The sequence below is a fragment of the Myxococcus guangdongensis genome (assembly GCF_024198255.1).
GTDB classification, from domain to species: domain Bacteria; phylum Myxococcota; class Myxococcia; order Myxococcales; family Myxococcaceae; genus Myxococcus; species Myxococcus guangdongensis.
The window spans coordinates 1-56988 of sequence record NZ_JAJVKW010000014.1 but is presented as its reverse complement, the minus strand read 5'-3'; the positions used below and the strand labels follow the sequence as shown (position 1 = coordinate 56988).

The 56988-nt window shown below is 69.9% G+C and carries 49 protein-coding genes (1 of these 49 only partly in view); 16 read left to right on the top strand and 33 right to left on the bottom strand.

The features are described 5' to 3' along the window. Positions 1-719 carry the 3' portion of a hypothetical protein gene (locus tag LXT21_RS34425; protein ID WP_254042468.1) on the top strand. 634 nt of this gene lie to the left of the window's left edge, so 719 of the gene's 1353 nt are visible here — the last part of the coding sequence; the start codon falls outside the window, past its left edge; its stop codon occupies positions 717-719. 908 nt (positions 720-1627) lie between these two features. Beyond that, a complete protein-coding gene (locus LXT21_RS34420; RefSeq protein WP_254042467.1) occupies positions 1628-2002 on the top strand; it encodes a DUF4240 domain-containing protein in 375 nt (124 codons plus the stop codon). 723 nt (positions 2003-2725) lie between these two features. On the opposite strand, the gene LXT21_RS34415 is transcribed toward LXT21_RS34420, so the two are convergent. From LXT21_RS34415 to LXT21_RS34380, 8 genes are all read right to left on the bottom strand, one after another. After that, positions 2726-5626: a heavy metal translocating P-type ATPase gene (locus LXT21_RS34415; RefSeq protein ID WP_254042466.1), complete on the bottom strand. Its 2901-nt coding sequence runs from the start codon at positions 5624-5626 to the stop codon at positions 2726-2728. A 48-nt stretch (positions 5627-5674) separates the two neighbouring features. Continuing rightward, complete coding sequence (locus tag LXT21_RS34410; protein WP_254042465.1) at positions 5675-6646, bottom strand: vWA domain-containing protein; 972 nt, start codon at positions 6644-6646, stop codon at positions 5675-5677. Continuing rightward, positions 6646-7578 carry a vWA domain-containing protein gene (locus LXT21_RS34405; protein WP_254042464.1) on the bottom strand — a complete coding sequence of 311 codons (933 nt, stop codon included), beginning with the start codon at positions 7576-7578 and terminating at the stop codon, positions 6646-6648. The genes LXT21_RS34410 and LXT21_RS34405 overlap by 1 nt, the downstream gene beginning before the upstream one ends. A gap of 72 nt (positions 7579-7650) precedes the next feature. After that, complete coding sequence (locus tag LXT21_RS34400) at positions 7651-8952, bottom strand: hypothetical protein (RefSeq protein WP_254042463.1); 1302 nt, start codon at positions 8950-8952, stop codon at positions 7651-7653. A gap of 55 nt (positions 8953-9007) precedes the next feature. Then, the gene (locus LXT21_RS34395) at positions 9008-9475 is read right to left on the bottom strand and encodes a nucleoside deaminase (RefSeq protein ID WP_254042462.1); all 468 of its coding nucleotides are present in this window, start codon (positions 9473-9475) and stop codon (positions 9008-9010) included. A gap of 147 nt (positions 9476-9622) precedes the next feature. Then, complete coding sequence (locus LXT21_RS34390; RefSeq protein WP_254042461.1) at positions 9623-10444, bottom strand: hypothetical protein; 822 nt, start codon at positions 10442-10444, stop codon at positions 9623-9625. A 15-nt stretch (positions 10445-10459) separates the two neighbouring features. Continuing rightward, positions 10460-11281 carry a hypothetical protein gene (locus LXT21_RS34385; RefSeq protein ID WP_254042460.1) on the bottom strand — a complete coding sequence of 274 codons (822 nt, stop codon included), beginning with the start codon at positions 11279-11281 and terminating at the stop codon, positions 10460-10462. A 42-nt stretch (positions 11282-11323) separates the two neighbouring features. Then, on the bottom strand, positions 11324-13387 hold the full coding sequence (locus LXT21_RS34380) for a serine/threonine-protein kinase (RefSeq protein ID WP_254042459.1): 2064 nt from the start codon (positions 13385-13387) through the stop codon (positions 11324-11326). Positions 13388-13549: 162 nt separating this feature from the next. On the opposite strand from LXT21_RS34380, the gene LXT21_RS34375 reads away from it, so the two are divergent. Together LXT21_RS34375 and LXT21_RS34370 are read left to right on the top strand one after the other, a co-directional pair. Next, positions 13550-14224: a GNAT family N-acetyltransferase gene (locus LXT21_RS34375; protein ID WP_254042458.1), complete on the top strand. Its 675-nt coding sequence runs from the start codon at positions 13550-13552 to the stop codon at positions 14222-14224. A gap of 116 nt (positions 14225-14340) precedes the next feature. Further along, on the top strand, positions 14341-15762 hold the full coding sequence (locus tag LXT21_RS34370; RefSeq protein ID WP_254042457.1) for a hypothetical protein: 1422 nt from the start codon (positions 14341-14343) through the stop codon (positions 15760-15762). A 13-nt stretch (positions 15763-15775) separates the two neighbouring features. Here LXT21_RS34370 and LXT21_RS34365 read toward each other — a convergent pair whose 3' ends face one another. From LXT21_RS34365 to LXT21_RS34350, 4 genes are all read right to left on the bottom strand, one after another. After that, entirely contained in the window at positions 15776-18316 is a 2541-nt protein-coding gene (locus tag LXT21_RS34365; protein WP_254042456.1) for a hypothetical protein, read from the bottom strand. A gap of 221 nt (positions 18317-18537) precedes the next feature. After that, on the bottom strand, positions 18538-19929 hold the full coding sequence (locus tag LXT21_RS34360; RefSeq protein WP_254042455.1) for an ammonium transporter: 1392 nt from the start codon (positions 19927-19929) through the stop codon (positions 18538-18540). Between the two features lie 150 nt (positions 19930-20079). Continuing rightward, a complete protein-coding gene (locus LXT21_RS34355; protein ID WP_254042454.1) occupies positions 20080-20364 on the bottom strand; it encodes a hypothetical protein in 285 nt (94 codons plus the stop codon). Positions 20365-20520: 156 nt separating this feature from the next. Then, positions 20521-21576: a GIY-YIG nuclease family protein gene (locus LXT21_RS34350; RefSeq protein WP_254042453.1), complete on the bottom strand. Its 1056-nt coding sequence runs from the start codon at positions 21574-21576 to the stop codon at positions 20521-20523. Between the two features lie 322 nt (positions 21577-21898). On the opposite strand from LXT21_RS34350, the gene LXT21_RS34345 reads away from it, so the two are divergent. The 3 genes from LXT21_RS34345 to LXT21_RS34335 are packed head-to-tail and all read left to right on the top strand — an operon-like array spanning position 21899 to position 26835. Further along, positions 21899-23044: an efflux RND transporter periplasmic adaptor subunit gene (locus LXT21_RS34345; RefSeq protein WP_254042452.1), complete on the top strand. Its 1146-nt coding sequence runs from the start codon at positions 21899-21901 to the stop codon at positions 23042-23044. Beyond that, entirely contained in the window at positions 23041-26151 is a 3111-nt protein-coding gene (locus tag LXT21_RS34340) for an efflux RND transporter permease subunit (RefSeq protein ID WP_254042451.1), read from the top strand. The genes LXT21_RS34345 and LXT21_RS34340 overlap by 4 nt, the downstream gene beginning before the upstream one ends. 18 nt (positions 26152-26169) lie before the next feature. Beyond that, positions 26170-26835, top strand: coding sequence for a TetR/AcrR family transcriptional regulator (locus LXT21_RS34335; protein WP_254042450.1), 666 nt, complete (start codon positions 26170-26172; stop codon positions 26833-26835). Here LXT21_RS34335 and LXT21_RS34330 read toward each other — a convergent pair. After that, positions 26819-27178 (bottom strand): VOC family protein, encoded by a 360-nt coding sequence (locus LXT21_RS34330; RefSeq protein ID WP_254042449.1) that lies wholly within the window; start codon positions 27176-27178, stop codon positions 26819-26821. The two genes, LXT21_RS34335 and LXT21_RS34330, sit on opposite strands and share 17 nt — an antisense overlap. Continuing rightward, a complete protein-coding gene (gene gstA, locus LXT21_RS34325; RefSeq protein ID WP_254042448.1) occupies positions 27175-27783 on the bottom strand; it encodes a glutathione transferase GstA in 609 nt (202 codons plus the stop codon). Before gstA ends, LXT21_RS34330 begins: the two co-directional genes overlap by 4 nt. A 277-nt stretch (positions 27784-28060) precedes the next feature. Here gstA and LXT21_RS34320 point away from each other — a divergent pair, with 277 nt between their 5' ends. From LXT21_RS34320 to LXT21_RS34310, 3 genes are all read left to right on the top strand, one after another. Then, positions 28061-28936 carry a hypothetical protein gene (locus LXT21_RS34320; RefSeq protein ID WP_254042447.1) on the top strand — a complete coding sequence of 292 codons (876 nt, stop codon included), beginning with the start codon at positions 28061-28063 and terminating at the stop codon, positions 28934-28936. Between the two features lie 138 nt (positions 28937-29074). After that, positions 29075-29893, top strand: coding sequence for a TIGR02452 family protein (locus LXT21_RS34315; RefSeq protein WP_254042446.1), 819 nt, complete (start codon positions 29075-29077; stop codon positions 29891-29893). Positions 29894-30031: 138 nt separating this feature from the next. Beyond that, entirely contained in the window at positions 30032-30778 is a 747-nt protein-coding gene (locus LXT21_RS34310; RefSeq protein WP_254042445.1) for a hypothetical protein, read from the top strand. On the opposite strand, the gene LXT21_RS34305 is transcribed toward LXT21_RS34310, so the two are convergent. Continuing rightward, positions 30769-31137: a hypothetical protein gene (locus LXT21_RS34305; protein WP_254042444.1), complete on the bottom strand. Its 369-nt coding sequence runs from the start codon at positions 31135-31137 to the stop codon at positions 30769-30771. The two genes, LXT21_RS34310 and LXT21_RS34305, sit on opposite strands and share 10 nt — an antisense overlap. A 493-nt stretch (positions 31138-31630) precedes the next feature. On the opposite strand from LXT21_RS34305, the gene LXT21_RS45255 reads away from it, so the two are divergent. Then, a complete protein-coding gene (locus tag LXT21_RS45255; RefSeq protein ID WP_267145434.1) occupies positions 31631-34297 on the top strand; it encodes a winged helix-turn-helix domain-containing protein in 2667 nt (888 codons plus the stop codon). Here the strand turns inward: LXT21_RS45255 and LXT21_RS34295 are convergent. The 7 genes from LXT21_RS34295 to LXT21_RS34265 form a co-directional block, all read right to left on the bottom strand. Continuing rightward, positions 34294-35841 (bottom strand): sensor histidine kinase, encoded by a 1548-nt coding sequence (locus LXT21_RS34295; RefSeq protein WP_254042443.1) that lies wholly within the window; start codon positions 35839-35841, stop codon positions 34294-34296. The genes LXT21_RS45255 and LXT21_RS34295 overlap by 4 nt on opposite strands. A 158-nt stretch (positions 35842-35999) precedes the next feature. Beyond that, entirely contained in the window at positions 36000-37265 is a 1266-nt protein-coding gene (locus LXT21_RS34290; protein WP_254042442.1) for a hypothetical protein, read from the bottom strand. Positions 37266-37430: 165 nt separating this feature from the next. Further along, entirely contained in the window at positions 37431-38009 is a 579-nt protein-coding gene (locus LXT21_RS34285) for a YqgE/AlgH family protein (RefSeq protein WP_254042441.1), read from the bottom strand. Positions 38010-38061: 52 nt separating this feature from the next. Further along, positions 38062-38466 carry a hypothetical protein gene (locus tag LXT21_RS34280; protein WP_254042440.1) on the bottom strand — a complete coding sequence of 135 codons (405 nt, stop codon included), beginning with the start codon at positions 38464-38466 and terminating at the stop codon, positions 38062-38064. Positions 38467-38712: 246 nt separating this feature from the next. Next, the gene (locus LXT21_RS34275; RefSeq protein ID WP_254042439.1) at positions 38713-39363 is read right to left on the bottom strand and encodes a nucleotidyltransferase family protein; all 651 of its coding nucleotides are present in this window, start codon (positions 39361-39363) and stop codon (positions 38713-38715) included. A gap of 330 nt (positions 39364-39693) precedes the next feature. Beyond that, positions 39694-40806, bottom strand: a complete 1113-nt coding sequence (locus tag LXT21_RS34270; protein ID WP_254042438.1) for an XdhC family protein — start codon at positions 40804-40806, stop codon at positions 39694-39696. A 32-nt stretch (positions 40807-40838) separates the two neighbouring features. Beyond that, positions 40839-42218, bottom strand: coding sequence for a hypothetical protein (locus LXT21_RS34265; protein ID WP_254042437.1), 1380 nt, complete (start codon positions 42216-42218; stop codon positions 40839-40841). Between the two features lie 172 nt (positions 42219-42390). Between LXT21_RS34265 and LXT21_RS34260 the strand changes: the two genes are divergently transcribed. Next, positions 42391-42795 (top strand): hypothetical protein, encoded by a 405-nt coding sequence (locus tag LXT21_RS34260; RefSeq protein ID WP_254042635.1) that lies wholly within the window; start codon positions 42391-42393, stop codon positions 42793-42795. 6 nt (positions 42796-42801) lie between these two features. Here LXT21_RS34260 and LXT21_RS34255 read toward each other — a convergent pair whose 3' ends face one another. From LXT21_RS34255 to LXT21_RS34240, 4 genes are all read right to left on the bottom strand, one after another. After that, positions 42802-43983, bottom strand: a complete 1182-nt coding sequence (locus tag LXT21_RS34255) for a DNA glycosylase AlkZ-like family protein (RefSeq protein ID WP_254042436.1) — start codon at positions 43981-43983, stop codon at positions 42802-42804. A gap of 49 nt (positions 43984-44032) precedes the next feature. Further along, positions 44033-44596 carry a hypothetical protein gene (locus tag LXT21_RS34250; protein ID WP_254042435.1) on the bottom strand — a complete coding sequence of 188 codons (564 nt, stop codon included), beginning with the start codon at positions 44594-44596 and terminating at the stop codon, positions 44033-44035. Between the two features lie 72 nt (positions 44597-44668). Further along, the gene (locus LXT21_RS34245) at positions 44669-44941 is read right to left on the bottom strand and encodes a hypothetical protein (RefSeq protein WP_254042434.1); all 273 of its coding nucleotides are present in this window, start codon (positions 44939-44941) and stop codon (positions 44669-44671) included. Positions 44942-45076: 135 nt separating this feature from the next. Next, positions 45077-46054, bottom strand: a complete 978-nt coding sequence (locus tag LXT21_RS34240; protein WP_254042433.1) for an NADPH:quinone oxidoreductase family protein — start codon at positions 46052-46054, stop codon at positions 45077-45079. 556 nt (positions 46055-46610) lie between these two features. Between LXT21_RS34240 and LXT21_RS34235 the strand changes: the two genes are divergently transcribed. Next, positions 46611-48833, top strand: coding sequence for a M4 family metallopeptidase (locus LXT21_RS34235; RefSeq protein ID WP_254042432.1), 2223 nt, complete (start codon positions 46611-46613; stop codon positions 48831-48833). Positions 48834-48944: 111 nt separating this feature from the next. Here the strand turns inward: LXT21_RS34235 and LXT21_RS34230 are convergent, their stop codons facing one another. Further along, positions 48945-49778 (bottom strand): metallophosphoesterase family protein, encoded by an 834-nt coding sequence (locus LXT21_RS34230; RefSeq protein ID WP_254042431.1) that lies wholly within the window; start codon positions 49776-49778, stop codon positions 48945-48947. A 48-nt stretch (positions 49779-49826) separates the two neighbouring features. Beyond that, positions 49827-50234, bottom strand: a complete 408-nt coding sequence (locus LXT21_RS34225) for a response regulator transcription factor (RefSeq protein WP_254042430.1) — start codon at positions 50232-50234, stop codon at positions 49827-49829. Positions 50235-50326: 92 nt separating this feature from the next. On the opposite strand from LXT21_RS34225, the gene LXT21_RS34220 reads away from it, so the two are divergent. Further along, positions 50327-50695 (top strand): helix-turn-helix transcriptional regulator, encoded by a 369-nt coding sequence (locus LXT21_RS34220; RefSeq protein WP_046715939.1) that lies wholly within the window; start codon positions 50327-50329, stop codon positions 50693-50695. A 15-nt stretch (positions 50696-50710) separates the two neighbouring features. Here the strand turns inward: LXT21_RS34220 and LXT21_RS34215 are convergent, their stop codons facing one another. From LXT21_RS34215 to LXT21_RS34205, 3 genes are all read right to left on the bottom strand, one after another. After that, complete coding sequence (locus LXT21_RS34215; RefSeq protein ID WP_254042429.1) at positions 50711-51928, bottom strand: DUF790 family protein; 1218 nt, start codon at positions 51926-51928, stop codon at positions 50711-50713. Then, positions 51922-52029 (bottom strand): DUF790 family protein, encoded by a 108-nt coding sequence (locus LXT21_RS34210; RefSeq protein WP_254042428.1) that lies wholly within the window; start codon positions 52027-52029, stop codon positions 51922-51924. Before LXT21_RS34210 ends, LXT21_RS34215 begins: the two co-directional genes overlap by 7 nt. Positions 52030-52581: 552 nt before the next feature. Continuing rightward, positions 52582-53961: a DEAD/DEAH box helicase gene (locus tag LXT21_RS34205; protein ID WP_254042634.1), complete on the bottom strand. Its 1380-nt coding sequence runs from the start codon at positions 53959-53961 to the stop codon at positions 52582-52584. 128 nt (positions 53962-54089) lie between these two features. On the opposite strand from LXT21_RS34205, the gene LXT21_RS34200 reads away from it, so the two are divergent. Both LXT21_RS34200 and LXT21_RS34195 read left to right on the top strand, forming a co-directional pair. Continuing rightward, positions 54090-54539 (top strand): DMT family transporter, encoded by a 450-nt coding sequence (locus tag LXT21_RS34200; protein ID WP_254042427.1) that lies wholly within the window; start codon positions 54090-54092, stop codon positions 54537-54539. Between the two features lie 12 nt (positions 54540-54551). Further along, positions 54552-54965, top strand: a complete 414-nt coding sequence (locus tag LXT21_RS34195; protein ID WP_254042426.1) for a DNA-binding transcriptional response regulator — start codon at positions 54552-54554, stop codon at positions 54963-54965. A gap of 7 nt (positions 54966-54972) precedes the next feature. On the opposite strand, the gene LXT21_RS34190 is transcribed toward LXT21_RS34195, so the two are convergent. Both LXT21_RS34190 and LXT21_RS34185 read right to left on the bottom strand, forming a co-directional pair. Beyond that, a complete protein-coding gene (locus LXT21_RS34190) occupies positions 54973-55584 on the bottom strand; it encodes an outer membrane beta-barrel protein (RefSeq protein ID WP_254042425.1) in 612 nt (203 codons plus the stop codon). Beyond that, positions 55581-56732, bottom strand: coding sequence for a hypothetical protein (locus LXT21_RS34185; protein ID WP_254042424.1), 1152 nt, complete (start codon positions 56730-56732; stop codon positions 55581-55583). Before LXT21_RS34185 ends, LXT21_RS34190 begins: the two co-directional genes overlap by 4 nt. Positions 56733-56988: the final 256 nt, after the last annotated feature.

Here is a 56988-nt window from a genome sequence, read left to right as displayed (position 1 = left end):
AGTTCCGGGGGCTCTCCGTCCAGGAGCGCGAGAGTCGACTCAGGAAGGTCGAGAGCCTTCCGGTTCAGGGGCAGATGCCGCTGCCACTGCGTGTGGCGCCGCGGCTCTCCATCGAACCGCTGGCGGAGCACTATCGGCGGTGTGCGGAGACCTACCGGTTCCTTCGGCAGGTCCTCGAGGAGTCTCTTGGAGAGGACGCCCTGGCCTCGGTGCAACGCGCCCTGCCCGAGGGACAGAAGGACGAATCGTTGTGGGATGAGCTGGTCTGGATGGAGCAGCTCTTCCGGGGCGCCCATGTCATCGCCAGGGACGAGCTTGGCGTGGAAGCCACTCACGAGGTGGACCTGCCTGTGGTCTCGCTCACGCGACAGTGGCTCCAGACGTGGATGTTGGATTCGGATATCCAGGCAGACACCCGCCGTGTGGTGCCCCTCGAGTTCGACAAGTCACGAGGACTGACCAGGGCCATTGCGGTGATGGGATTCCTCAATGCCACCGTGGAAGCCCGCTTCCGTCAGGTCCCCCAGATCCGAGTCTTCAAGCGAGGGAGCGACCTGCTCGCGGATGTGGAGCCGACGATTCTCTCCGCCCAGTACAACACCCTCAGCCCCGTTGCCGAGGAGGTTTACGTCCGCGCGGTTCCCGCCCCGTTCGCGTTTCGCGAACTATGCGATACGCACTGCTCGCGGGAGGCCATTCTTCGGGTCCTGCAGGCTTGAGAGCGAGGCAATGGTGGCTGAGATGACCTCAGGCAGTATCGTGGATTGGACTGGCGCGCGTGCGACCAGAGGCGAGAGTCACGCTGTGCTCTTGGACGCGATCTTTGATGCAGCAGAATGGATCGTTGGAGTCAGTCATGCCCATGAGTGACTGTTCATCTCACGGGTTGGTAGAAGCTGCTCCATTCTGTCTGCATATCGCGAGCAGCTTGAAGGAGAGCACTCGATGTGAGGTTGGCTTCGTTTTTGACGACCTAGGCGATGGTTATGTGTTATGCGCAGCGTGTCTGGTGGTGGCGCATGAGCATGTCAGGGAGCATAGAGCCGAGACCATTAATGTCTACCCGGTGGAAATGACGTTCGGGTGCATCGAACATCTTTGGGAGTGGGGGAGAAAGGTGAACAAGGTGAACTTGCACGCACTGCTCCGTTCCACCAGGAAGAGAACAGGGCAGCGGCCAGAACGCTGAAGCCTCTTTCGTACTGGCTGGTAGTGAAGGGAAGGTTCGGTACAAGAGGACTTCATTGGGACGTAAGATAATTGTGGAGCCCGAAGCCCAGGATGAAACTCTCGCGCGGTGGCGTGGCGGAGACGTCGTCGTCTGGATGTACCATGCAAGTTGCCGACGCATGGCACTCAGGCTGTCAGTGCCTGATTTGATGGAAGACCTCTACGTGGTCGCTGCGGGCTGTCAGTTCATCCAAGGGCCCTTGTCCTGGCGCGCCTCCGATTTGAGGATCCAGGTTGGCGATGTCAGCGATGAAAGTGGGCTGACAGCGGCGACGGTGGTACTCGACCCTTCCGTGGGGTTTCGTCTGGAGTGTAGAGATGTCGCGCTCGCGACGGGCTCAATCGGAGACCATGACGAGAGTTTCTACGGCTTCCTCGGGGACCAGGATGAGTCATCGTGAGAGAGGATGAAGGTTCCTCATGGTTCTGGGACATCATCCGGCGCGCAAATGGTCAGGCGAGCGCGTTGCGAGAGATCCTCTGGGAGATGGATGAATCGGATATCGCTCGATTCCATGAAGAATTCGTCAGAACTTCCTCTGTGCTCCGCGGAGAGCCGTTCGACCAGATGTTGGGACAGGAGGTCTCAGAGGATGGCTTGATGGATATCGCGTACTGGGTGGTTGCCCAGGGGCGGGATTTCTATACGAGTGTCATCGAGCAGCCTGAGACGATTCCCCGAGGTGTCGAACTCGGTGACCCAGCGGTCATGCATCATGTGACCGTTGAGGTCTTCGACGAGAAGTTTGGCAAGGAGTTGGACTTCTTCTGATGTTGCCTCCGGCGCTTTGCTTTGAGGGGATGCAAGCCCTGGTGCCCTCCGGTTGTAAGTCCGCCTCTGAATGCGGACTGGGGAGATATAGGGGATTAGTGATGGGGATTCAGTTCGAGTTTGCAGTTGATGCCCATGATGAGGCTCGTCTGTGTGCGTTCTTGCGGGAACGTTGGGATGCGCTGTGTGTAGGTCGGCTGTTCGAGAGCGCCGTGTTGAGGGCCCTGCCTATTGGAGAGTGTGTGGATACTGAGCAGATTGTGTTTCCACGTGAATTGCTAGGGCTGGTTTGCTCGAGGGTGATTCCTGTGGCGGTGCGACATGGGGAGTTTCATGTTTCTCCGAAAAGTGGAGCGTGTCTCGAGTGGACACGGTGCGCAAAAGAGGAGAGCGGGATCATTCCTGGCCGGTTCTATTTGGATACGCAGCCTGAAGGTGGGGACTCGAAGCTGCTGCGATCGATGATGCGAGGGATTAGGGAGTTCGTGAGGAAAGGGAGTCCATTGGTGGGGGGAGGGAGACACTCAATATTTGTTGGGGAAAGTTTGGCGGCGCGAGTGCGGAGTGGCGAGGCTCAAGTCGTCTATCCGAATGGCTCTTTGATTCCATTGGAGATGGCGAAGAAATAGAAGTTGTTTGCCCTTGGAGACACTAACAAAGCCGCCGAAGAGCCCAGCCCGTCCGAGGACGTAGCTTCTGGAGAATCGGTTTTGTTAGGAGTTCTTAATGGGGCGCTGGTTCGATGCCCATCGAGGGCAGGGGTGTGGAGCCCAGGACCTTGGGGCGAACGGCGAGCAGCCTGAGGCCATTCGCCACGACGAGCAGGGTGCTGCCTTCGTGCAGCACCACGGCGGAACTGATGCTCGTCAGTCCGAAGATGGATGCGACGATGAGCACCGCGCTGATGCCCAGCGAGATGACCAAGTTCTGCTTCATCACCGAGGTCGCCTGACGGGCGAGGCTCAGTGCGAAGGGCAGGCGGGACAGGTCGTCGCTCATCAGCACCACGTCCGCTGTTTCCAGCGCTGCGTCCGAGCCTGCTCCTCCCATCGCCACGCCCACCGATGCTGCGGCGAGTGCGGGCGCGTCGTTGACGCCGTCGCCCACCATCGCCACGGAGCCTGTGCGCCCGAGTTCACGGACCGCTGTCACCTTGTCAGCTGGCATCAGCGGCGCCCGCGCCTCGTCGAGCCCCACTTGCTCCGCGATGGACTTCGCCACCGTCGCGTTGTCTCCCGACAGCATCACCGTGCGGCTGATGCCCTGCTGCTTGAGGGTGGAGATGACGTGCCGCGCTCCGGCTCGCACTGTGTCTGCCACCCCGAGCACTCCCATGTAGCGTTCTGCCTTGCGCACGACCATCGTCGTCTGGCCTGCCTCCTCCAGCCGGTCCACCAGCGTCTGGATTTCGGCCGGCACGGCGTCTCCCGCGAAGAGCGCGAGGCTGCCCACGTCCACCCAAGCCGTGCCAATCCGCGCTCGCAAGCCCTTGCCGTGGATGGCCTCCATGTCACTTCCGGCCGGTGGCTTGATGTCTCGTGAAGCCGCCGCTTCCACCACGGCGTGCGCCAGGGGATGCGCTGAGAGGGCCTCCACCGCTGCCGCCGTGCCGAGCAACTCCTCCTCCGTCACTCCGGACACCGGCGCCGTGCTCAGCAACTTCGGCTTGCCCATCGTCAGCGTGCCCGTCTTGTCGAAGGCGATGGCGTTCACCTTGCCGAGCAGCTCCAGGTAGATGCCTCCCTTGATGAGCACACCGCCTCGCGCCGCTGCCGCCACCGCGGACAGCACCGCCGACGGTGTCGAGATGGCCAACGCACACGGCGATGCGGCGACCAGCAAGGACACCGCGCGGAGGATGGCTTCCTTCAGCGGCGTGCCCAACAACACCAGCACCACCGGGAACACCACCGCGCCAATCATCACCAGCGGCGCGACGGTGCGCTCCAGTCGCTGTGCGAAGCGCTGGTTCGGCCCCTTCTGCGCCTCGGCCTCCGCCACCATGTCCACCACTCTTGCGAGCACCGACTCCGACGACAGCCGGGTGACCTCTACTTCCAGCAAGGCCTCGCAGTTCACCGTCCCCGAGAACACCTCGTCCCCTGGCACCTTGGCGACCGGCATCGACTCGCCTGTGATGGCGGCCTGCTCCAGTGAGCTCTTCCCTTCCCGAATGATGCCGTCCAGCGGCACGCGGTCTCCCGGGCGCACCACGACGCGGTCCCCTCGCTGCACCTGCGCCACGGGGACCTCGACCAGCTCCGCGCCTCGGCGCACTCGCGCCACTTCGGGACGCAGGGCTCCGAGTGACTCGATGGAGCGTCGCGCCCGGTCCATCGCTCTGTGCTCCAGTGCGTGGCCCGCACTGAAGAGGAAGAGGAGGAATGCTCCCTCGAACCAGGAGCCCAGCACCGCTGCTCCCAGCGCCGCCACCACCATCATCGTCTCGATGTCGATGCGCAGCTGGAGCAACGACTTCACCGAGCCCCGGATGGCGAAGAACCCGCCACTCAGGATGGACAGTGCCCACAGCACCGTCGGCACCATCTCGGGCACAGGGGCGAAGCGCCCGAGCAACCAGCCCGCGACCAGCAGCACTCCCGAGGCCACCACCAGCGGCATCTCCAGGAGTGGCGCGAGTCCGCCTCCGTGCGCGTGGTGCGAGCACGCGTGCCCGTGGCTCGGGACCTCCAGCGTGTATCCCAGTGACTTCGCGCGGGACTCGATGTCCCTCAGCGAGACCTCTTCGCTGTCGTACTCGACGACGAGCCGCTCGCTCGCGTACGCCACGTTTGCGGACAGCACGCCCTTCACCTTCGTGAGTCCGTGCTCGATGGCCGAAGCCGAGTCCGCCGAACTCATCCCTCGCACGAACCAGGTGTGGTCCTTGTACCGCTTCGCCACCTGCGCGCTCGTGCGCTGCGCTGTCGCGAGCAGCGCCGCCGAGTTCACCAACTTCGGGTTGTAGTGGAGACAGACCTCCGCGTAGCCCTGGTCGCGACGGATGTGCACGTCGAGGACGCCGTGGTGGGCTTCCAGTGCCTCTTCCAGCTTCTGGAAGCGACCGTGGTCGTTCGTCTCTCCTGGCAGCGCTCCCTCCAGGTCGAGTTGGAGCGCGACGCCGCCACCCTCCGCCGCGCGATAGCCCGGAGGGCGGATCTTCTTCGGCTTCGGGTGGTGGTGATGATGATGCCCGTCACCGTGGTCGTGGCCGCACGCGGCTCCGTCCGCGTGTGCGTGGCCATCGCCATGCGCGTGGCTGCTTCCGCCGTGAGCGTGGTCGTGGTCGCAGGCGGGGCCGTGCTGATGCTTGTCCCCGTGAGAATGCGCAGGACCGTCGACGTGCCGGCTGCCTGCCCCATGCTGGTGGCCATGGTCATGCGTGCACCCCGGGCCATGTTCATGGGCGGGAGCGTGTGCACTCCCGTGGTCATGCGTACACCCGGGGCCGTGGACGTGCTTCCCGGGGTCCTTCGTCCCCACGAGCTTCAGTGACTTGAACACGGGCTTCGCGGCGGGCTTGCCCACCGCGAGGGACGGTGCGTCGCCATGTCCGGCGTCGTGCTCGCAGCCCGGACCGTGGACGTGCTCGCCTGGCTCACCGCTCTTCTTCTGCTCGGACATGGCGTGTTCTTCCTGAACCGTGAATCCTGAAACCTGAAGCTCGAAACCCTAGTGACGATGGCCACCGTGCTTGCGTCGGGGAGCAGGCTCGGGCGCTCGCACCGGCTCGGGCGCCGCCTCCTCGTGGTGCTCCTCGTCCCCGTGCTCCTCCAGAATCGGCTGTGTGAAGCGCTGCCCCGCGACCTCCAGGGTGAACGCCTTGCACTCCGCCGGTACCTCGAACTCGAGCACCGCCGGCAGCCTTCCCTCGTACGACTTCAGCGTGCGGCCCTGCTCGTCGTACACCGTGCCGCCCGCGGCCACTGTCATCGTCTCGTCCACCAGCACCGCCACCAGCTCCGCCATCTCCTCCATGCGGTCCGCGATGCGGTGACACCACAGGTGGCCCACGCCTGGGTATGTCTCGTGGGAGATCTCCTCCATCTGCTCCTCGTCCACCTGGTCGCCCACCCCGACGAAGACGAAGCTCATCCTCGGCAGGCGACCCGCGGCGATCTCCTTCGCCACCTGCGTCGCATACGCCCGCACGTCGGCTCCGTCCGACAGCTGCGAGTCCGTGATGATGACCGCCAGCCCCCGCCGCGCGCCCTGCGGCACCTGCTGCTTCATGTGCGCCACGAAGTCGCGCAACACCGGCAGCATCACCGTCGCCTTGCCGTAGAAGCGAGGCCCCGGGAAGCGGAAGTCCTTCGCCTGCACCGCCGACAGCAGCCCCACCTCCTCCAACTGGCTGCCGTCCCCCGTGGCCCAGTACGCCACGCGCACCTGGCCGTCCCGGTCCTTGCTCGCCAGGTACTCGAGCATCCACCGCATCTGCGGCTCGACCAGGTTCTTCACCGGCGCCAGCTTCGCCAGCACGCCCCGAGGGCCGTACTCGTCCTCCATGCTCGCCGAGCCATCCATGTAGAGGGCCACGTCCAACCCCTCCACCGTGGGGTCATGCAGCAGCGTGGCCACCACCTTGTTCCCCATCCGATGCACGTCCGAGAACGGACGCACCACCACCTCGTGCCCGGCCATTAGTGGTCGTCCTCGTCCTCGTGGTGGTCCTCGTCCGGCAAGGGCTGCGTGAAGCGCTGGCCGTTCACCTCCAGCGTGAAGCTCTCGGCGCCCTCCGGCACCTCGAACTCCAGCACCGCTGGCAGCCGGCCCTCGTACGTCTTCAGCACCTGGCCCTTGTCGTCGTACACCGTGCCGCCCGCCGCCACCGTCATGTTCTCGTCCACCAGCACCGCGACCAGCTCCGCGACCTGGCCAATCTCCTCGGCGATGCGGTGGCACCACAGGTGCCCCACGCCCGGGTACTCCAGATGGGCAATCTTCTCGAGCTGCTCCTCGTCCACGCCGTCCCCCACGCCCACCAGCACGAAGTTCATCCGAGGCAGCCGCCCGGCGACGATGTCCTTCGCCACCTGCGCGGAGAAGCGCTCCACGTCCTCGGCGTCATGCAGCTTGCCGTCCGTGACGATGACCGCGCAGCCTCGCCGCGCCCCGTGCTGCACCTGCTCGCGCAGGTAGCGCACATAGTCCTTCAACGCCGGCGTCATGAAGGTGTGCCCACCCGGCTTCTTCGCGCCCGGGAACTTGTACTGCTGGACGTCCACGCCCTTGAGCTCGCCCACCACCTCCACGTCCTTGCCCGACGACCCCGCCGCCCAATAGGCCACGCGGAGCAGGCCGTTGCGGTCCTTCGTGGCCAGGTACTCCAGCATCCACCGCACCTGCGGCTCCACCTGGTTGGCCGGGTCCTTCAGCGGCGCGCCCTGCAGCCACTCCAGGAAGGAGCGCTTGGGCCGCTCATACTTGTATTCGCCCTCCATGCTGCCGGACGCGTCCATGTAGATGGCGACGTCCAGACCCTCCACCGTCGGGTCATGCAGCAACACCGCGCGGACCTTCCCCTCTTCGACGTGGAGATCCGAAAACGGCTCGACCGGCTTCTCGTGACCCATCGTTCCCCCTGCTGGATGCGCTGAACGCTATCACCTTCCAAAGGTCCGGAAGGTCCAGCACAAGCGGGGGCCTCAGTCCTCGAAATCGGTCATCCAGTCGGGCTTCTTCGTCGGCGCGGAGGGCTCGCCCGGCTCGCGCAAACCTTGCGCGGCGGAGGGCGCCGGAGAAGCTCCGAAGTCCTCCATCCAGGCAGGCGTCCCGGACCTCGCGGGTGGCGGCGCCGCCACGGGCCGCGTCAGCCGAGGCTTCGCCGCCTGGGGCTTCTGCGCCGCATGCGCGGACAGGAAGTCCCGCATCCACTCATCCGGACGCGCGGGCGTCGCCGGGGCCCGAGGGGGGAGGGGACGTGCGGGCGCCACCGGCGCCACCGGCACCGGCGCGGAGACTGGGGGCAGCCGGTCCCCCGCGCTGACCTGTGAGCGCAGCACGCGCTCCGTCTTCGTGGGCCAGCCAGGGAGCACCGCCAGCGCCTGACGCGCCAGCTCCAGGAACTCGGGCGCGCCCGCCTCGGGAGGAATCCGAACCTTCTCCGCGCGCAGCCACTCGGCCATGCGCGTGAGCACCCCTGGGTGCTGACGGCGCAGCACCGCCACGTCACCCTTCACCTCGTACCCGCGCAGCTCCAGCTCCGCGATGGCCATGGCCCGACTCGGCACCGGCAGCTCCAGCTTCGCCAACGCCGCGGGCCCGCCGTTCGCCGCCGCGTCCTCCTGCAACTGCGTGAGCACGTCATGGAGGATGCGCGCCACCATGGGCCCGTTGGAGGCGTTGCCCACCTGCAGCTCCGGCGGCACCACGGGCCACGCGAGCACCGCCCCGCCTCCCTCCTCGAGGTCCTCCGGCCGGTCCCCCGGCAACAGCGCGTGATAGCCACGCGGCGCGGCGGAACTCTCCGGCGTCTGCACGTACTCGAAGGCGTACGGCGCCTGCCGCGTCAGTCCCGCGAGCACATCCCCACGCGTCACCGTGAGCTGCCCCGGCACGCGCTTGGGCGACGTGTTCGGCCAGGGACCGGACAGGTGGCCGTAGAGGTATACCGGGTCGTTGAACCCCTCCGCGTCGGCGGGGTGCTCGATGAGCTCCACCTCGAAGAAGTACACCGTCGACGCCGCGATGCTGTGGGGCGTGCGGCCGGTGGCGACCTCGTGGTGCGCCAACTGCGCGAGCGCCGAGGCGGGCAGCCGGCTCCGCTCGCTCGCGGGGATGAAGTGCACCGCCCCCAGCGCGTCGAGCCCGATCACCCACTCCGACCGCGCCATGTGGTGGAAGTCGAGCAGGAACGTGTCCACCACGTGGACCACCGAGGCCGCGTCCGACAGGACGGGCACCGGCGGCGTGGCGGCATGGGGGACGAAGTAGCGGGGCAGTATCACGAGGGTGGCGTGAGGCTCGCGCAAACCCCACGAGCCACGCAAGCGCCTCCCTGGCTCAGCGCCAGAAGGCCGTGTGCACGTCGCGAGCCTCCGGCAGGTGGATGGGCCCCTCTACCTGCGTGGGGCTGCTGCCGCGCTCGAACACCTCGCGGCACGACATGGCCAGCCCGCCCCGCGCCGTGCCCACCAACTGCGCGAACGCCGCCGACGACAGCGAGAACACCACCCGCCGCACGCCGCCCCAGAAGATGGCGCCCGCGCACATCGCGCACGGCTCCGTGCTCGCGTACATCGTGCAGCCCGCGAGCACCTCCGGCGTGAAGCGCTTCGTCGCGTCCCGCATGAGGTTCGACTCCGCGTGGCCCGTGCAGTCGCGCTGACTCATCACGGTGTTCTCACCCTCGAGCAACACCTGTCCCTGCGAATCCACCAGCACCGCGCCGAACGGCTGGTCACCCCGGCTGCTCGCGCGACGCGCGGCTTCGATGGACTGCTGTAGGAATCGAATCTCGTCCGGACGCATGGGGCCAGGCCTCCTGTTCGGGGCCGGCAACCTAACGACGCGTCTGACAGGGCGCCACGGTTCCTCGGGGATGGCGGGATGTCCGCCGCTCGACCCGAGAGGCTGCCGGAGCCTGGGCTTCCAACGCGCCCAGGCCCCGAGTCACGACTACTGGTCGTCGCAGGGCGTGCCCAGGCGGATGCCCTCGTACACACCCAGGTCGTTGTAGATGAGCGGCAGGTTCTCCTCGACGGGCACCTGGCGCAGATCCATCGACTTCTTCTTGTTCTCGATCCACACCGACGCCTTCGCCTTGTCGAGCACCAGGCGGAGGTCGCCCTTCTTGGTGGAGAAGATCTCACCCTCGGAGTCGGAGATGACGTTGGTCATCTTCTGCGGCTTCAGGCCGCCGCGAGGTCCGATGAAGACGCGGTAGTTCTTCTGCTCCGGCGACTTGATGCCCTTGTCGACGAAGTAGTAGTTGCCCTTGGTGTCGCGCAAGAGCGCGTACGGGGCGAACTCCTGCGGGTTGGGGGCGTAGGCGGCCTTGCGCAGCAGGTCCGCGCCCTGGGCCGTCTCCACCACGGTGAGCGGGACGTTCTTCTCACCGCACCGCATGGTGCACTTCTTCTCCTTGCGGTCGAACTCCACCTCCGACACCACGCGCCAGTCCTGGCCGCGGAAGTTCGGGTTGGCGGACTTGTTGAAGAAGCGCGGGTCCACGAAGCTGGTGCCCGAGGTCCAGGGCATGGACGGCACTTGCACGAACTGCTTGCCGTCGCCGTAGAAGAGCTGGTCTCCGCCGCGCTCCTCCTCGGGCGTGACGACGATGTAGTGGCCCTTGCCGTCGGTGCAGACGGCGGTGGACTCCATGACCATCTTCTGGCCCAGGTTCTCCTCCTTGCCCCAGGGGGGCTGGATGCTCTCGGAGGCCAGGGACGCGCTACAGGCGAAGGACACCGCCACGGCGGCGATACGCTGGAAGTTCATCTCAAATCTCATGGACTAAAGGTTCGTCTTGAAGAACTTCGTGGCGAATTCCTGCTGATTGGACGCGTCGCGCGAGGTGGTCCAGATGAGCTTGTCGCCCTCCACCTTCGGCTCCAGGGCGGTGCCGAAGCGGCAGCTGACCTGCTTGAGCTTCTCCTTGACGGTCTGCTTCGCGACGTTGGAGACGGTGCACAGCTGCTTGAGCGAGGCGAGCGGCGCCTCACAGTAGTTGCTGATGCTCAGCTCCTTGAGCTGCTCGTCGTTGATGGACGTCCAGTCGATGGCGGCGGCCAGCGACGTGCCGCACGCGGTGTTCGCCTCCTGCACGGAGACGACGTAGTCCTTCTCCTGCTTGGCGATTTCACCCTTGCGGTCGAACGCCATCAGCTTGGCGAGGGTGCCGTCCTTCTGCTGCTTCTGGTGCTGCTTGTAGACGTCCTCGGAGTCGAGCGCCTTGGTGCGCTTCTCGTCGAAGGTGACGCGAATCTCCTTGCCGCGGCCCGGGACGTAGAGCTCGTACTTGGAGTTGCGCATGTACAGCACCGTGTAGCCACGGCCGCGCCACTGGGTCTTGTAGCTGTGCTGCTCGCTGCTCATGGAGCTGCTGTCGTTCAGCTCGAAGGGCAGCACCTTGCCGTCAATCTCGGAGCCGGTGCCCTGCACGCGCAGCAGGTACTTCTTGGCGGAGCGGGGGGCGAGGGGAACGACGGCGACCTCCTCGCCCTCGGGGCCGGCGAACACCTTGCCGTCCTCCACGGGGGACGCCGCGAGGCTGGCGGTGGACCCCAGCACGAGCGTGGTGACGAATACCGCGACCAGGTTTCTCAAGAAATTCACCTCAGGAATCAAGGTGCCGTCTCCTGGACGGCGCCGTGTGTGTCAGAGCTCGATGTCGTGCTGCATGCAGAACTTACGGACCCGGGCCTGTTCCGCCCGGGAGACCTTCGGCCACTGGGCCTTGGCGTTGCTGAGGTCTCCTTGACGGCAGAAGGCCCGGGTGAGCAGCGAGTAGGACGCCAGTGGGATGACCTTGGGTTCCCGCCGCTGGCTGCTTCGCGCCAGACGGATGGCCTCCGCGGTGTCTCCCCCGTTTAAAGCACGCTCCGCGTCCGCCAAAAGCTGCCGCAGCTCGGCGGACAGCTTTTCGGGAGTCTCGGGCCGGTTGGAAGGACGTGTGGAGGGGGGCGGATTCTTGTTCGCCACCCCCGTCGGGTCGTCCGGAGGCGGGTCCACGGGCGTGGGGGTGGTGCCGGTCGTCCCGGTGGGCGTGTCAGTGCCCTGGGCTACGGTGCCGGTGTTGGCTGGAGGCATCGGGGTGGTGCCCTGCGTGCCCGTGTTCGCGGGCGGCGCCGTGGTGCCCTGCGCGCCTGTATTCGCGGTGGGAAGGGCCCCCTGCGTTCCCGTGGCGACGGGCGGCGTGGGCTGCGGGCCGGTGCCCTCCTTGGGGCGGGTCACCCACCAGCCGCCCGCGATGACGACGACGAGCGCCGCCACGGCGATGGCCGCCAGGGGCGCGCGGCTCTTGGGGGGCGGGCTCGCGGTGCTCGGGGCCACCGCGGGGACCATGGGCACGGGGGCGACCAGGCTCTGACCCGCGACGGGCGGCGGGAGCGACGGGGCCTGCTGGGAGATGAGCGTGGGGTCCAGGCCGGGCGGGTCCATCAGCGGAACCTGGGGCCCGGCGGCCTGCGCCTGGGCGACGCCCATCTGACCGGTGCCACCGGCCGCGAAGCCGGCTGCGGGCGCGGAGGCCTGGGCGACGCCCATCTGCCCGGTGCCACCGCTGGCGAAGTTCGCGGCGGGCGAGGACGCCTGCGCAACGCCCATCTGCCCGGTGCCGCCGGACGCGAAGCCGCGCACGGGCTGCACCGCGCCCTGGTTCCCCGAGGAGCCCGGGGCCAGGGTGTCATCGAAGGCGAGGCGGCCGGTGTCGGGGCCCTTCTGGAGGCTGCCCGGCGGCAGGGTGTTGGACAGCGACGGCGGCCCCGCCGAGGGGAGCGCGACGCCGGAGGGCGCGCCCGAGGGACGGGGCAGCGCGGCGTGCGAGCCGGTGGCGGAGGAGAGCGTGTGCAGCGGGCTGCCGGTGAGCGCCTCCACGAAGGACGCGACGTCCTGGAAGCGGTCACCGGCGCGCTTGGCCAGGGCCTTGTCCACCGCGGCGATGGCGTGGGGCGGGGCCTCCGGGCACAGCGGGGCGAGCGGCGGGGGCGGCTCGTAGACGACGCGGAAGATCATCTGCGCGATGCCCCCCGCGCCGAAGGCGGGCGTGCCCGTCATCATCTCGTAGACGATGGCGCCGAGCGCGAAGATGTCCGTGCGCGCGTCGATCTCGCTGTTGCGACCCTGGGCCTGCTCCGGCGACATGTACTGCGGCGTGCCGATGAGCATCGCCTCCTGCGTCTGCACGGTGCCGGAGTCGAGGACCTTGGAGATGCCGAAGTCGAGCAGCTTGAGCCGCTCGCCCACCACGCCGCCCGAGTCGGTGGGGACCAGGAAGACGTTGGCGGGCTTCAGGTCGCGGTGGACGATGCCCGCGCCGTGCGCGGCCTGGAGCGCGGAGCCCATCTGCCGCGTGAAGGAGTAGACGTCCGACAACGGCAGCCGCCCTCGCTCCAGCCGGGACTGGAGGCTCTCGCCGCGCAGGAACTCCAACACCAGGAACGGGGTGTCGTCATCGAAGGTGTCGTAGTCGAGCACCTCGACGATGTTGGGGTGGCCCAGCCGGGACGCGATTTCGGCCTCGCGGCGGAAGCGCGCGAAGATTTCCGGCGTCAGGTGGTCTCCGCCGCGCAGCACCTTCACCGCGACCTGCTTGCCGGGCAGTCGCAGGTGTTGGGCCAGGTACACGGAGCCCATGCCGCCGCGTCCGAGGACGGAGATGACCTTGTAGGTGTTGCGCAGGACCGTATCGATGGACAGGTCACCGTCGGACGGTCGGCTCATGAGGTTGTGGCTCGCACGGGATTCAATGGGGTGTTCCTCCCCATTCCATCCTCCCACCCCACCGCGAGGCAACCCTCCCGAGGCGTGATTCCGGACGGAGGGCCTCTCGGCCCATGAGAACCCCTGGTGGCTTTCCGCCAGCCTGCTAAGGAGGCAGCCTGTATGACGAAAGTCGCGCCCCCGCAGTTGCTCGAGGTCCGGGTCCGCCGCATCCACCGCCGTGACCTCAACCGGACCTGGGAGTTCCTGAAGCTCGTCTTCCGCGACGTCAATCGCGAGACGGTCGAGTACCAGCGTCCCCGCTCCAAGCGCCGCTTCATGGAGGTCTACACCTCCGAGTGGATCGAACAGCTGCTCTACGAGGTGGACGGGGAAATCGTCGGCTACTCCGAGTGCGCCTTCGAGGCCACCGGCGACGACAACTGGGTGAACCCGCGCTGGTTCGAGAAGCGCGGAATGCGACCCCTCTTCGTGGAGGAGCTCGCGGTGCACCCGGATTACCAGGGCCGCGGCGTGGGCAGCTTCATGTTGGATCAACTCCAGCACCTGGCGCGTACGCGAGGCTGCACGCACCTGGTGCTGGAGGTGGCGGAGAACAACGAGTCCGCGCTCGCGTGGTACCGGGCCCGCTCGTTCTACAAGCTGGATGCCGCCATCTTCCTCGCGCAGAAGGTGCCAGGGGAGCCGGACCTCTTGCCTCCTCGCCGACTCAAGCGGCGCGTGAAGACGGCGGAGGGCGAGGAGCCGACCTCTCCCACGACCGGTCCCGCGCCCGCCGCCACGACGTCGCGCGGTGGGGCCGCGAAGAAGGGCCGCGCCGCCGCGAAGAAGGGCTGAGCCCCGCTGGATGACAGGTCCGTGGGACCCGGGGGCCATGGGCCCGGGCCCAGGTGGACCGCATGCTCGCGGGCCGTGTCTCCCCTTCGCGGGAGCGGACCTCGGGGCGTGCTCGGATGAAGACGCGATGGCGCGGTGGGTGGCTGCTCATCGCCTGGCTGCTCTCGGCCCCCGCGTGGGCGCAGGACGCGCACTACTGGACGCGGCAGTTCGGCAACCGCGCGTGGCTGCTCGGCGGCGCGCTGCTGGGAGACCCCGCGGACATCAGCGCCGTCTACTACAACCCCGGCGCGCTGGTGCTCGTCGGCTCCCTGGAGCTGGAGCTGACGGGGAACGTCTTCGAGTACTCGCGCCTGGCGCTGGTCAACGGCCTGGGGCTCGGCCGGGATTTGACGACGTCGCGCTTCGACGCGCTGCCCGCCTTCATCGCGGGGCCCCTCCCCTTCAAGTGGCTGGGGCGCGCGCGCATGGGCTACGCGCTGCTCTCGCGGCAGGGCTTCGAGACGCTGCTCACGCGCCGTGATGACTTCTCCGGCGCGGACCTCCTGGGCGTCCAGGGCCTGGAGCAGCTCTCCTCCGACGTGCGGTTGGAGCACGGCGTGAAGGAGCTGTGGGCCGGCGTGAGCTGGGCCTATCCCTTGAGCAAGACGTTGGGCGTGGGAATCACGCCGTTCCTCGCCGCGCGTCAGCAGCACGCGAACTTCCTGGCCATCTCCCAGGGCAGCGGCGCGGACGGCAGCTCCGTGCTCGCCACGGTGAGCCGCGACTATCGCGTCCAGCACCTGCGCCTGCTCGCCAAGGTGGGCGTGAGCTACCAGCGCGAGCGCTGGGCCCTGGGGCTGACGGTGACGACACCGGGACTGGGCCTGTTGGGCAAGGGCGAGGTGGGGCTGGAGCGCGCGCTGAGCCAGCAAGGCTTCTCCTTCCAGGGCCCGGAGCGCATCTCCAACTTCCAGTCGAGCGTCCGCGCGCGCTTCCAGAGCCCGTTGTCGGTGGGCTTCGGCGGCAACGTCGTGCTCGGCGGCACCACGGTGCACGCGGCGATGGAGGTGTTCACGCGCGTGCCGATATTCCGCCTCCTCGACAGCGACCCCATCCCCGTGTCGGGGCCGGAGCGCGTGCTCGGCAGCGACGTCTTCTATGGCTCCGAGCCGCTGGTGAACGCGGCGCTGGGGGCCGAGCACCGCGTGGGGGACCGGCTGCGCGTCTTCCTCAGCGTCCACACCGACTTCAGCGCCGCCATCAACCTGCCCAACACCAGCACCTTGCTGGCGACCAGCGACCTGTACCACGTGGCCACCGGCCTGCATTTCCCCGTGCGCACCTCGCGCGTCACCGTGGGCACCGACCTGGCGTGGGGCCGTCAGTCCACGCAGCGCTTCTCGGATTTGCTTTCGCAGACGGGCCTGCCCCCGCCGAGCGAGACGCAGCGCGTGCACGTCTTCCACGCCACCCTCATCGTGGGCATCACGCTGGGCCTCGGGCGCAACACCGATGAGACCTCCACGCGCCCCGACTCGGACCTCGAGGTTCCTTGAGCGCGCGCGGCGGTCAGAAGCTCAGCGTGCCGAGCAGCTCGAAGGTGTTGCGCAGCACGTGCACGGGCTCGCTCACGGTGCCCGCGAGCGAGACGGGGGCGGTGAGGTCCCGGATGCCCAGGTCGTGGCGGGACAGCACGTAGCCCGCGCGCACGCCGCCGTCGAGGCCTCGCAGCCCGGGGAAGAAGCCTCGCACCAGGATGATGTCCAGGCCCGCGCCCAGGTGGAACGTGTTGGGCCACAGGTTGCGGAAGAAGCCGGGCAGGCGGACCCAGTAGGAGTTGGGGTTCGTCATCCGCTCGCCGTTGATGGCGCCGTCCTCCAGCCGGTACCACGTCAACCCGTAGCCCAGCTTGACGTACGGCTGGAAGCCGCCGGGCAGGATGTTGTAGCGGATGCTGCCCGCGTACTCCCACATGTTCAGCTTGGAGCGCAGCGAGAAGAGCGTCTGCCGGTCCGCCAGCGGCACGTCGAGCCCCAGGGTGCTGCGCGAGTGCAACAGCGTGTTCTCCGACGTGAAGCGGTCTCCCAGATAGAAGCTCACCTTCAGCGTGGCGGACACGGCCGTGTCCACCACCGGCTTGATGAAGTCGGACGACGCGCCCTCGATGCTCGGGTCCAGGGCGAGCAGCTGCGGGGCCCACTCGGCGAACTGGCGGTCATTGAGGAGCAGGCCCGCGAAGTCCTTGTCGAGCAGGCCCACGCTGACGCCGGCCTCCACGCTCGCGCGCCGCCGGGGCAGCTTCGCCTGGGGCGTGTAGACGGGCTCGTGCTTCTCCACCAGCGCGCGCACGGGCAGCCCCAGCACGCGGTAGATGAAGTCGAACGGCGGCAGGCTGATGAGCACGGCCACCGGCCCGTTGAGGAAGCCCAGGTTGTTGGAGAAGTTGTCCTGCACGTCGAGCGGGAAGAACCAGGGCAGCTCTCCCGGCGCGTAGCCGATGAAGCCCGCGTTGGGCGCGGGCCGGTTCCAGCCCTCGCTGAAGGCCGGGCCGGTGATGGACAGGTTGCCCATGTCCGAGTGCGAGATGATTCCCGCCAGCGGGGACTTCGCCGACGGGTAGCCCCAGCGCAGCGGCAGGATGAGCCAGGACCACTCGCGGCGCACGGAGGGGTCCTCGATGGCCAGGTCGTAGACGCGCTCCCAGTCCGGCACCAGGTCGATGCGCTCGGGCATGTCGTAGCGCACCACGCCCTCGGGGAGCGGCCGCTTCGGGTCGGCCAGGTACTCCTGGTGGTCGAAGCGCTTGGGCACCGCCTCCGTGGAGCCCGCGGGCCCCACGCCCTTGAACACGCCGGGCACGGGGTAGGTGGCGTGTGACTCGCGCGCATGCGGACCGGGCGAGGAGAGCAGCTGCTCCAGGCCCTTCGAGTCCGCGCCGATGTAGCCGATGGGGTGCGTGTTGATGCGCGTCTCCTCCTCGTCCGCCCAGACGTAGCTGCGCACCCGCGCCAGCAGCTTCTTCTCGCCGGGACGGTCCTCGCCGCGCAAATCCATCAGCTCCTGCCAGCGCTCGCGGGGCAGGTAGGCGTTGGGTCGGGCGAAGTCGAAGACCATCGCGTTGTGGTGGAAGAAGTATTCGGTGCGCTTGAGCACCAGCGGGTCCGCGCCGTCGGCCGGCCAGCCTCCCGAGAGGATGCGCTGCATCTCCTCCTCGCTGAGCACGCGCTCCACGGCGGACAGCGGCGTGATGACGGCGCTCACGTGCTCCCAGTCGCCCTCGTGGTTGTTGCCGCCCGCGTTGAACGGATAGAAGAACCAATACTGGATGAACAGCTCGTAGCCGAGCAGGCCGCGCTCCGCGTCGCGGACCTCCGCGAGGAACGGGTGGGCGTAGACCTTCTCCGTGCCCAGGTAGCGGCGCGCCATCTGTCCCGGCTGCGGGCTCGCGTAGGCCTCGTGCCACGTGTCCGGGTCATACCCGGGGAAGTCCAGGTACATGACGGTGAAGGGCGCCTGCTCGGCGGCCACCGCGTCCTGGCGGAGTCGGGGGATGGTGGGGTGGTCCGGGTGGAACTCCTTCAGGAGCGCGATGAGTCGGCAGTCGTCTCGCGCGTCGCGGCCGGAGGCCTCCGTCCTCAAGGTGCTCTCGGGGGCGCCGTCCTCGGGGCACGGGTGGCCGAGCGTGGAGAAGTTGATGGAGTCGCTGCGCATCAGCACCGAGCCGGGCTTGGCGAGGTCCCACGTGTCCAGGCTCAGCAAGAGGCCGCCGGGCATGTCCCGGAACACCTTGTGGTCCATGGGGAAGGTGTACGTGTTCTTCACCAGGATGGGCGCGAAGCGCACCGCCAGCGCCTGGAGCACCCGGAAGCGCTCGTCATCGATGCCGTCGCGCGGCGCCTCGTCGCGATAGCCCGGGGCCGCCGGGTCGCCGTAGAGCGCGAGTGAATGACTGGCGTTCGTCTGGCGGACGATGCGTGGGTAGGAGAGCGGGACGAAGCGGAAGTACTCCTCGCGCGTCGGCGGACCGGAGGCGCTCGCGCCCGAGGGACTCGTGATGAGCCCCACGAGCAACAGCACTCGCGCGGCGTGGACCGCGATACCTCGGCGCATGGTGTCCCCCCGGGACTGGCGGCTCCCGACTCACGAGGGGCGCGCGCGAACGGCGGGGAGACTAGGAGCGACGCTCCTGGCCCATCGCGGGGCGGGCGAGGGGAGCGTCGGACAGCGCACGGATGCGTGGTCGGCGGTGGACACCCGCGTGCCGGCGCAGCCGGTGGTCAACAGTCCCGTCGGGCACCGGGCGCGAGGACCCGGTGCCTCGGTGGGAGTCGTCAGGCGGGCAGCGGCTGCGTGGGGCCCTCGGTCGTCGCGGGCTCCACGACGGCCGGCGCGCTCGCGGGCGCGACGTGCGGCGCGGCGAACCCGGTGGACTCGCCCATCGTCTCGCCGTGCTGGCTCAGGTCCAGGCCCAGCTCCTCGTGCTCACGGGGCACACGCAGGGGGACGATGCGGTCCACCAGCTTGTAGAGCAGGTACGAGCCGACGAAGGAGAAGACGGACACCAGCACCAGCGCGGCCAGGTGCTTGAGGAACGTCGTCGTCTCGCCGTACACCAGCCCCACATCCTTGGCCAGCACGCCCGTGAGCACCATGCCCACCACGCCGCCCAGGCCGTGGCAGGGGAAGACGTCCAGCGTGTCGTCGATGGAGGTGCGGTTCTTGAAGTGCACCGCCCAGTTGCTCACGAAGCTGGAGACCAGGCCCACCATGATGCTCTGGCCCACGGTGATGAAGCCCGCGGCGGGCGTCACCGCCACCAGGCCCACCACCGCGCCCACGCACGCGCCCATGGCGCTGGGCTTTCGGCCGCGCAGCCAGTCGAACGCAATCCATCCGAGCATCGCCGCCGCGGACGCCGTGTTGGTGGTGGCGAAGGCGAGCGTGGCGAGCGACGAGGCCGACAGCGCCGAGCCCGCGTTGAAGCCGAACCAGCCGAACCAGAGCATGCCCGTGCCCAGCATCACGAAGGGCAGGTTGGCCGGCGTGTGCGATGCGTTCTCCCGATGCGTGTGCCGGCGGCCCAGCACCAGCGCGCCCGCCAGCGCCGCGAAGCCCGCGGACATGTGCACCACCGTGCCGCCCGCGAAGTCCAACACCCCCCACGTGCGCAGGAAGCCCGCCGGGTGCCACGTCCAGTGCGCCAGCGGCGCGTAGATGAAGAGCGTGAAGAGCACCATGAAGAGCACGTACGCCTTGAAGCGCACCCGCTCCGCGAAGGCGCCGGTGATGAGCGCCGGGGTGATGATGGCGAACTTGAGCTGGAACAACGCGAACAGCAGCAGGGGGATGGTGGGCGCGAGGTCCGGATGCGTCTCGCCCCCCACGCCGCTGAACATGAAGAAGGTGCGCGGGTCGCCGATGAGGCCGTGGAAGCTGTCACCGAAGCAGAGGCTGAAGCCCACCACCACCCAGAGCAGGCTGATGACCGCCATGGCGATGTAGCTCTGCAGCAGCGTGGACACGACGTTCTTGAGCCGCACCATCCCGCCGTAGAAGAACGACAACCCCGGCGTCATCAACAGCACCAGCGCCGTGGCGGTGAGGATCCACGCCGTGTCCGCCGGGTTGATGGGCCCCCCTTGCCGGGTCTGCGCCGCCGGTGTCACCAGCATGCCCGCCACGCCCACACCCACCAGCAGGGCCACTGCCAACCACTTCTTCATCGCGCGCTCCCCAGCAAGGACTGACGCAATGCAGTATGGGTAGGCGGGGCGCTGATTTCAATTCCCCAGGGATTAATTCTAGGTTCCTTGAGCTGAATATCGATATTTTTGAGCTAAAACATCAACCAACTGGGGCTTTGCGCGGAGCCGCTACTTCACGACGATGCCCCCGTCCTTGATGTCCAGGTCCTCCCCGCCCTTGAGGACGACCTTGCCCTTGTCCGTCTGGACGGTGCAGGGGCCAGAGCCCGGGATGGTGAGGGAGGCGGTCTGGCTCTTGCCGAAGGACACGCTGGTCTTCACGCCGCTGCACACGGCGCCCCACGTGTAGTCGCGCGAGTCGTGGTTGGAGTAGCGCACGGTGATGGCCGCCGAGGCGGTGGACGCCACCAGCAAGCCGGCGACGAGGGTGGCCATCGAGAGTCGGGCCTTCATGAGTCCCCCAAGGGGTGTGGAGTGTCGCAGTCATAGCCGTTGGGCCTGACGCGTGCTCGTGACGTGTGAGCGCCACACCCGGGATGATGGTGGTCACCCTCCCGCGAGTGGAGTCCTACGGGGACATACGAACCGACGTGGCGCGATGGGCGGTGCTCACGCCGGAGGCGCGGCGCCGTGCTCGAGCTGTTCGGGGTGCAGGTGGAACCAGCGCGCGATGAGCATCACCTCCTGCGCCTCGTGGGCCTTGAGGCCGAGCGTCTCGGGCTCGGGGCGCTCGAAGACTTCCCGCGCGCGGGCGGCGAGCGCTGCGTGTTCCTCGGGTGTGCGGGGCGCGGGGCGCTCATCGCGCACGCTGCCACGTCGCAGGATGTAGACGCGGTCCTCTCCGGCGTAACCCGGCACGGTGTACACGAAGGACAGGCGCTTCATCGTCCGACCCAGGGAGACCATCCACCCGCGCAGCGCCTCCAGCCGCTCCGCGCGGTCCCTCAGCTCCGCGGCGTACTCGAACTGGAGGCGGCGCGCGGCCAGGGCCATGCGCTCGCGCAGGAGCACCAGCGGCGCGTCGGACGTCCCCTCCAGGAAGGCCCGGGCCTGGGTGACGCGGGCGTGGTACTCCGCCTGTGTGCAGCCCGCGGCGCAGGGCGACAGGCAGCGCGAGAGCTGCCCGCGCATGCACAGGGGCTCCAGCTTCACCGGGAAGAGCTGGCCCTGGTCCGCCAGGCGCATCGGTGTGTCCGCGGCGCAGTCGCGCAGCTCGAGCAGGTCGTTCACCGCGCGGACCACCTCGGACACCGCGCCCGGGCCGTGGAAGGGGCCGTAGTAGTCGCCGCTCGCGCCATTGACGCGTCCCACCACGTGCAGGCGCGGGACGGCCTCCTTCGTGAGGTGCAGGAAGCAGTGCCCCCGGTCGCGCTTGTGCTCCACGTTGTAGAGGGGGCGGTGCTGCTTGATGAGGCGCAGCTCGCGCAGCAGCGCGGCGAACTCGCTGGGCGTGTGCTCCCACTCGACGTGATGCGCGTGGCCGATGATGTCCGCGGCCTTCTCGCCCGGCTCCGCGCGGAAGTAGGAGAGCAGCCGCGAGCGCACGCGCACGGACTTGCCCACGTACAGCACCTCGCTCGACGGGCCCAGCATCCGGTAGACGCCGGGCCGGTTCTCGGCATGCGCGCGGACGTGGTCGAGGAGCGAGGCGATGCGGGAAGACATGGTGCGGACGGTGCACGGCACCACGGGCGCCGGACGGGACACCGTACACCCCGCTGGAGAGGGTGGGGGACTGGTGACGCCGGCCACGCCGTGCCTGGGTGTGGGGTGGGCCGCCGCCCGGGCGGTCCTGACGAGCAGGCGTGGACCGCCGCGTCGCGCTCCTGGGGTCCGGAGCAGAACGAGGAACACTGGGTTTGTGAAGTTTTGTCAGATGACTTGTCTCGTTGAGTTAACGGCGTTAAGTGATGGGCCCATGTAAACCCGGGCCCACGAGAGGGCCGGTCCTTGGTCCGCCCGAGCCGGTGCGGGAGGGAGTCGCGTCATGGTTCGTGCCCCGTCGTTGAGCGTGTGCGCCGCGTGGGTGAGCGGTCTCGCGGTCCTCCTGTTGGGCCTGCAGACGGTGGCGGGGTGTTCGCCTCCGGCCACCGCGGCGCCGGAGCGCGCCTCCGGTGGAGAGGCGCCGGTGCGCGTCCGCTCGGTGGTGGTGCGGGAGGAGGAGGTCGTCCAACCCGTGCGGGCCAGCGGCGCCCTGGCCGCGAAGCAGGAGTCCCGGCTGTCGTTCAAGCTGGGAGGCATCGTCCAGCAGGTCGCCGTGGAGGAGGGGCGCGCGGTGACGCGCGGTCAGGTGCTGGCGGCGCTGGACCCGTCGGAGGTGGGCCCGCAGGTGGCGCAGGCGCGCGAGGCGCGAGACAAGGCGGCGAGGGACCTGGAGCGGGCGCGGAGCCTGTTCGAGGCCGAGGTCGCCACCCGCGTGCAGCTCCAGGACGCCACCACCGCGTTCGAGGTCGCGGAGGCGGGGCTGCGGGTCGCCACCTTCCAGCAGCGTCAGACGAGCCTCGTCGCGCCGGCCTCCGGTCGCATCCTCCGGCGGATGGTGGAGCCCGGCGAGGTGGTGTCGCCCGGACAGGCGCTCTTCGTGTTCGCCAGCGCGGAGGACGGCTGGGTCGTCCGCGTGGAGCTCGCGGACCGTGACGTGGTGCGCGTGAGGGAAGGGGACTCCGCGGAGGTGTTCCTGGATGCCTATCCGGGGCGGACCTTCCAGGCGCGGGTGCGGGAGGTGGCCAGCGCCGCCACGCAGGGACTGGGCACGGCCGAGGTGGAGCTGGAGCTGCTGCTGTCTCCGACAGCTCCGGGCGCCAAGTCCACCGAGGGGACGCGCGTCGACGCCGCGCCGAGGCTCTTGTCCGGGCTCTCCGCCAAGGCGCGCGTCTTCCCCTCGGAGCGGCGGGTGCTGCGCTTCGTCCCCGTGGAGGCGTTGCTGGAGGGAGACGGCGACTCGGCGAGCGTCTTCGTCCTGGCCGAGGACGGCCAGCGCGCGACGCGGCGCCGGGTGCGCGTGGCGTTCCTCTCCTCCGAGGACGGCCGCGCGGCGTTGTCCGAGGGCGTCGAGGCGGGCGCCCGGGTCGTCACCGATGGGGTGTCCTTCCTGCGCGAGGGCCAGCCGGTGGCGGTGGTGGAGGCGCGATGAGGCTGTCCACGGCGGCCGTGAAGAATCCCCAGCTCACCCTGGTGGTGTTCGCGATGTTGGTGGCGCTGGGGGTCTCCAGCGCGCTCTCCATTCCCCGCGCGGAGGACCCCGTCTTCCCGATGCCGAGCTTCACCGTCGTCGCCGTCTACCCCGGCGCGAGCCCCTCGGACCTCGAGCAGCTCGTGGTGGACCCGCTGGAGGACGCGTTCGAGGAGCTCGACGACGTGAAGGAGGTCTCCAGCCAGATGGAGGATGGGCTGGCGCAGGTGGAGATTGAATTCGAGTCGTCTTCCGACGTGGACGACAAGCACGCGGAGGTGCTGCGGCAGGTCACCGCCACGCGGCCCAAGCTCCCCGCGGGGCTGGTGCGCCTGGAGGTCATCCGCCACAGCGCGTCGAACGTGAGCGTGGTGCAACTGGCGCTGGTGGGCCCGCACGTCTCCGCGCGCGAGCTGGAGCGGCGCGCGGATGACCTCTCGGACCGGCTGGGGCGCGTGGCCGGCGTGAAGAAGGCGGAGGTCTTCGCGGCGGCGAAGCAGGAGGTGCGCGTGTCCCTGGACCCCGAGCGCCTGGCGCGCGTGGGCGTGTCCCTGGACCAGGTGCTCCAGGCGCTCACGGGCGCCAACCTCAACATCCCCGCGGGCAGCGTGGACGTGGGCACGCGCCGCTTCAACGTGAAGACGGGCAGCGAATTCACCTCGCTCGAGCAGGTGCGCGCCACGGTGGTGGCCGGCGGTGCGTCCGGTGTGGTCCGGGTGTCGGACGTGGCCGAGGTGTCGTTCCGAGACCAGGACGCGGTGCACCTGGGCCGCTACAACGGGGAGCGCGCGGCCTTCGTGGGCGTCACGCAGAAGGACGGCGGCAACGTGTTCGCGGTGCGCGACGCGGTGTTGGAGGTGGCCCGGGCGTGGGCGGAGGAGCTGCCGCCAGGGATGCGGCTGGAGACGGGCTTCGACCAGTCGCTCCAGGTGCGCAGGCGGCTGGGCGGCTTCGCGGTGGACTTCGCGCTGGCGCTAGCGCTGGTGCTGGTGACGCTCCTGCCGCTGGGGTTCCGGGCCAGCCTCGTCGTCATGGTCTCCATCCCGTTGTCCCTGGCCCTGGGACTGGCCGCGCTGCACCACGCGGGCTTCACGCTCAACCAGCTCTCCATCGTCGGCTTCGTCATCGCGCTGGGCCTGCTGGTGGATGACAGCATCGTGGTGGTGGAGAACATCGCGCGCTTCCTGCGCCTGGGGCGCACCCGGGTGCAGGCCGCCATCGAGGGGACCTCCCAGATTGGCCTGGCCGTGCTCGGCTGCACCGCCACGCTGGTGCTGGCCTTCGTGCCGTTGGTGTTCCTGCCCGGCACCTCCGGCCAGTTCATCCGGGGCCTGCCCATGGCGGTGGTGTTCACCATCCTCGCGTCGCTGCTGGTGTCTCTCACCGTGATTCCGCTGCTCTCGAGCCTGGTCCTCTCGAAGGACGAGCACCCGGAGGGCAACCGGGTGCTGCGCTGGCTCCACCACGGAATCGAGCGGGTGTATCGGCCCGTGCTCCACCGCGCGCTGACGCGCCCCGTGCTGACGCTGGTGGTGGCGGCGGCGCTCTTCGCGGGCAGCCTCGCGCTGGTGCCCGTGGTGGGCTTCAGCCTCTTCCCCAAGGCCGGCGCGCCCATGTTCTACGTCCAGGTGGAGACGCCCGAGGGCACGAGCCTGACGGAGACGGACCGCGCGGTGCGCTTCGTGGAGGAGGTGCTGCGCCGCCGTCCGGAGGTCCGCTCGGTGTCCGCCAACTCGGGCCGGGGACAGCCGTCCGTCTACTACAACGTCCAGCCCAGCCCCGAGCGCCCCAACGTGGGCGAGGTCTTCGCCCAGCTCGAGGCATACGACGCACGCGAGACACCCGCGCTGCTCGACCTGCTGCGCGCGGAGCTGTCCACGTACCCGGGCGCGCGCATCGAGGTGCGCGAGTTCGAGCAGGGGCCGCCCATCGAGGCGCCGGTGGCGGTGCGGCTGATGGGGCCGGAGCTGGAGCCGCTGCGCGAACTGGCGGACCGGACGCAGCGCGTGCTGGAGAGCACCCCGGGCACCCTCTACGTGAAGAACCCGGTGCAGACGCGCCGCACGGACCTCCAGGTAGAGGTGGACCGGGAGAAGGCCGGGCGGCTGGGCGTGCCCGCGGCGGAGGTGGCGCGCGCGGTGCGCTTCGGGCTGGCGGGGCTTCCCGCGGGCTCCTTCCGGGACGAGGAGGGGGACGACCATCCCATCCTCGTGCGGCTGCCGCTGGAGTCCGGCGCCTGGCCCGCGCTGGACGCGCTGGAGCGGCTGCACGTGGCGAGCGTCACCGGCGCCCAGGTGCCGCTCGGGCAGGTGACGCGGGTGCGGCTGGAGGCGGGCCCCAATCGCATCACCCACCACGAGGGCGAGCGCTCCGTCACCGTCTCCGCCAGCGTGGCCACCGGCTTCATCAACGACAACGTCATCCAGGAGGTGATGCGCCGGGTGGACGCGGAGGTGAAGCCGCCCGCGGGCTATCGCCTGGAGATGGCCGGCGAGCTGAAGAGCCGTCAGGAGAGCTTCGACGGGGTGTCCGCCGCCGGCATCATCGCGGCGTTCGGCGTGCTGGCGGTGCTGGTGCTCGAGTTCCGCACGTTCCGGGGCGCGCTCATCGTGGCGTCGGTGATTCCGCTGGGCCTGGTGGGCGGCATCGCCGCGCTGTGGCTCACCGGGAACACGCTGTCCTTCACCGCCTCCATCGGCTTCATCGCGCTGGTGGGCATCGAGGTGAAGAACAGCATCCTGCTGGTGGACTTCACGAACCAGCTGAGGGCCCGGGGCCTGTCGGTGGACGCGGCCATCGAGCAGGCGGGCGAGACGCGCTTTTTGCCCATCCTGCTCACCACGCTCACGGCGCTGGGTGGACTGCTGCCCCTGGCGCTGGAGAACAGCAGCCTCTACTCACCCCTGGCGTGGGTCATCATCGGCGGGTTGATTTCCTCCACCGTGCTCACCCGCGTGGTGACGCCCGTGGTGTACAAGCTGTTGGCCCCGGAGGTGGAGCCCGAAGCCGAGGCTCGCGAGCCGGCCGTGTCCGGCGGTAGCGTCCTGTCCCCCGGAGGCGCGGTGTAGCGGCACGAGCGAGGCATCATGGGCATCAAGGAGCGGCGAGAGCGGGAGAAGCAGGCGACGCGGCAGCGCATCCTGGACGCGGCGCGAGAGCTCTATGGCCAGGAGGGCTACGAGGCGATGACCATGCGCCGGGTCGCCGAGCGCATCGAGTACAGCCCCACCGCCATCTACGTCCACTTCAAGGACAAGGCCGCGCTCGTGCGGGAGCTGTGCACGCACGACTTCCTGCGCTTCGCCGAGGTGCTCAACAAGGTCGCCCGGGTGAAGGACCCGCTGGAGCGGCTCAGGAAGATGGGCCGGGCGTACATCGAGTTCGCCCGCGAGCACCCCACCACCTACCGGCTGCTCTTCATGGACCGCCTCCCCGCCGAGGTGGGGTCCAAGTCCGAGGAGTCGCTCGAGCAGGACAACCCGGAGCAGGACGCCTATGCCTTCCTGCGCAAGACGGTGCAGGAGGCGAAGGACGCGGGCTGCTTCAAGCCCGAGCACCAGGACGTGGAGCTGGTGAGCCAGGTGGTGTGGGGCGGGATGCATGGGCTGGTGGCCCTGCACCTGGTGAAGACCCAGGAGGACCCGTGGGTCGACCTGCGCCCGCTGCCCCGCGCGGCGGAGCTGATGGTGGAGCTGTTGCTGGAGGGCCTCACGAAGCCCTCCAGCCCAGCGGGTCTCAAGCGGGCTCGATGAAGTTGAGCCGGTAGCCGTCCGGGTCGGTCACGACGACCTCCCGGGTGTGCCAGGGCTGCACGGTGGGACCTTCCACCTCGGCCCCCTGGGCCTGGGCGCGCAGGAGCAGCTCGTCCAGCGCACCGGAGCCCTCGACACGGATGCCCACGAGCACGCCCATCCCCCGTCGTCCTTCCAGCTGGAGCTGCGCCGGCGGCGCGACGAGGTAGAGGTCCGCCGCGCCCGCCCACTGGAGGCGGACGAAGGGAGGCTCGGACTGGGTGCGCTCGAAGCCGAGCGCCTCGTAGAACGCGAGCGAGCGCGGCAGGTCCGTGACGAGCAGCTTGACGAACGCCGTGTTCACTTCTTGAGGCCTTCGGCCACCAGGGCCGCCTGCACGTGGGGACGCTCGGCGACGCGGGCGTGGTAGGCGCGCACGGCCGGGAACGGCTCCAGGTCCACCTTCATGGGCGCCGCCCAGTTCAGCACGGTGAACAGGTACGCGTCCGCGACGGTGAACTGCTCACCCAGGAGGAACGACTGCTTGGCCAGCACGCCGTCCAGCGTCTTCAGGCGCTGCGCGATGCGCTCCTTGTAGATGGCCTTGCCCTCCTCCGGGAACGCCGGGTTGAACAGGGGGCTGAAGGCCTTGTGCAGCTCGGTGGAGATGAAGTTGAGCGTCTCCTGGAGCTGGTAGCGCGGCAGCGTGCCGTTGGCCGGGGCCAGCTTGGCCTGGGGCGCCTGGTCCGCGATGTACTGGACGATGGCGGGGCCCTCGGTCAGCACGTTGCCGTCCTCGAGCACGAGCGCGGGGACATAGCCCTTGGGGTTGACGGCGAGGTAGTCCGCGCCCGTCTCCGTCTTCTTGGAGCGCAGGTCGACCTTCTCGACGTCGAACTTCAGGCCCGCCTCACGCAGGACGATGTGCGGGGACAGGGAACAGGCGCCATTCGTGTAGTAGAGCTTCATGGTGCAAGACCTCGCGTGTGGGATTCGCGGCGCGCAGTTGTGCACCTTCCCGAGGTGGGATGCCACCGTTTCCGTGGTGCTCCCACGGCCTGCCTCACCGGTCGGCCGGGTGTCGCTCGGGTGACGACGTGGGCTCCTGGGTCCACCGGGCCCCGCTGCCCGGGGCGTGCGCGCGGTGGTAGGTCTCTGCCTCCCTGACCCCCGAGCAAGCTGCGGCCTCGCGCGCGCTCCGTCAGACAGACATGGCCGGCGTCCACCCCCGGCCTGGAAGGACCCTATGCGCTTCAAAGCCACTCTGCTGCTGCCCCTCGCCCTCCTGGCGCTGGGCGCGACGCCGGCGTGCTCCGGCGATGGTGACGACAACAAGCCCGACGCTGGCGGCACGCCCGACGCGGGGGGCCAGGACTCCGGCACGCCCGACTCCGGTACGCCCGACTCCGGTACGCCGAGCGGCGGTGATGGCGGCACGGGCACCGCGTCGTGTCCGTCCCACGCGCTGTTCTGCGAGACGTTCGAGAACGGCCGGGGCAGCTGGGAGGAGCAGAAGACGCACGCCACCATCACCGCGGACGGCACCAGGCCGCACACCGGCTCGGGTTCGCTGCACGTGGTGACGGAGGACGGCATCGACGAGAAGCAGGGCGAGGGCGAGGCCATCGCCCGGTGGATTCGCTCCCTGAGCCCCACGTTCAGCACGCAGTTGTTCGTGCGCGCGCACGTGTTCATGACGTCGCTGCCGGGAGACTTCGGGCAGATGGGGACCTTCTTCGTCCTCTTCTCGGACGCGGGCAACGACTTCGGCGGCTTCGAGCTGCAGGTCATTCAGGACACGGGCTTCGCGCTGGATGACTGGTCCGCGCGCAACGGACAGGGCTGGAACCGGCAGGGGCCGCCGGTCAACCTGGGCATGTCCACCGGTCGCTGGGTGTGTCTGGAGTGGGAGGTCCGCCGCCCCAACGCGTCCAGCACGCACGGCACCACCACGGTGTACGTGGACGGCGCCAAGGCGCATGAGTTCACCGAGATTGGCATGCGCTCGTTCAACACCTTCATGGTGGGCTACGGCTTCGTCCATCCGCAGGGGCCGTCCGCCTCCGAGACGTGGATCGACAACGTGGCGGTGAGCAGCACCCGTCGCATCGGCTGCGAGTAGCACCCCGCACCTCCGGGCCCTCCCGGGGCCCGGAGCCCTCGCGCGCATCGCCTGTCAGGTCCAGGGGCGAATCTTCGTGTTTTCGGGACACGAAGCTTCGTGCTCACCACGGGGCTGGCATTCGAAAGGCAGCGAGTCATGTCGTTGAAGGAGCTTGCGCGCCAGACGGTGCGCATCACGGAGCAGGGGCAGTACGTGGCGCCCTCGGGCCGGGTGGTCCAGGTGGGCGACCTGGTGGAGCGCGCGGTCAGCGGGACGGTGCTCTACCGCCCCGAGGACTTCTCGGGACTGACGCCTCGGGGGCTGGCTGCCGGCACGGCGCCGCGCATCGAGGTGACGGGCGAGAAGACGGGGCAGGCGGCGCGGAGGCTGGTGGAGGAGGAGGGGCTGACGCGCGTCGCGGCGCTCAACTTCGCCTCCGCGAGGAACCCGGGTGGCGGCTTCCTGGGTGGCGCCAAGGCGCAGGAGGAGGACCTGTCGCGCTGCTCGGCGCTCTATCCCTGCCTGCTCACGCAGCGCGAGTACTACGACGCCAACCGCGAGGAGCGCTCGGCGCTGTACACGGACCACCTCATCTATTCGCCGGACGTGCCGTTCTTCCGCGACGACTCGTTGGAGTTGTTGGAGCGGCCCTTCCTGCTCTCGGTTCTCACCGCGCCCGGACCCAACGCGGGGGTGGTGCTGCGAGAGGACCCGCGGCAGCGGCGCCAGCTCCACGCGGTGCTGCGGGCGCGCGCGCTGAAGGTGCTCCAGGTCGCCGCGCATCAGGGGCATGAGGTCCTGGTGCTGGGGGCGTGGGGCTGCGGCGTCTTCCGCAACGAGCCGGCCGAGGTGGCGCAGGCCTTCTCGAGCGCGCTGACGCAGCTGTACGGCGCCTTCTCGCGCGTGGTCTTCGCCGTGTACGAGCGGGGCGGGGACGGGCCGAACCTGCGCGCCTTCCAGGAGCACTTCGGCTGAGGGCGCGCGGATTTAACTCCGTTTAATCCCACGCCCCTCCCGATTTGGACGACAACTCCCTGGAGCATTTGCTCGAGGGGGAAGCCGATGCACGGGGACTGGCGCAGTGTTGGGGACTCACGGGAAGAGACGTCACTCGTGTTTCGGAGGCTGGATGCTCGCACCGTTCGCGTCCTCGGCGGCCCCCGGGAGATGTTGGCGGTGCTGGAGGACTTCGCGCGCGGCGAGGGGGGCGCCGCGGCGGAGGTGTTGGAGCCCGGCGTCTGCGCGAGCTGGCGGGGATGGCGGCTGGATGTCGACGCCAACGAGGACGTGGGACGCATGTCGTCCCCTCAGCTCCTCGGCCAGGGTGGCCTCCAGCCGATGCGTGTCGCCACGGGGCTGGCGGGACGGGGCCGGGAGCTGAGCGTCTTCACCGAGGATGCTCGCACGGGCCGGGAGGACTTCCGCTACACGCTGCTGCTCGGCGACGTCGTCCTGGGCATCCGGGGCGAGGTGGACGCGCCCGAGCGCCACGTCTACGACGTCACGCTCAGGGGCGTGGCCCACCTGCTCGTGCGCGCGCTGCGGCGGGTGCATGCGCGGTGCGCGGCGCACGGCGACACGGCGGTGCTCGTCTTCACGGCGGAGGAGGCGGAGCAGCTTCGCCAGGGCGCGCGGGACTGGTGCGCGGCCACCGGGGACGAGGGCTGCCCGGAGTGGGTGTCACGCGTGGCCGAGGCGGAGTCCGGCGAGGAGGCCCTTCGGGGGCTCATCACCGCCACCGACGACGCGGCCCGCATCGCCGAGCGCCTGCTGGAACTGGGCGCCTTCCTCCTGGAGTCCGAGGCGGCGATGTCCCGGGACTGGCCCAGGGTGGAGCTGCCCGCGTGGCGTCAGGAGTAGCGCGCGAAGGCGGAGGCGGCCATGGGCACCGACTCCGAGGACAGCTCCGGCTCCGTGGAGGTCAGCGGCTGGTAGGCATCCACCGGTGACGCGCGCCCCACGACGAACTCCGCGGCGCTTCGAAGCTTCTCCAGCGCTCGCTCGGTGCAGTGCAGGGTGATGAGGGGCAAGAAGCCCGGCTCGCTCATCCACTTCACCGCGCCCAGCAGGTGGTTCGCGCTCAGGAACCGCATCACGTCATCCCGCAAGGCGCGACTCTCCTCGCCCGCGGCATGGAGGGCGGCGCGCCTGTCTCGGGGAGGCGGAGCCGGACGTGGCTCGCGCTCCTCCCGGGGCATGATGATGGTCTCGATCCACATCGGAGCGCCCTCCGGACGTAAGACCTGTGGGCTCGCTGACCGGGTACGGCTGCTTGCTCCCTGGCCCTCAGGTAACCGGGGAATGATGCGCGATTTCACTTCCGGTTGTTTTCGTCCGGGCGCCAATTCCTTCTCGACGGGCGACAAATTGTGAAAAATCGGAGTGATATTGGAACCCACGATGTCGGGCGGTGACGCACCGGGTAGGTGAGTCGCCCGCGGGGCGCACACCGCGGGTGTCCAGGTTGGGACATACGAATGCGACAGGAGGGTGTGTCAGGCTGGGGCACATGAGACCTGGCCGCGCGCTGGAGTTCGAGACGTTGTTTCCGCCGCCTCTCACATGGGGTGAGGGGAGGCGAGCGTCCTGGGCCGGTGGCTCGCATCGCGGCTCGGCGAGGTGAGCATGCGCGCCGGCAGGACGCCTCCTCCTCGTGGTCGTCGACGTGCGGAGGGTACGGCCTCGCGTGGGACGCGGGAGGCTCGTGAGGCGATGACGAGGACGTCCGCGCCGCGAGGACTGGGGCCGCCCGCCGTCTTCGTCGGGCGCAAGCAGGAGCTCCAGCGGCTGAGCAGTCTGCTGCGCCGCGTGCGCACGGGGGTCGTCTACGGCCTGCCAGGGGTGGGCAAGTCCGCGCTGGTGGCCGCGGTGGCGGCGCGTCATCGGGGGCCGGTGGTCCACCGACGCATCGCTCCGGGGGACGCGCTGGACTCGGTGGTGGACGACGCGCGCCGGCTCTTGCGCGAGGCGCCCGTGGCGCAGGCGTTGTCGGACGACGCGCGCCTGGAGGACCTGGCCCGGGAGCTGGACGCGCGCGGGGCGCTGTTCGTGTTGGATGACCTGCACGTGCTCGCGCGCGAGGAGCGCGTGGCGTTGGTGGAGGGGCTCGGCGGTCGGCTGCGAAAGGGCGCGCTGCTGGCCACCTCTCGCGAGGAGCTCCCGCGCCAGGCCACGAGCCCGGACCGCATCGAGCTGCGATTGGATGGACTGCCCGAGTCCGCGGCGCGGCTGCTGTGGCGTCAGCTGGACACGCTGTATGGCGCGCGCGAGGGCTTCGCGGCGGCCTGGGCCCGCTCCCGGGGCGTGCCGTTCCTGCTGCGCCGCGCGCACGCGAACGACGCGGACGTGGAGGAGCCGGTGCGCGCGGCGCTCTCGTCGCTGCCGCCGGATGAGCGGCATGTCGCCGCGGTGCTCGCGTTGTCGGAGCTGCCGCTGCCCGCCTCCGCGCTCGTCGACGTGCTGCCGGACGGTGGCGCGGGTGAGGCGCTGCGGCGACTGTCGGCCCGGCTCCTCGTCGAGACGGATGCGCGGGGCCGCCATGGCGTGCACGACCTGGTGCGCGAGGCGTTCCAGTCGCTGCTCGACGCCGAGGAGTCGCGCGCGGCGCACGAGGCGCTGCTCACGCTGCTGTCCCGCGAGCCGCTGCCGGAGGTGGTGCGGGTGCGCGCGATGTCCCGACACCTGCAGGCGTTGGGACGGCACGAGGAGCGTCGGGCCTTCATCGTCGGGGAGGCGGAGGCGCTCGTGCGACAGGGCGCGGCCGGGGAGCTGCTCACGTTGCTGGGCTCGCTGCCGCCCGCGCTGTTCACGCCCGAGGTGGGGCTGGCGCGGGCCCGCGCCCAGGTGCGCCTGTTGGACCTGCGCCGTGCCTACGAAGAGCTCTCGGTGTTGCGCGCGTCGCTCGGCGAGGACGGGGATGCGGGCCTTCGTGAGCAGGTGGGCACGGTGCTCGTGCGCGTGGCGCTCTTCTCGCTGGAGCTGGACGCGTGCGAGCGGACGCTGCAGTCCATGCCCATGCCACGCGACGCGGAGGTGTTCCTCCAGCAGCTCCTGGCGTGGGCCGCGCTGCGCTTCTTCCAGGGGCGACTGGATGAGTCCCTGGAGATGCTGGACGCGGCGTGCTCCGCGTCCGAGGACCGGCGCGTGCTCGGCTGGGGCGCCTATGCCCGCGCGCTGATGTGTTGGATTGAAGGCCGGGACGACGGACTGGAGGAGCCGCTCAACCAGTGTCTGTCCTTGCTGGAGGGCGCGCCGCTCAACTCACGCGGTCCGCTGGTGGCCGCCATGTCCGCGGGCATCCTCAGCAGGCTCGGCCGCTTCGCTCAGGCGGAGGCAGCGCTCGCGGGCGCGCGGGAGAAGCTGGGCCAGTTGGGTGCGCCGAGGCTGGCGCTGGAGCTCGACTGCATCGCCGCCCTCGTCCGGGGGGAGCGCGGAGAGCGCAGGGCCTCGCTCGCGGGCCTGCGGGAGACGTCGGCGCGCGCGCAGCAGGGCGGCTATCTCTTCATCCACCATCTCTCCCGCGTCTGTGCCGGTCGCATGTTGCTGGAGCTGGGCCGGCGCGCCGAGGGGCTCGCGTTGCTCGACGAGGCCGCGGCGGACGCACGGGCCCGGGGCGCCGAGGGACTGGCCCGCGCCGCCGAGTCCGCCCGCGCCGCCGACGTGCTGAGGCAGGTGGAGCGCCCCTCGGTGGTGGAGCCTCGCGAGGTGCGTCCGGGCATGGCGGCGCGGCAGCGGGCGCTGGCGGCGTTGGCCTCGGCGACGGCGGGTGACAGCGTGCGCGCCGAGGGACTGCTGGCCTCGCTGGAGCCCCTGGCGCGCGGCGAGGACTTCGCCCTGGAGCGCGCGCTGGCGCACCTGTCGCGAGCGCTGCTGCACCGGCTGGCCGAGCGCGCGGCGGAGTCGCGTGCCTCGCTGGAGGCCGCGGCGCGCTCCGCGGCGGAGGGTGAGGCGGACCCGGAGCTGATTCCAGAGCTGGCGCGCACGCTCGCCTCGCTGCGGGTGGTGACCTCCGCCGGCTCGCGTCTGGCCGTCGAGGCGCCCGTCGCCGCGTCGGACGGGGTGGTGCTCGACGCGCGCCATCACGAGCTGCGCGCGGGGGCTCGCTCCGTCTCGCTCGCGAAGCGAGTGCTCCCTCGCCGGCTGCTCTATGCGCTGGCCCGACGCCCGGGCCGCACGCTGCCGAAGGAGGACTGCGTGCGGGCCATGTGGGAAGCGGCCTATGACCCGAGGCTGCACGACAACGCGCTGCGCGTGCACGTGCGTCACCTGCGGGAGATGCTGGAGGGCACCGGCGCGCGGCTGGTGTTCGAGGACCCGGGCTATCGCCTCGAGGTGCCGCCGGGCTTCGCCTTCGTGCGCGACGAGCCCGGCGCGTCCTAGAGCGGCAGCTCCACCGCGAAGGTGGCGCCGCCGCCGGGCGTGTCCTCCACGTGGATGTGGCCGCCGTGCGCCTCGACAATCTGCCGGACGATGTAGAGGCCCAGGCCCATCCCGCCCTGTCGCCGCGCGTTGTCGCCCTGGGTGAAGCGCTCGAAGATGCGCTCGCGGTCCTTCTCGGGCACGCCCGGGCCGCTGTCGCACACCGTCAGCTTCGCCTTGTCGCCGTGCCGCGTGAGGGACAGCGACACCGGGTTGCCCGCGCCGTAGCGCAGGGCGTTGGACACGAGGTTGCTCACCACCTGCTCCAGGCGCAGCCGGTCGAAGCGGCCCTCCAACGGCCCGTCCACCTTCGCGCTCAGCGGCACGCCGGTGTGCCGGGCCTCGTCGCCGAAGCGCGCCACCAGGTCCGCCACGACGGCCGCCAGATCTCCATCGGAGAAGTGGAAGTCCAGCTTGCCCGTGCGGATGCGGCTGACGTCGAGCAGGTTGTCCACGAGCGCACCCAGCCTGCGCAGCTGTCGCTCGGTGGCGTCCAGCTTCGCCTGGACCTTGGGCGCGCCGAGCGTCTCCTGCGCGTTGCCCTCGGCGAGTCTTCGCAGCAACTGGGCCTGCAGACGCAGGGACGTCAGCGGCGTGCGCAGCTCGTGGCTCGCCAGCGAGAGGAAGTCGTCGCGCGTGCGCACGGCCTCCTGCAGCGCGAACTCCGTCTCCTTCAGCGCGGTGATGTCCAACAGCGCGCCGCGCACCACCATCACCTTGCCCGTCGCGTCGCGCAGCACCCGCGCGCGGCTGGTGAGCCAGTGCCAGGAGCCATCCGGCCAGTGCGTCCGGAACGTGGAGACGTACGAATCCGTCTTGCCCGCGGCGATGTCCGCCAGTTGCGTCTGCACGGCCGGGCGGTCGTCGGGGTGGAGCGATTCGATGAACCGCTCATGGGTCCACTCCGCCAGCGGATGTGGATAGCCATAGAGACGGTCATGTCCCTCCGAGCGGAACACCTGGCCGGTGGCGACGTTGGTCTCCCAGACGGCCATCTGCGCGGAGTCCAGCGCCACCTGGAAGCGCTCGCCGAGCTGACGGAAGCGCTCCTCGGTCCTCGCCACCTCGCTCTCCGCGCGCTGCCTCCGGGTGATGTCGGCGGCGAGCACCCACGTCTCCTCGCCCACCACGCGCACGTTGACGTCCAGCCAGACACGCGAGGGCAGCTCCGCCAGGAAGCGTCCACCCTCGCGCGTGGAGAGCGCGGCCATCAAGCGCTCGTGCAGCACGGTGCCCGCGAGCGCCGGCTCGGCCGTCCACGGCTCCTGACCGCACAGCTCCTCCGCAGGCACGCCGAGCAGCGCGGCGGCGCGGCCGTTCACCTCGCGGATGCGCCCCTGGGCATCCAGGCAGAGGAACGCCTCGCTCATCATCTCCCGCAGCACGCACAGGCGCGCCTCGGAGGACAGCCCGGCTTCGTCGGCGGGCGCGGCGGGCATGGCTCCCGTGGGGATGACAGGGGTGTCCGTGGAGGGGCTGGACACGGCGGTCTGCGAGGGGCTCATGTAGACCTGAACCGTCCCCTGGCCCTCCAAATGCGTCAAGTCATCCGCTCCGCCCGGGGAATCACGCTGCGGCGCGGCGTCCGCACGTCGGGACATCCACCAGCCCCGACCTCGACCCCTCCACAGGCCGGCTCCGCCTCGAGGGCGGGACATGCGACTCAGGACCCGCCCGGCGGCGCGGTCGGGTCCACGATGGGTTCAGGCATGACCCACGTTCCCGTGGGGTCCAGGTACGCCTGGTCGAAGGCGTAGAGGATGCCGTTCCAGCGGTCCCAGAAGTCGGCCCAATTGTACTCGGTGGGCGGCGACGTCAACGGGTTGCCGTCGCGGTCCGGCTGGCTGTTCGCATAGTCGGCGTAGTTCCAGACGACGGTGCCGAACTCGGTGCGCAGCAGCGGGGTGAGGGCCCGGAGCAGCGCGACGCGGGACACCTCGTCCGTGCGGGGCGATGCGGGCGAGAAGACGGGCTGCGCCATGTCGTGCTGCTCGCGCCAGGCGATGTAGTTGTTGGCCATGGCCACGAGCGCGTCACGGGTGGCGGGGCTCGTCGACAGGCGGGCCTGCTCGTAGAGGGCGAAGGCCGCGACCAGCAGGCTCTTGTAGTGCATGCCGGGGAAGAGCTGGTCGAACTGGTAGGGGCGCGGCGTGTCGAACGCGTGCGCCAGCGCGTAGTCGTAGGCCTGCACGGCCTGGGAGGGCACCGCGTCCACCAGCGTGAACTCCGCGAGCACGCGCGCGGGTGTCACCGCGCCGACGGCGCTCCGGCGCCACGCCAGGTACAGCTGCCCCGAGCCGCCGATGTCCGAGAAGATGGCGAGGTTGCCCTCGTGCAGGGTGCGCTCCAGCGTCAGCACCAGGTTCTCCGCCTTGTCGAGGGGCCAGAACCCCGGCGAGGACTGGTAGAGCGCGGCGAGGCGCGCGGAGGTGATGCTCAGCGTGCGCAGGTCCAGGAGCGCCGCGGTGTTGAGCGAGGTGATGAGCGCGCCGAGCGAGGCCGCCGCGTCGGTGGGCACGCCGCGCAGCACCAGCTCCAGGCCCAGCTTCTCCGGCGTGGCGAGCAGCTGGAGGTCGAGCCCCACGCGCTGGAGCGCGTGGAGCACCGACAGCGAGGGCTGTCCGCGCGCGGCGGCGATGATGCGCCTGGCGATGGCGGTGCCGAGCATCCCCTCGCCACCGGTGCGCGAGGCATTGGGCGCGAAGGTGAACCACGTGGGGCGCACGGCGCTTGCGCCACCGCGTTGCAGGGCCGGGTCCAGCACCGCGCCCAGCTCGTAGGCGATGTCGATGTAGCCCTCGGTGATGCGCTGGTTGTCTTCCAGCGGAGTCGGCGTGGACTGGGCGCTCGCGGAGGCGCAGGTGAACGCCACGGCGAGCACGAGCCCACGAAGGGCGTGAGAAGAGCGGGGAGCAGAGGGTCGTCGCATGGGGAGTCCGCCGGGAAGACGTGGGGTCCTGGGGAGGTAGTCATTGCCCAGGCGCTTCCACAGGCGTGGCGGCCCCGCGCCATCGCGGCGTTGTCGGAAACCCGACGGATGGATGGGGGCAGGGAGCCCATGTGCTCCCTGCGACGTGCTGCTGGGCCCGTGGACTCAGAGGTGGCGGACGGCGTGCTCCTCCCAGAGCGAGCCCGGCGCGGTGAACACGTCGGCGGGCTGGCCCTCGAGGACCCACCAGGCGCCTCGGGCCACCTCCTCCTCGAGCTGTCCGGGAGCCCAGGCGGAGACGCCCTCGAAGGTGAGGGAGTCACCGATGGGCAGGTGCGCCTCGCGGCGTCCTTCGTACCAGGTGATGCCGTCGAGGACGGCCTGAGCTCCCTCGGGGGCCGGGCGGCGCAGCGTGAGGGTGATGTGCAGTGCGGGGTTCACCGGGCCGCCCCAGCGGTCCACGCCCTGCGGAAGCAGCTCACCCTGACGGTTTCGCACGCGATTGAGCACCACGCCCCACGTCCTGCGCTGGGCGCCCGCGTCGAGGAGCAGCACCACGGTTTCGTCGAAGTTCTCCGAGACGCGGCCGGGACGCGAGACGAGCAGTGAGCCCGCACGGAGTGGGGCAGCGGGCAGCTGCTCCAGGGACTTGAGTGCGTCGATGGCGCGCGGGAAGAGCACGAGCAGCGCGGCCGCGATGAACATCAGCACCCAGCCGAGGTGCCAGCGCGAATGGCGCTTCATGACGCGCGGCCTGGACGTGAGCGGGTCCTGGCCGGGTGGGGGAGGGGGTTGCTCACGGCTTGCGGTGGGGCCGCGCGGGAGGCGGGGCCTCTGACATGTGCTCGGCCTTGAAGCGGGCCAGGGCCTGCTCGGGGTCGATCTCCTGGCGCTGCTCGGCCCGGGTCTTCTGGGGTGCGGCGTGCTGTTCGAGCACCGATGGCGCGGTCTGTTTCGAGCCGCGCAGCCAGCGCCGCGTCAGGGCGAAGAGGACGTAGAGGCCGAGGGCCAGCAGGCTGTACTTGAGGAGCCACTTGGCCACGCCGATGAAGAGGCCGACGGCGGCGATGGCGACCAGGAGTCCGATGCCGCCGATGACGAGGACCTCGCCGGTGCTCCACGAGGACTCGCGCTCATCCGCGCCTGTCGTGTCAGGGGACTCCTGCTCCTTCTGGATGAGGGTGGGCTGCTGAGACTCCATGAGAATCCCCCGACCTGGGAACGCCTGACGCGACCGCGCGTGCCTCAGCATAGGAGGGATGCGGGGCGACTGACAGTGCGGGACGGGCCGAGCGGCGGTGTTCCGGGCTCATACCGGTTACATGCGCCGGTCGGGCTTCATACCGGTTACAGGGCCCGGATGCGCTCCATACCGGTTACGCGGGCAATCCGGCCATGGAGGTCCGAGTCGCCACCGGGTTGTTCGAGTCATCGAGAGTCAGTGGGGTTACGCGGGCCGGCGAGGGTTCAGCCGGGCCAGGTCCAGGGGGGTGTCCACGTCCTCGCCGCCTCCAGGCAGTGGCACGGTGGCGACGCGGGTCGGCTCGCGGGCAATCACTCCGCGTGCGCCCTGGGCTGCGGTCAGGGCTTCCAGTTCCGGGAACACGGCGCGGGAGAACAGCGCGGGGACGCCGTGCGTGCCGTCGTATCCGGAGGCCACGATGGACGCCCCTGTGGTCCGCCAGGTGTCCACGAGGGCTCGGAGGTGTGCGGAGGTGACGCGGACCTGGTCACAGAGCATGAAGAGCACTGCGCCCACGTCGGGGGCATCTGATGGCGCCACCGAGAGCATCGCCGAGAGGCCTGTTGTCAGTGAGCCGCCGGGGCCGAGGGCCCACTCGGGATGCTCGATGACTCGCAAGGGGAGGTCGACGAGCTCGGAGACGATGGTGTCCCGATGGGCGCCGAGGACCACGAGCACGGGACCTTCGCCGAGGGACAGGGCCGCTTCCGCGGCGCGTCGGATGAGCGTCTTGCCCTCGTGGACGACGAGCTGCTTGGGATGCCCGAGCCGCGACGAGCCTCCCGCCGCGAGCAACACCACGCCCACCCGCGTTTCAGCTCCGGACTTGCTTCCGAGCGAGCGTGGCTCGTTCACACCCGCCCCATTTCGCGCGGGGGCCGTGGCCGGGCCTCCGCGGGAGCACTCGACGACGACAGCGTGGAGCTCGCCACGCGCGCTCGTCGCAGACCGCGCGCGGTTCTCACGCGAGCCTCCTCAGGAGAACCTGGCGATGCCGTGCCACGTCGTGCGTTCCTGGGGCTCAGGTCACGCTCGGTCCTCACGCCAGCTTCCGCAGGAGAACTCGACGACGGGGTGGCGCTCGCCGCTCGTGCTCGTCGCAGGTCGCGCGCGGTCTTCACGAGCGCCTCCGCGGGAGTGCCCAGCGATGCCGTGCTTTCCTGGAACCCAGCGCACGTTCGGTCCTCACGCGAGCTTCCGTACGGGAGGCGGCGCCACCGTGTGGATGGGCGCGCGGCGCTCGCGCAGCTTGCCGCCGTCTCGTTCGGACACCACGGCCTGCAACTCGGCGACGACGGACAGGGCGATCTCCTCCGCGCCCTCCGCGCCGAGGTCCAGCCCCACCGGAGCATGCAGCTTCTCCAGCATCATCGCGCTCGGCGCGGTGGCGAGCCCCGCGAGCAACCTCTCCGTGCGGGAGCGTGGACCCAACACGCCCAGATAGCGCAGTGGCCGAGGGAGAAGCCCGGCGAGCAGCTCCTGGTCCTGCGGCAGGCTGTGCGTCATCAACACCACCAACGCACGAGGTGACAGCGCAACGGACGTCGCCGCCTCACTCGCCTTCACCGAGACCACCGTATGCGCGAGAGGGAATCTCCGTCGCAGCGTCTGCGTGGGCCGGTCCGCGACCACCGTGACACGCCAGCCCAGGCTCGCGGCCTGCGTCACCACGGGCGCGACGTCGAACCCACTGCCGAAGAGCACCAGCTCGTGGGGAGGCTCCACCACCTCCACCAGCACGTCCGCGCCTCCGCACGGTCCGCTCCACGTGCGGCCCTGCTCCATCGCCTCGCGAGCCGCCTCGCGGACGGCCTCACCCAGTGCGCCTGGAATGTGGCCCGCCTCCACGCCATCGTCGCGCACCATCCACCGAGTCCCCACGGCCTGCGCGGGCCCCTGGTACACGGTGGCGACGACGGCGCGACGTCCCTGGTTCCGGGCCTCGTCCGCGAACACCAGCGCGTCGGCCGGGCCGGACTCGCAGCGCTCCAGCAACACATCCACGACGCCATTGCAGCCGAGCGCGAAGGACAGGCTCCCCTCGTCCTCGATGCCCTCACCCGTGGAGTCGTACCGGAGCACGCGCGGACCGGTGCTCGTCCAGAAGAACGCCTTGCGGACGATGTCCGCCTCCAGACACCCGCCGCTCACACCTCCCGCGAGCCATCCGTCCTCGCCCATCAACATCCGGGCGCCGGGCTTGCGGTACGATGAACCCGACACGGCGACCACCGTGGCCAGCACCCAGGGCCCACGGGAGCGCGCGCGAGCGCGGAGGATGGCATCCAGGTCCTTCATGCGGAGCCAAGCCTAGCAGACGCCCGCTGACGTCAGCTCGCCACGGAACCGTCACCGGGCCCGGCGGGCACCGCGTCTGTTGGCGACCGGGCAGGGGCTCTCGCGGTGAGTCGCGCGGCCTGCGCGCAGAAGAACACGAGGAGCACCGGCTCGATGAAGTACTTGAACCGCATGTTCTCGCCCTTCTCGAAGAGCACGCTCACCGAGACGACGAAGAGCACCGGCAACACCAGCCCCGCCACCTGGAGCCAGTCCACACGGCGCTTCAGCGCGCGCACGGCCCGCGCGCCCGCGAGCAACACCAGCACCCAGAGCACGGGCGACGAGAAGACGAAGTCGAGCGGCTCACGCCACGGCAGCCGGTCCACCAGGACGTTGGGCTGGTAGCGGCTGGACGGCGCGCCGTACATCACCGCGTTCTGCGCGAACGAAGCGAGCGTCGCGGAGAGGGGGCGTTCGAGGAGGGCGCGACGACACACGTACTTCAGACCCACCGAGTACCGCAGGGCATCCAGGTGGTTGTAGTTGTAGTAACCCCCGAGCTTCTCGTCCGTGCGCAGCACCGCCGCGCTGGACGGTGGCGGCAGGGACCTGGGCAGCACGTTGTCGGGCAGCCGCACCGAGCCGAGGTCGGGCTCGCCCATCCCAATGGCCCGACAGAAGTTGAGCCCGTCGAAGCTGGACGTCATGGACGTGTTGAACAGCGCGAGCTGCTTGGCGACGTAGGGGCCCGCGAAGAGCGTGACGACGACGAGATAGCGACCCACGCTCCGAGCCGAGGCCCCGCGCAGCGCGAGGCACACGGCCACCAGTGGGAAGAACGGCCACTGGAAGATGGAGCGCAGGAAGAACAGGACGAGCGACGCGGCCGCGAGCCGGGCGATGGAGCCGTCCTCTCGAGGGAAGCGCCACAGCTCGAAGCAGAACCACAGGAAGGCGAGGGCGCTGGCGGCGGTGCTGTCGAGCAGGGTCGCGAAGGCGAGGGTGCCCGGATGCAGCGCCATCACCACCGCGGCGACGCGGGCGAAGCGCCGCCCCGCCACCTGGAAGACCCAGGCATGCACGAGCGCCACCGTGCCGGCGAACACGAGCGCCCAGACGACGTAGGTCCACCGGTCCACGGCGTCGACCAGGGCCAGTCCATCGAGCGAGCCCTGGAGCCCGGCCAGCGTGGCGCGGAGCACATCCAGCAGGGGCGGCTGGATGTGCAGATACCAGAGGGAGCGCAGCGGCTCGTCGCGCAGCTCGCGCAGCGACAGCGTCTGCATCATCCGCTCGGAGCTCCACGCCTGGAAGCGCAGCCCGTCCGCGGTGAGTCGGCGCAGCCCTGCCTCCAGCACGAGCAGGAACAGGAATGACACGGCGAAGACGAAGCCCCGCTCGCGTCGGCTCGCGACACGGGCGTCGGGCATCGCGGGCGCGTCCGAGGCGAGGGGAGGGGATTCTGCCACCGCCGGCGAGTCTCGCAGCCTCCCGGGGTCTCCGTACAGTTCACGGAGTGTGACCCGGCGCCTCGGGCGGGCGCGAAGGAATCACCGGGGGGACTGGATGATTCCCCTGTCTCAGGCTGTACTTGGCTCTCGCATGCCCATCCTGCGTCAGGCCTACGCGCTCCAAGCCCTGCGCGAGCTCGGTCGACTGGCTCCAGACCTCGCCCGCGTCCGCGCCAACCTCTCGTTGGAGGACAGCCTGCGCAGCCTGAGCGAGGCCTGCCAGACGACGCTCGGCATGGAGCTGGAGACCCTCACGCTGTTCGACGCGCGCTCCGTCGTGCGGCTGTTCGGGCACGCCGAGCAGGCGCGCATCCTCGCCCACCTGATGGACGAGCGGGCACGCACGCTCGCCGAGCACGGTGACTTCGTGGGCGCCCTCTCGGACACCGTCTACGCGGGCCAGTTGCTCATGTGCTCGCGCCAGCGCTTCGGGGTCCAGAAGGACGCCGGCGCCGCCGACGCGCTGGAGCGCGAGCTGCCCAAGCCCCAGCCCTGAGTCGACTCAGGAGGCCCGACCCGTGACGCGCGCCCGGGGCCTGCGCACGACGTCGGCGCCGCACGCGGCCGCATGACGCGCGAGCGCCTCGTCGAGCGCGGCATCGTCCAGCTTCACGCCCTTCTCCCGCCACAGGTTGTCCACCTGGAGCACGCCCTCGCGCACGCGCGCCTCCAGCCGTCCCACCAGCTTCCCCCGGTGGAGCAGCGGACAGACGTACCACCCCCACTCGCGCTGCGCGGCGGGCTTGTAGACCTCCCACGTGTAGTCGAAGCCGAACGCCACGCGCACCAGCTCGCGGTCCCACAGCACCGGGTCCAGGGGTCCGAGGATGCGCATCCTCGCGTCGGGCTCCGGCTGCTCCCGCTTCCGGAAGCCCCTGGGCGCCAGGTACCGCCGGGGCGAGCCGGGGATGCTGACCGCCTCCAGCACACCCTCGTCGACCAACGTGTCGGGGAGCGAGGAGGTGCGCACCTCCGTCAGGGTGGACCAGTGCGGACCGCTCGCGCGGCTGAGCAGGCCGGAGGCCTCCACGCGCTCGGTCAGCCCCCAGCGTTCGAACGTCGTCTTCACCCGGGCCTCGGCCATCCGGGGCAGGGCGCGGTGCGGGACGTCGTACAGCTTGCCGCCCGGGCCTCGGCCACACACCACCACCTGGCAGCGCGTCCACAGGATTTCCAGCGCCATCGCCGTGGCGCGAGCGGTGCCCTTCCAACCACTCCAGTCGATGGGCACCACCGCGCCATGGTCCTTCAGCTCGCGTGACGAGGAGCGTCCGCGCGATGTCACCTCGTCGAGCACCGCGTGCAGCACCGCCTCCGGCACCCGCTTGAGTCGCTCCTCCAGTCGCCACCACGGAGCCTGGGCCGCGCGCTCGCGGTAGTAGGGGAACGCGCTGGTCGGCAGCAGGCAGCGCTCCTTGGCGAAGTGCTCGAAGGCATGCCCCGGCAGCAGGTGCCGGTACACGTCACCGCGCGCCAGCCCGTCCACGCGCGCGAGCGCCACCAGGTCCGCGTTGGTGCCGATGACGTCCAGCGGGTCCAATTGGATGCAGCGCAGGGACTTCAGGAGCGCGCGGGCACCCCGGGCGCCTTGAAGCGGGAAGGGACGCGAGAGCCCGAGGTGCGCGACGAGGAAGCGTCGAGCCTCGTCCGGCGGAAGCACGGTGGCGGGAGGATGCGAGGGCACGGGGTGGACTCTAACGTCGCCACGGCCGCTTGCCGGACGCCGTGTGTCCTCACGCGCCGGATTTCGCGGCGACGCGCTCCACGATGTCCCGGGGCAGGCGAAGGGCCCGTTCGAACTCCAGGCGCACGGGCGCCGGGACGGGAGGCGAGCGCGCGTCGAACTGCGCGAGCAGCCGCTCCCCCAGCGCGAGGAACTCGAGCCCCTGTCGCGCCAGGCTCCGGGCGAACGGATGCAGCGCCACCTGCACGCGTGGGGTGGTGGGCGCGCCGCTCGCGCTCCGGTCCTCCATGGCCAGCACGTCCCCCAGGCGCCAGAGCCTCAGGGCGGACTCCTCCCAGGGGCCGGCCTGCGCCTCGTCGGCGCCGTCGAGCAGCGTGTCCAGCGCGAAGAACCAGCTCCACGTCATCCAGAACTCGTCGACCGAGTCCTCGTCGCTGAAGGCCACGCCGCCCACGTCGATGAAGAAGCCTCCCACGAAGCTGCAGCAGCTCACGCGGGGCTGCTGGAGGACCTCGTCGAGGTACTCCCGCTCCAGGCCCTGGAGGTCCGCGAGCCCCACCCAGCGCTGCTCGACGAACACGCGGAGGTCGGCACGGAAAGGCGAGGCGGACATGGCCCCGACTGTACCGTGTAACCCCCTTGCTCGTGTAACCCCATGGCTCATCCGTGGGCCACGGGCCCCGCGTCAGTCGCGCGAGTCCTCGGGCTCCGGCTCCAGGCGTGCCTGGCGCTGGCTGGCCTCCCACGACTCCTCCGCGTCGTTCGCGTGGACGACGGCGGCCTCCGCGTCATCCTGGGCGCTGGCCCAGGTGGTGTGTCCGCCGGCGTAACCCTCCAGTGGCCGGGGACCCCGGTGGGCCTCCACCTCCAGGTCCCGCTGCTCCTGTTCGCGGAGCCGTTGCCGCTCCTGCTCGCGCTCCCGTTGGTGCTGTCGTTCGAGGATGGAGTCATCCGCCATGGCGCCGTCACCTCCTGGCTCCAAACCTGCGGACGGTGGACGAACGCCGCAGCGAAGCGGCGTCAGGGCCCGGCGGCCCGCATGCTCGGAGGGCGGCCGGAGCGCGCCGCCTCCCTCCGAGACACGGGGGCGATGTCAGCCTTCGCGCATGCGCAGGACGACCTTGCCGGTCGCGCGCCGGGCATCCAACTCGCGCAGCGCCTGCGCGCCCTGCTCCAGGGGGAAGACGGGGCCGACGACGGGCTCGAGCACGCCCTGGTCCGCCATCGCCTCCAAGTCCTTGGCGATGGTGGGCGTCAGCGACGGCTCATGGAGCAGGAAGCCGCCCCACGCCACGCCCACGACGTCGATGTTGCGCAGGAGCAGCTTGTTCACCGCCACCTCGGGGATGCGGCCCGCGGCGAAGCCCACCACCAGCAGCCGTCCCTCGGGCGCCAGCGCCTTGAGGCTCTTGTCGAAGATGTCCCCACCCACCGGGTCCAGCACCACGTTGGCGCCCAGGCCGTCCGTCAGCTCCTTGAGCTGCGTGAGCCAGGGCCCCGAGGACAGCAGCACCTCGTGCGCTCCCGCCTTGCGGGCCACCTCCGCCTTGCGCTCGTCGCTCACCACCGCCACCACGCGCGCGCCCGCACCGCGCGCCACCTGGATGGACGCCGTGCCCACGCCACCCGCGGCGCCGTGCACCACCACCGTCTCGCCCGCCTTCAGCCGGCCCCGGCGGTGCAGCGCGAAGTGCGCCGTGTGGTAGTTCATCACCACGCCCGCGGCCGCCTCGAAGCTCCAGCGCTGAGGGATTCGGAACACCATCTCGGCGGGAATCGCCGCCACCTCCGCGAAGCCTCCCAGCCCGAAGCTGAAGGCCATCACCCGCTCCCCCGCCTTCACCGACGCGCCCTCGGGCGCCGAGCGCACCACGCCCGCGACCTCCACGCCCGGCACGAAGGGCAGCGGCGGCTTCAACTGGTACTGCCCCTTCGTCAGGAGCAGGTCGGGGAAGCTCACCCCCGCCGCCACCACGTCGATGAGCACCGCGTCCTGCGCCTCGGGCTCGGCAAGCTCCACCAACGCCAGCCCGTCGGGTCCGTCCAGTCGCTGCAGCTGAAGTGCGCGCATGTGCCTTCCTCCCAGGACGGCAGCCTCGCGCACCCGTCCGCTTCCGCAAAGCGACTCGGTGCGAGGAGCGCTGTCAGCTTCGTCCCGAAGGCCGCGTCCACCGTGAGGATTTCCGGCGTCCGTCCGGTGTGGCCCGACACGCACTTGGGTGCTTGGGGTCGCTGGTTCGAGTCCAGCTCTCCCGACTTCAATCGGGAGATAGCTCAGCGGTAGAGCACGAGCCTGAAAACCATGGCCGCGCCACTCGGACGCTGGATTTCCTCTCCCTAAATTCCCAGGAAATGCCGCGAGAAATGCGCTCCGCGCGCGGACCTCGTGAGGGCCACTTTGGCCACGACTTTTTCCGGAATTCTGTTCACACCGGGGTTACCCACTACGTCGTACGGTTCCGGAAAAGCCGTGGGTAGGGCTCCAATAAGTTCCCGAAATGGCTGGGGCTTTTGGCTCAAGCTCGGAATTTAAGAATAAGTGACTTACTAAAATTATCGCGCAACCTTGAAATACACAACCATCCTGTGACACTGTGCTTCCTAATCTTTCCGTTTAGGAGGATTACATGGTGAATCAGCGAGTACGCGGTGTTCTTGGTGTAGCGGCGCTGTCCTTCCTCGTTGGTTGCAACGAGTCCACCCCTGCTCCCGAGGCCAAGCCCCAGGACACCGCGACGAAGAGCGCGGCGGCCCTGCAGCTGACCGGGAAGAAGGTTGTTGCTACGGATTCCTCCGGTGTCGCCAGGTTCATCACCGGCGACCTCGGCCCCGCACCGCAGGCGGCCGCGGGCTTCAAGGCCCTCGGTCAGGCGGATCTGGCTCCGGTGGCGGCGCTCATCGCGCCCCAGCTGAACCTGAACGCGGCGGACCTGGTCCTGAAGAAGACGTTCACGGACCGCCAGGGTGACGGCCACGTCATCTACGGCGTGAAGGTCAACAACATCCCCGTGCTGTACGGCCAGCTGCGCCTGACCACGCGCGGTGGCAAGGTCATCGCGGCGTCCACCAACACCCGCAGCGACCTGAAGGCCGCGGCCAAGGCGAGCGTGGACGTGTCGGTGGCGAAGGACGCCCTCCAGGCGGACCGCTCCACGTTCGACGGCCTGAAGATCGAGGAAGGCCACGAGCTGGTCTACTTCCGTGACGGCGACGAGCTGGTGCTCGTCTACAAGCTCATCCAGACGGGTGAGCGCCGCGACGGGACGCCGGTGCGCGATGTCGTCCTGGTCAACGCGACCAACGGCGACGTGATTGCCCGCCACCCGCAGATCAAGGAGGGCCTGGCCCGCCGGATGCACAACGGCAACAACACCACGACGCTCCCCGGCGCGGTCGTTCGCACCGAGGGTCAGCCCGAGGTCGCCGACCCGGTCGTCAACACGAACTACGACCACCTGGGCACGGTGTACGACTGCTACAGCGAGCTGTTCGGTCGTGACTCGTTCGACGACGCCGGCGCCACGCTGGTCAGCACGGTCCACCACCGCGTCGCGTACGTGAACGCCTTCTGGAACGGCACCCAGATGGTGTACGGCGATGGCGACGGCGTGAACGCCAGCAACCTGGCCAACTCGCTGGACGTGACGGCGCACGAGCTGACGCACGCCGTGACGGAGTACTCCTCCGACCTCATCTACGACGACCAGTCGGGTGGTCTGAACGAGTCCTTCTCCGACATCTTCGGCGCGGTGTGCGAGTGGTACGGCGACGGCAACGTCGTCAGCGCGCGCACGTGGCTGGTCGGTGACGACGTGTGGACGCCGAACATCCCGAACGACGCCCTGCGCTACATGGCGAACCCCACGCAGGACGGGGACTCGCTCGACTACTTCCACGACTACGACGACAGCGTGGACGTGCACTACAGCTCGGGTATCTCCAACCTGGCGTTCTACCTGCTGTCGCAGGGTGGCACGCACCCGACGGGCAAGACCACCACCGTCGTGACGGGCATCGGCATCGAGAAGGCCGGGCAGATCTTCTACAAGGCCAACAACGAGATCCTCGAGGCGGACGCGACGTTCGACGACGCGAAGATCGCCACCGAGCAGGCCGCCGCGCAGCTCGGCTACACCGCGGCTGAGATCGCCTCGGTGACCAACGCCTGGAAGGCCGTGGGCGTGGGCGTGCCCATCATCGTGGACACGACCCCCGTGCAGAAGGACGTGCCCATCACCGGCATCGGCTCCACCAGCGGCCAGAAGAAGTACTACGAGTTCAACCTGCCCGAGGGCGCGTACGACCTGAACGTCTCCATCGCCGGCGGCACGGGCGACGCGGACCTGTACGTTCGCTACAACAACGTCCCCACCACCAGCCTGTACGACTGCCGTCCGTACCGCGCTGGCAACGCCGAGTCCTGCGCGTTCGCCACGCCGGCCAACGGCCGCTGGGTCATCATGCTCAACGCCTACAGCACCTTCTCGGGCGTGACGCTGACGGTGACCTGGAAGGGTGGCTACGTGCCCGTGCAGTCCGGCATCGCGCTGAAGAACCTCTCCGGCGCGGCGGGCTCCTCGAACGTGTACACCATCGAGGTTCCGGAGCGTAAGCCTGGCTCCGGCATCAACAGCCTGTACATCCAGACGGGCGAGGGCGAGGGCAACCCGGACATCTACGTGAAGCTGGGCTCGGCGCCGACGAAGTTCGACTACGACTGCCGCAGCGTGAAGGAGCACCAGTCCGAGGTGTGCAACCTCATCAACGTGCCGGCCGGCAAGTACTACATCGAGATCTACGGCGCGAAGGGTGGCTACCAGGGCATCGCGTTCATCGCGTCGCACAAGTAATCACCTGATGTAGACGGCGCGGCCTCACCGCCGCGCCGCTCCAAGGCCCCGGTCGTCCGTTTCCTCACGGACGTCCGGGGCTGATTCATTTCCAGCGGGGCCGCGGAGTCTTCAGAGCGGGCGGGTGGCCGGCCCGGGGAGGATTTCGCGCAGGCACCGCTCGATGCCGCCCCGGTGCTTCCACTGCATGGGGTAGCCCAGCGACACCTCCTCGAAGCGCACCCCGTCGCGCCACTGCGTGAGCGGGATGTGGAGGTGGCCCGTCACGACGACTTCCGCGCGGTAGCGCGCGTGCCAGTCCTCGGTGCGCTTGGTGCCGCACCAGATGGAGAAGCGCGGGATGCGCGGCAGCCGCACGTGCTCGTGTCGGAGCGGGTAGTGGTTGACGAGGATGGTGCTGCAGCCCGGAGGCAGCGCGTCGAGCCGGGCCCGGGTGGACTCCACGCGCGCGGCGCACCACGCGGAGCGGCTGGGGTACGGGTCCGGATGCAGGAGCACCTCGTCGGTGCACAAGAGGTCGTCCTCGAACGCCCACTCCAGCGCCTTGTCCTCCGGCACGTGGTCCGGGCGGAACGAGTAGTCGTAGCCGAGGAACATGGGGACGATGACGCGGTGGGGGCCCTCGCCGGGCCAGCGCGGGTAGGGGTCCTCCGGCGTGAGCGCGCCGTGGCCACGGCACAGCGCCACCAGCCGTTGGTAGCGCGCGTCACCGCGCAGGGAGGGCTGCTCGGAGGGCATGGTCCACAGCTCGTGGTTGCCCGGCACCCAGATGACCTGGCGGAAGCGCGCCGTCAGCGTGCGCAGCATGAAGTCCATCTCGGACAGCGTCTCGCCCACGTCCCCGGCGACGATGAGCCAGTCGTCCGGGAAGGCGGGCAGGGTCTGCAGGGCCTGCTTGTTGTCGGCGTGACGCAGGTGCAAGTCACTGATGGCGTAGAGCTTCATGGGCGCGGCGGCACCTTAACGTGCCCGGAGGGCAGGCGCCGCCACGGCTCAGGCGCAGGGGTGTCCGGTGGCCTGTCCCAGGACGCGAAGCCGGGAGTGGAGCTCCTGGGGATGTGCGGCGCGGTCCACCCAGGTGATTTCGCGCGGACAGGACCTGGGAGGTGGGCGCACCGCGTGGAGCGCGCAGGCGGTGTGCGGGTGGCGTGCGCGCACGGCTTCGAGCAGGTGCAGCCCGTCTCCGTCCGGCAGCAGGTCTCCGCAGACGACCACGCGCGGGGGCTGCTCGTGCACGAGCGCGAGGGCCTCGGCCATGTCTCGCGCGAAGCGCTTGGCTCCGGGGAGGTCCCGGACGAGCCGACGCCACGCCGCGAGCGCGAGGGGGTCTTCATCCACGAACAGGAAGGTGACGAAGGGCTGCTTGCACATGGCTTCGACGTGGCGGGTGAGGTGACGCATCAGGTCCGCTTCCCATAAGACTACCTGGGAAGTTCTTGGATGCCAACCTCTCAAGTCATATCGACATGGACGAACCCGTTAGGTTAACGAACATGGAAAAGACCCTCGCATCCCGCCTCGGAGGAGCTGCGCGCCTGGCCCGCACCCGGCTGAACCTGACGCAGGCCGACGTCGCGGAGCGCATCGGTATCGCGAGCGAAGTCTACGGGCGGCTGGAGCGCGGCCACATGTTGCCGAGCATCCAGACCTTCCGGCGGCTGTGCGTGGTGCTCTCCATCTCCGCGGACGAGGCGTTGGGCCTCAAGCCCTCGCAGGAGGTGAAGTGGGCCGCGGAGCCTCCCAGCGAGTATGGCGAGTCGGGTGAGCTGCGCCGGCTGTTGCGCCGGGCCAAGCAGCTGGACCGCAGCGCCATCCGCCTGTTGAGCGTGCTGGCCGCGCAGTTCAAGCCCAAGGGCACCTGAGCGCGGCGCGTCCGGTTACTTCCGGGGGCGCGCGGCGGAGAGCTTCGACAGCCGGTCCTTGAGCTTCTTCGCGGAGGGGAAGCCGTGGAAGAGCACGACCTGGGGATGGGCCTCCAGCGTCTGTCGCTCGCCGGGTTCCTTGGCCAGGAGGGCCCGGTCGACGCCCAGGAGCAGCCCCGCGTCGGGCCGGGTGCGCAGCTCGGCGAGCCTGCGGGTGAGGGCGCTCGCGTGCCAGGCGTGGAACAGCTCCAGGGCGAATTCCTGACGCGAGTCGCGGTGGCGGAAGGTGAGGTCCGGCACGCACAGGCTGGCGGCGCCCACGTGGCGGGGCAGCGGCGTCAGGTCCAGCTCCCACGCGTCATCCTCGAAGCTGGAGGACAAGGAGGCGACCTCCTCGGGGACATGACCCAACGCGGCGGGTAGGGGAGAGACGAGCGGGTCCTTGTCGCTCAACATCAGCGTGGCCTGGCGGCGCGAGGGCTCCACCGTGGCCTTGAGTTCCCAGCGCTCCAGCACCGGCACCACGGACAGGAACGAGGCGAGCTGCAGGCCGTACTTCTTCTGCAGCGCGAGCATGGCGCCGGGGCCCTCGACCTCCAGCTCCCAGTCGGGGCCATCGCGTCGGACCTCGGCGACGAGCCGGCAGAACTTCAACCAGCGCAGCACCTTGCGCACGCGCAAGAGCTCCGGTGAGCGGGCTCGCAGCGTCAGCCGCCGCGCGGAGAGGAGGGGCCCCTGTGCGAGGGCGAGGTTGTAGCGGTCGACCAGCGTCTGCGCCGTGGGGGGCTCGCCGTCCCAGCCGAGCAGCTTCCGGTTTCCGGGCAGGTCCGCGTACAGCGCCTGGCGTGCGTGCGGCAGCGGCGTGCCGAGGGCCTGCTCCAGCCGGGCCTCGTAGGCTTCGACGGTGGTGTCGGGCGTCAGCGCGCGCAGCACCTGGGCGGCGGTCTTCAGTCGGGCCCAGCGTGTCTCGGAGACGTCGGGCGCGGGCTCCTCGAAGGTGAGCCGGTCGACGAGCAGCTTCACCAGACCGCGCGCGATTTTCGGACGAGACCACGCGCCCGCGAGCAGACCGAGGGCTTCTTCCACGTCGTCACAGATGGCGCCTCGCGAGGCCTCGATGGAGGCGAGCAACTCCGTCGCGAGTGCGAGGAGCGCCGGGTCGTCGCGCTTCACGAACGCGGGACGAAGGATGCCCTTCTGCGTGCGGTACGCGAGCAGCTCCCGCGTCAGCATGGCGCGCCTCGCTTGGCGAGCGTGGGGTCGTCGCGCTTCACGAACGCGGGACGAAGGATGCCCTTCTGCGTGCGGTACGCGAGCAGCTCCCGCGTCAGCATGGCGCGCCTCTCTTGGCGAGCGTGGGGACGTCCCGCTTCACGAACGCAGGACCGAGGATGCTCTTCTGAACGCAGTGCGCGAGCCGGGTCCGCATGGCGCACCTCTCGTGGTGAGCGCGAGGGGTGTCCTGCTTCAGGAGTGCGAGATGGAGGATGCCCTTCTGCATGCGGCATGCGAGCCGGGTCCGCACGGCGCGACTTGTGTGGAGCGCGCGAGGAGCGCGGAGACGCCGCGCTTCACGAACGCAGGACGGAGGATGCGCTTCTGCGCTCGGTGCGCGAGCACCTTCCGGAGCCGCACGGCGCGCCCTGCGCGGAGCGCCTGGGGAAATGGATGCCCATCGACGAACGGGGTGGCGGTGGCCCGCGTGTCGCGGGCGTCCACACGTGGATGCCCTGGGACGCGCGTTATCGCTCGGGAGTCTGCGCATGGCCGCCGGGCGAAGGATTTCGGTCGTGCTTGCGTGGGGGATGGCCCCGGGTCGCACATCATCGCCCCAGCGTCCTGCCGTGGCGGCCGGGCACATGCCGTCGTGGCGCGGGCGTCGCATCTCAGCCCTCCTCCAGGTAGGCGTCGTGCTGCCTGCGTCGCTCGCTGATGCCGCTCTCCGCCGTCTGCGCGGAGCAGACCTCGTACAACATCGCCCGCTTCCCGGGGCGCTTGCGGAGGATTCGCCCCAGCCGCTGCACGTGCTCGCGCACGCTCCCGCTGCCGCTGAGCACCACTCCCACTCGCGCCTCCGGAACGTCGACGCCCTCGTTCAACACGCGCGAGGTGAGCAGCACCGGCAGCTCCCCCGAGGCGAACGCCGCCAGCAGCGCCTTGCGCTCCGGTATCGGCGTGTGGTGCGTGAGCGCGGGCAGCAGCAGCCGGCGCGCCAGCGTGTACACCGTCTCGTTGTCGTCCGTGAAGACGAGCACCCGGTCCTCGCGGTGCTCCAGCAGGATTCTCCACAGCACCTCCTGCTTGCCGCTGGAGGTGAGCGCGATGCGGCGCTGCTCGCGATAGGCGCGGTACGCTGCTCGGCCCTCGTCGCTGCGCTGGCTCTGCGCCAGGAAGCGCGCCCAGCCCTCCGGCGCCGACAGCCGCACGCCCAGCTTGCGCACGAAGCCCAGGTACAACGCCCGGGCCTCGTCGTAGCGCGCCTTCTCCGCCGACGTCAGCGGCACCTCCACGCGCTTCACTTCATAGGGCGCCAGGTACTCCCCCTGGAGCTCGCGGATGTCGGTGCGGTGCACCAGCGGCCCCAGGAGCTCCTCGCACACCCGCTCGCCGCCGTCCGTGCGCTCCAGCGTCGCGGTGAGCCCCAACCGGTACGGCGCCAGTGAGCCCTCCGCGATGAACCGATAGCTGGGCGCCGGCAGATGATGACACTCGTCACACACGAGCAACCCGAAGCGGTTGCCGTGGAACTCCGTCTGCATCGCCGCCGAGTCGTACGTCGTCACCGTCAGCGGTTGCCGGTCGTTCACCCCGCCGCCCAGCATCCCCACCGGCGTGGAGAAGTGGCGCGCCAGCACGCCCTGCCACTGCGTCATCAGGTCCAGCGTGGGCACCACCACCAACGTGGGCCGCTTCACGTGCGCGATGGCCAGCACCGCGAGCAGCGTCTTGCCCGCGCCCGTCGGCAGCTCCACCAGCCCCTGGCCTCCCGCGCGCGTCCAGGCATCGAGCGCCGCGCGCTGGTGGGGGAACGGTTGGATGGGCACCGTCAGCTCCGCCTCGAGCGGCTCGAAGCGCTTCGCGCGGTCCTCGTACGCCACCCCCAGCTCCCTCAGCCTCAGCACCACCTCGCGGTAGTGCCGGGCGGCGGCGCGGTACACCCCCGTGCGCCCGTCCTTCTGGAAGAGGGCGCTCAGCCGCGCATCGTCCGGCAGCGTCGGGGCCACCAGGGTGCCGCAGTCGAAGTGGAGCTCGAGGGGGGCATCCATCATGGGCGAGCGTTGGACGTAGCCGGTCGATTCCCCTTTCGCCAGCCTCTTGAGAAGACGAGAGCGTCGCCGGCTCCAGGCGTGCCACCTTGCGGCCGGCCCGGCGTTCGGGTTACCCACCCGCGCCCATGCGTTTTGTCTCGCTCGTTCCCCTGCTGTGTGGGCTGGCGGTCGTCGCCCAAGGTGGTCTCAACAAGCGCTTCGCCGGCCAGTGGGGCCTGCTGAGCGCCGTCCTCATGAACATGGTGGTGGCGACGGTGGCCACCTTCGCCGTGTACGCGGTGGCGCGCACCGTGCCCGGCCTCTGGCCCGAGGCCGGCGCCGCCGAGGGGCGCTTCTCCGGCTTCACCCCCTGGCACCTGCTGCCCGGCCTGTGCGGCGTGGTCATCGTCGTGGGCATGCCGTGGGCCATCGGTCGTCTGGGCGCGGTGCAGTCCGTGCTGCTGCTCATGGCCGCCCAGCTCGTCACCAGCCTCATCTGGGATGCCATGGTGGAAGGTCGCCCGGCGACGACTGCCCGGGTGTTGGGCTCGGCGGTCGCCTTCGCGGGTGCGGCCATCGCGGTCTGGAAGGGTTAGCTTTCCATTCAGATGCGTCGCGTCCTCATCGCCAGTCCCCATGCCGCCTCGCGGGAGCTGCTCCGCCGCGTGCTCGCCGTCGGCGACGAGAGCCTCTCCATCTCCGCCACGGGCGACACCGACGACGCGCTCGCCGCCATCGCGTCCTCGCCGCCCGCGCTCGTGGTGGTGGACCTGCGCCGACAGGACGAGGACCACCCGCTCTTCCTGGGGCTTCTGCGCAAGCGCTACCCCACGCTGCCCGTCATCGCCCTGGTTCCCGGTCGGATGCGCATCCTCGATGGCACCCGCGAGCGCGTCGTGGACGCGCCCGGTGAGTCCGCCGAGTCCCTCCATCAGCTCCTGGAGTCGCTGCGCACGGCGGTGCGCGAGCTGGTCGCCCAGGATTTGCTGCGCGTCCTGCGCACGCCGGTGGGGCGGGCCTGAGCGCCCATCACAGGCGCAGCCGGTAGCCCAGTCCGCCCGCGAGGAGCCCGCCGATGTTCACGTCGCCCGTGGTGACGAAGTCGAGCGGCGCCAGGTGGTAGTGCGCCTCCAGGAAGAGCCCCCCGGGGCCCAGCGGCAGCTCCACGCCGAGCAGGGCCTGCAGCCCCAGTCCGCCGCCGCTCTCCGACGCCGTGGCGCCGAAGAGGTCGGACGTGGCGCGGTGCAGGTACAAACCAGGGCCTCCGCCCACGTACGGCGTCAGCGAGCCGAAGGCCCGCTCGAAGCGATAGACGGCCGACAGCAGGAAGGCCACCTCGCGCACCGCGAGCGTGTAGCGGCCATCCGGTGGCGGCGCGCCGAAGCCTCCCAGCTGCGGGTCCGTGAGCACGCCGGACGTCTGCGGGCGGTGGTAGCTCACCTCCAGCGTCACGGCCAACCGCCGCTCGAGGAAGGGCGTGACGTAGCCCAGCTCCAGCCCCAGGTAGAGGTCTCCGCCCAGTGACGTGGTGGACTTGAAGAAGCCCACCTTGGGCGCGAGCAGCACGTTGCCTCCCTCCGAGGGGGCGGGCTTCGCGCCGGAGGTGAGCGCCGCGAGCGCGACGAGCACGAGGGCATTCATGGCTGCACGGCTCCAGGGACGTCGAGGGGCGCGGCCTCTTCCAAGGTGAATCCAGGCGCGGCCACCACCGTGAAGCCCTCCGCCGCGGGCACCGCGCCCAGCGCGCCGGCGGGGTCCAGGACCTCCAGCGCATAAGGGCCGCCCACGATGATTCCGTGAGGGCAGGTGGGGTCGCCTCCAGGCTCCTCGAACCCCGAGCACGTGGGCACCACCGCGCGCAGCTCCTGGGGCGACACCAGCTCCACCGAGCGCAGGGGGATTCGCTGCGTCTGGGATGGCGCCGACTTCACGGGGGCCACGATGAAGACCTCGGGCACGGCGCTGAACGCGCGCTGGGCGCCGGTGGGCGTGTTGCGGATGAGGACGGTGGTGTCGCCGCGCTCGGCGCCGGAGCGAGGTGACACGGTGAGGGTGCCCAGGCGCGGGTAGCGCACGTCGAGGGCGCCCGTCGCGACGGCCTCGCACCCGTCTCCATGCGCGAGGACCAGGCTGTAGACACCCTCGGGCGTGCCCGGCGGCAGCTCGGACTCCACGCGCGTGGGCGAGACGACGGTGACGAAGAAGAGCGGCTGGTCCTCCACGCCCTCGCGGCGCAGGGAGAGCAGCGGGTTGGTGCCCGGCTGGAAGCCCTGGCCCTCGACGACGATGGGGTTGGAGTCCGCGGCCGAATAGCCGCCCGAGGGCGGCACCACCCGCGTCACCGAGGGCGGCTCCACCACCAGCAGCGCGTCCGGCAGCCGGCCCGTGCCGCCCAGGGGATTGGCCACCTCCACCGCGTAGCTTCCCGGCGAGAGCTCCACGGGAGGGGTGCTGTCGCGCGTGGGCACGTCGAGCACCAGCAGCTCCGGCCGCACATAGAAGACCTGCTCGCGCGTCAGCGTGTACGTGGACGGGCCGCGCAGCGTGACTTCCGGCAGCTCCACCGTGGGCGTGTCGGTGAGCACCTCGCCTGGCACGGGTGAGAAGCGCCGGCCCTGGAGCTCCAGCCTCCAGCCCGTGGCCCCGCCCTGGGCGTTGCACAGTCGGGTGAGCTCACCCACGCGGGCTCGCGGGTTGACGACCCTCTCCACGGCGGGCGTGGGCCCCTCCGTCGTTCGCGAACACCCGCCGAGCACGAGCACGGCGGTGGCGATGGCTGTCAGGCGCAAGGCGCTCCTCCCCTTCGTCTGCGAAGCCGCGCACGTTAGGACGCCCTCCCCGGAGGTCCGGAGATTTTTCCGGTTTCGGTCCCCCAGGCCGCCCCGTGGGACGGGGCCTTCTTCGTAACCATTCGAAGTCATTGGCTTCGTGAGGTTTCCGAAGGACGGCACGGCGGATGCTATGGCCACGCGCCGCGGGGGATGACGCGGGTCGGTGGGGGCGATGGGGGCGGGTCGGCGGGGGGCGATGGGGGCGGGTCGGCGG

Bases quoted from the DNA above. Each gene is read 5' to 3' on its own strand.
- LXT21_RS34345 (WP_254042452.1), top strand. From the start codon at position 21,899: ATGGTTCGTGCCCCGTCGTTGAGCGTGTGCGCCGCGTGGGTGAGCGGT.
- LXT21_RS34335 (WP_254042450.1), top strand. From the start codon at position 26,170: ATGGGCATCAAGGAGCGGCGAGAGCGGGAGAAGCAGGCGACGCGGCAG.
- LXT21_RS34315 (WP_254042446.1), top strand. From the start codon at position 29,075: ATGTCGTTGAAGGAGCTTGCGCGCCAGACGGTGCGCATCACGGAGCAG.
- LXT21_RS34270 (WP_254042438.1), bottom strand. From the start codon at position 40,806: ATGAAGGACCTGGATGCCATCCTCCGCGCTCGCGCGCGCTCCCGTGGG.
- LXT21_RS34380 (WP_254042459.1), bottom strand. From the start codon at position 13,387: ATGAGCCGACCGTCCGACGGTGACCTGTCCATCGATACGGTCCTGCGC.
- LXT21_RS34205 (WP_254042634.1), bottom strand. From the start codon at position 53,961: ATGGATGCCCCCCTCGAGCTCCACTTCGACTGCGGCACCCTGGTGGCC.
- LXT21_RS34320 (WP_254042447.1), top strand. From the start codon at position 28,061: ATGCGCTTCAAAGCCACTCTGCTGCTGCCCCTCGCCCTCCTGGCGCTG.
- LXT21_RS34210 (WP_254042428.1), bottom strand. From the start codon at position 52,029: ATGCTGACGCGGGAGCTGCTCGCGTACCGCACGCAGAAGGGCATCCTT.
- LXT21_RS34225 (WP_254042430.1), bottom strand. From the start codon at position 50,234: ATGCGTCACCTCACCCGCCACGTCGAAGCCATGTGCAAGCAGCCCTTC.
- LXT21_RS34285 (WP_254042441.1), bottom strand. From the start codon at position 38,009: ATGAAGCGCCATTCGCGCTGGCACCTCGGCTGGGTGCTGATGTTCATC.
- LXT21_RS34215 (WP_254042429.1), bottom strand. From the start codon at position 51,928: ATGCTGACGCGGGAGCTGCTCGCGTACCGCACGCAGAAGGGCATCCTT.
- LXT21_RS34295 (WP_254042443.1), bottom strand. From the start codon at position 35,841: ATGAGCCCCTCGCAGACCGCCGTGTCCAGCCCCTCCACGGACACCCCT.
- LXT21_RS34340 (WP_254042451.1), top strand. From the start codon at position 23,041: ATGAGGCTGTCCACGGCGGCCGTGAAGAATCCCCAGCTCACCCTGGTG.
- LXT21_RS34305 (WP_254042444.1), bottom strand. From the start codon at position 31,137: ATGTGGATCGAGACCATCATCATGCCCCGGGAGGAGCGCGAGCCACGT.
- LXT21_RS34250 (WP_254042435.1), bottom strand. From the start codon at position 44,596: ATGTCCGCCTCGCCTTTCCGTGCCGACCTCCGCGTGTTCGTCGAGCAG.
- LXT21_RS34390 (WP_254042461.1), bottom strand. From the start codon at position 10,444: ATGAACTTCCAGCGTATCGCCGCCGTGGCGGTGTCCTTCGCCTGTAGC.
- LXT21_RS34360 (WP_254042455.1), bottom strand. From the start codon at position 19,929: ATGAAGAAGTGGTTGGCAGTGGCCCTGCTGGTGGGTGTGGGCGTGGCG.
- LXT21_RS34355 (WP_254042454.1), bottom strand. From the start codon at position 20,364: ATGAAGGCCCGACTCTCGATGGCCACCCTCGTCGCCGGCTTGCTGGTG.
- LXT21_RS34220 (WP_046715939.1), top strand. From the start codon at position 50,327: ATGGAAAAGACCCTCGCATCCCGCCTCGGAGGAGCTGCGCGCCTGGCC.
- gstA (WP_254042448.1), bottom strand. From the start codon at position 27,783: ATGAAGCTCTACTACACGAATGGCGCCTGTTCCCTGTCCCCGCACATC.
- LXT21_RS34290 (WP_254042442.1), bottom strand. From the start codon at position 37,265: ATGCGACGACCCTCTGCTCCCCGCTCTTCTCACGCCCTTCGTGGGCTC.
- LXT21_RS34260 (WP_254042635.1), top strand. From the start codon at position 42,391: ATGCCCATCCTGCGTCAGGCCTACGCGCTCCAAGCCCTGCGCGAGCTC.
- LXT21_RS34365 (WP_254042456.1), bottom strand. From the start codon at position 18,316: ATGCGCCGAGGTATCGCGGTCCACGCCGCGCGAGTGCTGTTGCTCGTG.
- LXT21_RS34235 (WP_254042432.1), top strand. From the start codon at position 46,611: ATGGTGAATCAGCGAGTACGCGGTGTTCTTGGTGTAGCGGCGCTGTCC.
- LXT21_RS34395 (WP_254042462.1), bottom strand. From the start codon at position 9,475: ATGCGTCCGGACGAGATTCGATTCCTACAGCAGTCCATCGAAGCCGCG.
- LXT21_RS34230 (WP_254042431.1), bottom strand. From the start codon at position 49,778: ATGAAGCTCTACGCCATCAGTGACTTGCACCTGCGTCACGCCGACAAC.
- LXT21_RS34370 (WP_254042457.1), top strand. From the start codon at position 14,341: ATGAAGACGCGATGGCGCGGTGGGTGGCTGCTCATCGCCTGGCTGCTC.
- LXT21_RS45255 (WP_267145434.1), top strand. From the start codon at position 31,631: ATGACGAGGACGTCCGCGCCGCGAGGACTGGGGCCGCCCGCCGTCTTC.
- LXT21_RS34375 (WP_254042458.1), top strand. From the start codon at position 13,550: ATGACGAAAGTCGCGCCCCCGCAGTTGCTCGAGGTCCGGGTCCGCCGC.
- LXT21_RS34245 (WP_254042434.1), bottom strand. From the start codon at position 44,941: ATGGCGGATGACTCCATCCTCGAACGACAGCACCAACGGGAGCGCGAG.
- LXT21_RS34405 (WP_254042464.1), bottom strand. From the start codon at position 7,578: ATGGGTCACGAGAAGCCGGTCGAGCCGTTTTCGGATCTCCACGTCGAA.
- LXT21_RS34415 (WP_254042466.1), bottom strand. From the start codon at position 5,626: ATGTCCGAGCAGAAGAAGAGCGGTGAGCCAGGCGAGCACGTCCACGGT.
- LXT21_RS34240 (WP_254042433.1), bottom strand. From the start codon at position 46,054: ATGCGCGCACTTCAGCTGCAGCGACTGGACGGACCCGACGGGCTGGCG.
- LXT21_RS34195 (WP_254042426.1), top strand. From the start codon at position 54,552: ATGCGTCGCGTCCTCATCGCCAGTCCCCATGCCGCCTCGCGGGAGCTG.
- LXT21_RS34280 (WP_254042440.1), bottom strand. From the start codon at position 38,466: ATGGAGTCTCAGCAGCCCACCCTCATCCAGAAGGAGCAGGAGTCCCCT.
- LXT21_RS34410 (WP_254042465.1), bottom strand. From the start codon at position 6,646: ATGGCCGGGCACGAGGTGGTGGTGCGTCCGTTCTCGGACGTGCATCGG.
- LXT21_RS34190 (WP_254042425.1), bottom strand. From the start codon at position 55,584: ATGAATGCCCTCGTGCTCGTCGCGCTCGCGGCGCTCACCTCCGGCGCG.
- LXT21_RS34200 (WP_254042427.1), top strand. From the start codon at position 54,090: ATGCGTTTTGTCTCGCTCGTTCCCCTGCTGTGTGGGCTGGCGGTCGTC.
- LXT21_RS34350 (WP_254042453.1), bottom strand. From the start codon at position 21,576: ATGTCTTCCCGCATCGCCTCGCTCCTCGACCACGTCCGCGCGCATGCC.
- LXT21_RS34265 (WP_254042437.1), bottom strand. From the start codon at position 42,218: ATGCCCGACGCCCGTGTCGCGAGCCGACGCGAGCGGGGCTTCGTCTTC.